The sequence below is a fragment of the Rhodococcus sp. F64268 genome (assembly GCF_023015605.1).
Lineage (GTDB): Bacteria > Actinomycetota > Actinomycetes > Mycobacteriales > Mycobacteriaceae > Rhodococcus.
In genome coordinates this window covers 114491-171601 of sequence record NZ_JALKAI010000008.1, presented here as the reverse complement: position 1 = coordinate 171601, position 57111 = coordinate 114491, and the positions used below count along the sequence as shown (strand labels likewise).

The window sequence follows — 57111 nt, the reverse complement described above, 5'->3', positions numbered from 1 at the left end:
GTACGGCTCGTGGACCGCGTACCAGAGCACGCCGTCGTAACCCCATCCGCGGGGGCCGTTGAAGGCATTGACAGGCATCAACTCGACGAAGTCGATTCCGAGGGCCACGAGGTCGTCGAGATGCTCTATGGCGGCGTCGAGGGTGCCTTTCTCGGTGAACGTGCCGATGTGCAGTTCGTAGAGCACGCTGCCTGCGAGTTGTCTTCCGGTCCAGGCGCGGTCGGTCCAGTAGTCGGGATCGATCCCGTGTAACTGCGACAGTCCGTGTACGCCGTCCGGCTGCCGCTGGGAACGGGGGTCGGGCAGTACGGTCTCGTCGTCGTCGAGAACGTAACCGTAGCGGGACCCGGGTGAGGCATCGACGTCGGCGCGCCACCAGCCGTCGTCCCCCCGATCCATCGGATGGAGCTCGCCGTCGACGTGGAGGCGAACGGTCGACGGGATCGGAGCCCAGACCTCGAAGGTGTGCACGAGGCCAAGCATGCCCTGTTCGTGAGCGTGGCGCAGCATCTTTCCGGTGCACCGGCGATGCAGTCGATACTGTTAGGCTGATCTCGATGTCGGCAGCCAAGAGAACGTACAGTTCACCGTTGCGGGATGAGGCTGCGCGCCGCACACGCACAACGATCCGAGATGCCGCGGCGACGTTGTTCGAGCGCAGCGGGTACGTGAGCACCACCGTCAAACAGATCGCCGCCGAAGCGGGTGTCGCAGTGCGAACGGTCTTCACCGCCTTCCCGGAGGGCAAAGCCCAGCTGTTCCGGGAAGCGCTCGACGCCGCCGTCACCGGTGATGCGGCCGACGCCGACCTGAGTGCTCCCGGCTCGCCTCGGTCGCGGTCACCGCGCGCGTCCGGCGCCGCAGCCGCCGTCATCGACCAGGTGGTGGGGTATGGAGCGGCGATGCTCGAGCGTGCCGGTGGCCTACTCATCACGTCGATCGAATCGTCGGGCGCCGACCCCGACATGTTGCGGTTTGCCGAGGACGACGCGCGCGCTACCGCAGAGAATGCGCGAACCCTCGCCGAAGGGCTGCACCGCAGCGGATGGCTACGTACCGACGTCACCGTCGACCATGCTGCAGACGTGCTCTACACCCTCAGCTCCCCGCAGGTACACGCGTTGCTGCGGCGCGATTGCGGATGGGACGTCGACCGGTATCGCACGTGGCTCGCCGACACCCTGCGAACGACGTTGCTGCGCTGAGACCCGAATCGCAGAAACCTGCCCACACCTACCGGCCGCCGGTTGCGTCCAGGTACAGCCAGACGCCGTCTTCACGGACGAAACGGCTGTGTTCGTGCAGGACGTCGGCACTTCCGCTCTCTGTGTAGTGCGCCCGGAACTCCACCGTGCCCTCGGTATGAAGGAACCCGCCGCCGGTCGTCCGCAGCACCTCGAGGCCGGTCCACCTGGTGCCGGGGTCGAGGTCGAGCGATGCGGGCCGGGACGACGGATGCCATGTCCGTAGCAGGTGGGCGGTGTCACGGAGGACGAACGCCGTGTACCGCGACCGCATCAACTCCTCGGGTCGGGATGCGACACCGCCATCGAGTAATCGCCCGCAGCAGTCGGAGTATCGGATTCCGCGTCCACACGGGCACGGCATATCGGTAGCTGGCTTCTGGTCGCGATGTCGGCTCACCTGACCATTGTCGTCGAGCGTGTGGGACGAGTGGCAGCGTGTCCTTGCCGAACACCTCGCGCGGGCGCACGATTGATCCGTGTGCAGGAGATCTCTGTGAGCGACGCGCTCGATCCGCGCCTGACGTACCTCGACGAACGTGGGCATCAGCACCATGTGGTGTTGACGTCGCAGACTCCGCGGGTGACGATCGGCCGCGCCACCGATGCCGATGTCGCATTTCCCGGCGACGACGAGGTCTCGCGCCTGCATGCGGTGGTCGAGTGGCTCGGCACCAACTGGACCATCCTCGACGACGGACTTTCGCGCAACGGAACTTTCGTCAACGGTGAGCGGATCGCGGGGCGCCGGCGGTTGCGCGAAGGCGACAGCATCCGTATCGGTTCGCACCGCCTGCGCTTCCAGGAGATCGGAGCGGGGCCCGACGAGGCTACCCGCATGGCCACAGAACTACCCACGGTGAACTCGTTGACGGAGACCCAGCGCGGGGTCCTGCGTGCGCTGTGTCGTCCGTACAAACACGGGGTGGCCTTCGCGTCGCCCGCGTCGAACCAGACCATCGCTTCGGAGATGTATCTCAGTGTGGACGCCGTGAAAACACATCTGCGGACACTGTTCGCGAAGTTCGGAGTCGAGGATCTACCGCAGAACCGCAAGCGAGTGCGTCTCGCCGAACTTGCAATGCACACAGGTGTGGTCAGCGAACGCGACCTGTGACCTGTGTTGTGGTTGTTCGGGCACGGGACACCCGATCGGCCAGATCCCTGAGCGCAGCGGCCACCGCGTCGGGATGCTCGACCGTGACCGAATGACCGGCACCCTCGATGCGTACGAGTTGCGAGTGTGCCAGCCGCGCCGCCACACCGACGGACAACACGAACGGTGTCAGCTCGTCGTGGGATCCGCACAGAACAAGTGACGGGAGGTGAGTCAGAACGGAGAGGGCCGCTGCTTCGTCGAGCACTGCGAAGGATCGGAGAAAGCCCGCGATCGTGACCACCGACGTGTCGCTACACAGCAATGCGAGCACCGTAAGCAGCCAAGCATCCGACTTCGGCGACACGGTGCGGCGACGATGCAACGCACCGGCTACGGGCAATCCCACTCGGCCACTCCACCGCGCGATTCGCTGTGTGGTCTCCGGTGCCCGGGACACAGCCCGGCGGAACAACTCCACCACCGGGCTGTGCAGATACCGCCCGAGCCCGGAAAGCGCGAGATCGTCGGCCGCGGTGGAGATCAATGCGACTCCCACGACGCGCGTGCCGATGTCGGTCGAATGTTGACGAGCGTAGGACAGGATCGCCATGCCGCCCATCGAATGCCCCACCAGGACGATGGGCCCGGAAGTGGCGGCGTCGAGCACCACACCCAGATCGCGCCCGATCCGGTCGAGGGTGTACGTCTCGGCGGGCGCTGCACCGGACCGGCCGTGGCCACGATGATCGAAGAACACCATCCGCACCGACCGACCCATCGCGAAGGGCAGGGCCTGACGCAACCGAGTCCAGATGTCGGTGTCGTGACAGTGGCCGTGCACGAACACGAACGTCAGTTCCGCTGTGTCGGGGCCGGCGGCGGTGACTGCGAGGGGCACGCCGTCGTCGGTATACACGGTAGCGTGCCGCAGACGAGTCGAATGGTGGGAAGCGGACATGTCACCAGGGTGCGTGCCTTCCCGAGGTGATATGAGATCCCCTGCCGGTGGAACCCGAAAACCGGGGATAGGTGCCCTTTCACCCTTGGGGTAGTGGACAATCCCGATATGCATTCGCAGCGCTATGTCGGTGTCGTCGGTCCGGGTGAGGCGACACCCGAGCAACGGCGAGTCGCCCGTCAGGTCGGCGGTCTGCTCGCCGGCCGCAGAGCAGTCGTGGTCACCGGCGGGCTTGGCGGGGTCATGGCCGCGGCCTCCCGGGGGGCGATCGAGGCGGGTGGGACAACGCTCGGGTTGCTTCCCGACGACGACCGGGTCGTGGGTAATCCGTACCTGACGGTTGCGATCCCGACCGGCCTGGGAGAGATGCGTAACGCCCTGCTCGTGCGCAGCAGCGACGCGCTCGTCGTTGTCGGCGGGAGCTGGGGAACGATGAGCGAGATCGCGTTGGCCGTACGCACCGGCGTACCGGTCGTGTCGATCGGAGGCTGGAAGATGCCCGCGGGGGGCGTACTCGACGTCGAATCGCCGGAGGAGGCGGTCGAATGCCTGCACGCGTTGCTATGGCGTAAGGACGCCTGACGCTTCAGTTTCCGGGCGGAGCATTCCACAGGAAGGTCCACTACGACACGCGGTGCCCGCCGATCTCGTTCGGCGGGCACCGCGCATCCGAGCTCCCGGACGGTTACGAACCGGCCGCTGCCGAACTTGCGAGCTCGTATCGCCGGCGGTACTCCTGCTTGGACGTTTCACTGACGTCCACGTCCTTCGCGCGGGCACGCAGGGCACCGACGGTGGCCTGCTCGCGCGGGGTGTGCTCGAACGGATCCCAGCTGAAGAACCGCGCGGCGTTCTCGAAGGTGACCTTGTCGATCTCCTCGTCGGTGAGCTCGGCCGCGACGAGTTCCTCCATCAGCATCTCCGGCGAGCGCGGCCAGGTGGAATCCGAATGGGGGTAATCGCATTCCCAGGCGATGGTGTCGATGCCGAGACGCTGTCGGTTGTTCAGGCCGCTGGGCTCGGTTATGTAGCAGGCGAGGAAGTTGTTCTTCCACACGTCGGTGGGCGACATACCTTTCGGCAGGAAACTCGCGCCGGTCCAGGACTGGTTGACGATGTGGCGTTCGAGGCGGTCGAGCCAGGGGGCGACCCAGCCGACGCCGCCTTCGCTCATGGCGACCTTGAGGTCGGGGAACTTCTGGAATGCGCCGCTGAGCATCATGTCGGTCGCGGAGATCGTCGAGATCAGCGGGGTGAGGACCATCATGTCGTCGAGGTCGAAACCCGTGGGGCGTTTGACCAGGCCCATGCCGCCGCCGATGTGCAGGCTGAGCACGATGTTGTGCTCGACGCAGGCCTTGAAGATCGGGTCCCAGTATCCGGATTTGAAGTCGGGGTAGCCGTCGCCGACGCCGTAGGGGGTTTCGGGGATGGAGATGGAGCGGCAGCCCATGGCGGCGAGGCGGTGGATTTCCGTGACGGATTCGTCGACGTCGTAGAACGGGATGATGCCGAGGGGGATGAAGCGTCCGGGGTGGGTGTCGGGGACTTCGCCGACGACCCAGTCGTTGAAGGCTTTCAATGCCGCGAGGGAGAGCTTCTTGTCGGGCAGGGTGGCGAGGTGGGTGCCTGCGAAGCCGGGGAAGGTGGCGAACAGTGTGGCGGCGAGGGTGCCGTTGGCGTCCATGTCGCGGACGCGCATGTCCATGTCGTAGACGCCGGGTCGCATTTCTGCGTAGCCGGTGGGGTCCATGCCCCATTCCTCTTTGGGCCAGGAGACGACGGCGTTGAGGCCGGAACTGCCGACGACAGAACCCTGGAACAGCCATGCTTCGACGTTGGGGTTGCGGGGGTGGGCGGTCAGCGTCGGGGCCTGGTCCATAAGGCTCTTCGGAAAGTGCTTCTCGAAGATGTCCCGGGGTTCGACCACGTGGTCGTCGATGCTGACCATCACCATGTCATCGATGTTCATCTTTATCCTCTCGTGAGCCTGCGGGACAAGAATTCGTGCTGCGGAGCTGCGCCACGGTGTGTGTCCGGACCGACCCGGTCGACCGGTTGGCATGTGACGAAAATCTCCTTACTGCTTTGCGAGAAGACTAATCTCGCAGGGATGTCCCCGCAAGATCGGGAGCAGGTGACGCTGCGGGCCGGATGGCGCGCGACCGGGGTGACTTGCAGTCGCCTGAGAATGTGATGCTTGCCACAGGGGTGACGACAGCCTATTCTCACAATTCAGAATTGCATTCCAGATTCGAAGAGTGGGACCTGTGCTCCTCGTCCCCCCACGAGAGGGTGAAATGCTCCGATCGAAACGTGTGCTTGCAGTGGTGGTGGTGGCATGCGCCACCGCGCTGATCTCGACATCCTGTGGTGGCAGCGGTGCCGACAACTCCGGTACAGGAACTTCCGGTTCAGGGAGCCTCGAAGAAACGACGGACCCGGTGGCGGGTGGTTCTCTCGATGTCATCCAGATGGGTGAACCGCGCAGTCTCGACCCTGCCGCGTTGTCGAACACCTATGCACACCAGCCCGCTCTGGGCAACGCCCTCTACGGCTCACTGATCGTCAACGATCTGGAGACGCAGGAGATCGAATATGTGATGGCCACCGACTTCGCCAGCACCGATGGGGGCGCAACCTTCACCCTCACGCTGCGCCCGGACCTCACGTTCACCGACGGCACGCCGTTCGATGCCGCCGCGGTCAAGTACAACTGGGACCGGCTTCGCGATCCGTCTCTCGGCTCCACTGCGATCCGGGTGGCGGGTCAGATCGCTGGAGTCGAGGTGAAGGATCCCACGACGGTGTCGGTTGCGCTGGTGAGCCCCAACCCGCACTTCCCGCAGAGCATGCTCACCACTTCGATGAATTGGATCGCCTCGCCGACCGCTCTCGAGAAGGGGCGTGAGGCATTCGACGAGAACCCGGTCGGGGCCGGGCCGTTCACCCTGGTCGATTGGGTCCGTCAGGGTGCGATCGAACTGGAGAAGAACCCGAACTACTGGGATGCGCCCAAGCCGTATCTCGACACGCTGCGGATAACCACCGTGGCGGACACGAGCCAGCGATTCAATGCCGTCTCCACCGGTACTGCAGACCTGGCGTCGGAAGCCAGTTGGGCCACCCTCGACAAGGCCGAGCAGGCGGGTGTGGGCACCGAGCTCGTGCCCACCGGCGGTGGTCAGATCATGGTGATGAACGCGGCGCGCGCACCGTTCGACGATGTCAGGGCCAGGCAGGCGGTCTCCATGGCCGTCGACCGTGATGCCCTGAATTCGGTGGTGTACAACGGAGTCGGCGAGGTTGCGGATTACCTGTTCGTGGACGGTTCGCCGTTCTTCGAGGACGTTCCGTTGTGGACACACGACAAGGATGCCGCTCAGGTACTGTTCGATGAACTGGCGGCCGACGGCAAGCCGCTGTCGTTCACCTTCCTGTCCTATCCGACGCAGGAATCCCGGGCGGCGGGCGAGGCGTTGCAAGCGCAGCTGAATGCCTTCGACAATGTCGAGGTCGCAGTCGAGGTCGCGGACTATTCCACACTCACGGCCCGCGCGGGTGGTCGTGACTTCGACATGATCATCTCGTCCGCGATCGTCCAGGACCCGGACTACGCGCTGTGGACCGCCTTCCATGGTGATTCGCCCGGAAACTTCTCCGGCCTCGACGACCCTGCACTCAACGATGCGTTGGACGCCGGACGTCTTGCGGAATCGGACGAAGAGCGCAAGGCGGCATACAGCACGGTCCAGGCCCGATTGGCCGAACTCGTGCCGGGCGTGTGGTACATCAAGGCGTCGCCTTCCGTCCTGTACGGCGAGAACGTACACGGGATCGATCTGTACACCCTCGGCTCGCCGCGGCCGGAAGAACTCTGGGTGACGGAGTAGGGCATCATCACTCATTCGCACTGTCTCGATCATCCAGAGGCACGGACCGAGGCGATGCCGGTCACCGGATAAGTCCGACTCCACGAAAAGACAAGCATTCTTGACAAACTATGTCAAGAATGCTTGTCTTTTTCATGTGGCGAACAGGCCGAGGGACAACCGGGTCCGTGAATTTCGCAAAGAGAAGCGGCTCACTCAGGCCGAGCTCGGTGCGCAGGTCGGGGTCAGCAGGCAGAGCATCGTGTCGACGGAGAAGGGCGACTACGCGCCCAGCGTCTACCTCGCATTGCGGCTGGCGGAGAGTCTCGGCACCACTGTCGAAGAGTTGTTCCCATTGTCCGAAGAGGAGTTGTGATGGCCGTGTTCATGAAGCTTGCCCGAATCATCGGCGACCTGGACGACGAGTTCTACCGCGACGAGCGCCAACGCGATGTGTGGAACGAGGCCTCGGCAGTGGGATTCCAACTGGCTCAATGGGCTGCGCTCGTCGGAGGAGCAGTTCTTCCGTGGCTTGCCGGGCGGGCCGGTGCGCAGATTGCGATCGGAGTACTCGCACTGTGGTTCCTGATCTCGATGGCGGTGATCATGTATGCGCGCGCTCGGGATGTCGATGTGTATGCCACAGCGAAGACATGGACACCACGCGTGTTCGTGGCGTGCCTCGTCTACCTCGCAGGCATCGTCGGGATCTATGCACAGTTGTCGACCCCGCTCGATCAGGATCCGGCAACGTGGGCGGGGGCTGTCGTCGGCGGATTGGTAGGCGGCGGTACGGCAGTCGCCCTGATCGCGTGGTATCGACACCGTCAGCGCCGTCGGTGGGCCGAGGAGGATGCCCGCGATCTGGCGGACCGCTAGGCGATCGGAGCCGACGGCCGGACCCGGCTCAGTGCAGCGACCGGAAGCTCGGCGAAGAGGTTGTCGAATCGTACTCGCCCCGAGAACGTCCGCTCGGTCAGCAGGTCGATCCAGTCTCCGGGAGGTAGATCGAGTACCGTACCGGACCATCCCTGCGCGCCGAGAGAGACCGTGTGTCGCGAGACCACCGCTACCACATCGACCTCGTCGGCATGCGGACCGCGACCGTAGGCGAGCACGTGGTGCGCCGCCGGACCACAGGCGCGCAGCGGCACATACGCGCCGCCGACGAAGCTGGCGGGTTTCTCGCGACGCAACCGCAGCGCTGCGCGCACGACCGCGAACTTGGCCGGCACCTCGCCGGCGTCGAGCAGCCGTCGGCGTTCGACGTAGTCGACGGGTCGGCGGTTGTCGGGGTCGACCAGCGAATCGCTCCACAGTTCGGTGCCCTGGTAGATGTCCGGGATCCCGGGCCCGAGAAGCTGGAGAAGCTTCTGGCCCAGCGCATCCGATGACCAATGCGGCTCCAGGCCGGCGACGAACTCGGACATCCCGGCACCACACGGGCCGTCGCACACCGTATCGAGCCAGGCCAGAACCGCACCCTCGAAGTCGTCATCCACCTCGGTCCACGATGTGCGGGTGCCGTTTTCCCGCAACGCCTTCCGGAGGTAGTCACGCAGGCGAGTGCGCAATGAATCGGTGACGACGCCGTCGACGGGCCAGACGCCGAACAACGTCTGCCAGAGGAACGCTCCGATCGCCGGGTCGGGGCTCGGTGCCACCGTCTCCCACTCTGCGACACAGTCGGCCCACAGCCGCGGCACCTGCGACAGGACGCCGATGCGCGCTCGGACGTCTTCACTGCGTTTGGTGTCGTGTGTCGACAACGTGGTCATCGTCCGCGGCCACGAGCGTGCGCGCTGGGCCCACGTGAGGTGGAACTCGCTCGGATCGAGACCGAAGCGTCCGGGCGTCCCTCCTACTTCTTGCAGGGAGATCAGGCGGGCCGCGCGATAGAACAGGCAGTCCTCCACGGCCTTCGCCGTTGCAGCGCCGCATACCTGGCCGAACCGTGCGGCCGATTCGGGATCCGTGGACAACGCCTGAACCAGCACCTCCAGAGCGGGCTCCAACGCGGTGTCGCTGCCTCCCACCCGGCCGACGATGCGCGGCAACAGGGTGCTCAACGGCGCGTAGTCGGCTCGGTACACCGGGACCTGCGACACCACTGCGATCACGGCGTCACGAACCATGGTCTCGGTGAGCGGGGTCTCGGTGAGTACGGTGTCGGTACCCGCGGTGTTGCCGGTCGAGCGCAGGATCGTGCGCACGAGACGATGAAGCTCCGCCGCAAGTCCGGCCTCGAGTACCTGCCGCCCCAGCAGATGCTCCTGCGTCTGCACCCACTCCGCGTCGCCGTCGGCGCCGGTGAATGTGCGCGAGAGCGCGCTCAGCTCGCTTTCGCCCCGCGGATCGACGAACACCGCGGCAAGTTCGTTGAGCGCGTCATAGCCGGTGGTGCCATCCACGGGAAGTGTTGCGTCGAGGGGTTCGCCCTCGGCGAGGATCTTTTCGATCACGAGCCATCGGTCCGGGCCGATCAGGTCGCGGAGCCGCTGGAGATAGCCCGAGGGATCTGCCAGACCGTCGGGATGATCGACACGAACGCCGTCGATCAGATCGTCCGAGATCCACGAGGCGACTTGGGCATGCACGGCATCGAAGACTGCGGGATCCTCCACCCGGACGGCGGCGAGGTCGCTGACGGTGAAGAATCGCCGGTAACCGATCAGACCCGAATCCCACGGCACCAGCCGATACGACTGGCGATCGTGGATCTCGGTCGCCGTGCCGGAATCGGTGCCCGGTGCGATGGGAAACCGCTTGTCGTAGTAGGCGAGCATCGGTTCCGTGCCGGATCTGTCGACGGTGCACTCGTGCACGTCGTCGCCCGAAGCCAGAACGGGCAGCGCGACCTTGCCGTCCGCGCCGTTGTCGGCTGCAGTATCGAAGTCGAAGAAATCCGCGTACGCGGACTCGCTGCCGTGGCGGAGAGCATCCCACCACCAGAGATTCTGGCGTGCGTCGGCGACACCGACATGGTTGGGGACGATGTCGACTATCAACCCCATGCCGCGTGCCCGTGCGGCGCCGGCCAGTGCTACGAGTCCGGAACGTCCGCCGAGCCCGCCCGAGACGGTGCTCGGATCCACCACGTCGTATCCGTGAGTGGAACCGTCCGCCGCGGTGAGCACCGGCGACAGATACAGGTGGGAGACACCCAGGGCGGCGAGGTAGTCGACCAGATCCACCGCGTCGGCGAAGGTGAACGCGTCGGGGCGCATCTGCAGGCGGTAGGTGGCCGTCAGCGGGACCGGGTTCGCCGCACCAGCGGTCACCGGCGTGGCGTTCATGCCGTCTTCCTCAGCACGAGCACCGAACGAGCTTGCACGGTCACCGATTCCCCCGCCGCGACCGTGGTCGGGTCGCGTCGGCCGTCCGCAATATCGGTGTCGAGGGTCGGTGTCCATTCCTGCGCGTGCGGCCCGTCGGGGGTGACGAAGTCCAGCGGTTCGTCATGAGCGTTGAAACAGAGGAGGAACGAATCGTCGACGACCCGCTGACCCCGCTGATCGGGTTCCGGAATGCCCTCGCCGTTGAGGACGACGGACAGAGACTTCCCGAATCCGCTGTCCCAGTCTTCGGGCGTCATCTCGTCGCCTGCGGGGGTGAGCCATGCGATGTCGCGAGATTGGTCGCCGCTGCGGATCGGACCTCCTTCGAAGAACCTGCGACGCCGGAACACCGGATGCTCCGTGCGCAACGCGATGACGTTGCGCGTGAACTCCAGCAGGTCGGCGTTCGTCTCGGCGAGTGTCCAGTCCATCCAGGACAATTCGTTGTCCTGGCAGTACACGTTGTTGTTGCCGTTCTGGCTGCGGCCGATCTCATCTCCATGCGCGATCATCGGAGTACCCTGCGACAACATCAATGTTGCGAGGATGTTGCGTTGCTGGCGCGCGCGGAGCTCGAGGACGTCCGGGTCGTCGGTGGGGCCCTCGACACCGCAGTTCCACGAGCGGTTGTGCGACTCGCCGTCGCGGTTGTCCTCGCCGTTGGCGTCGTTGTGCTTCTCGTTGTAGGACACCAGATCCGCGAGCGTGAATCCGTCGTGCGCGGTGACGAAGTTGATCGAGGCACTCGGACGCCTCCCGGTGTCCTCGTAGAGATCGGAGGAGCCCGTCAGCCGCGACGCGAACTCGCCGAGTGTCGCGGGCTCGCCGCGCCAATAGTCGCGCACCGTGTCGCGATACTTTCCGTTCCACTCGGTCCATAGTCCAGGGAAGTTCCCGACCTGGTAGCCACCTTCGCCGACGTCCCACGGCTCGGCGATGAGCTTGACCTGCGACACCACCGGATCCTGTTGGACCAGGTCGAAGAATGCGGACAACCGGTCGACGTCGTGCAGTTCACGCGCGAGCGTCGATGCGAGATCGAATCGGAACCCGTCGACGTGCATCTCGGTGACCCAGTATCGGAGCGAGTCCATGATCAGCTGGAGAGTGTGTGGGTGTCGGGCGTTGAGACTGTTTCCGGTTCCGGTGTAGTCCATGTAGTGGGTTCTGTCGTCCTCGACGAGCCGGTAGTAGGCGGCATTGTCGATGCCACGGAACGAGATCGTCGGGCCGAGATGGTTGCCTTCGGCGGTGTGGTTGTAGACGACGTCGAGGATCACCTCGATACCGGCTTCGTGGAAGGTGCGCACCATCGCCTTGAATTCGGCGACGACTCCGCTCGGTTTCGAGGCCGACGAGTACGCGGCATGAGGGGCGAAGAACCCGAAAGTGTTGTACCCCCAGTAGTTACTGAGCCCCTGGTCGCGCAGCGTCTGGTCGTGCATGAACTGGTGCACTGGCATCAGTTCGATTGCGGTGACGCCGAGTAGGAGCAGGTGCTCGATGACTGCCGGGTGAGCGAGACCGGCGTAGGTGCCGCGCAGGTAGTCCGGGACCTCGGGGTGGGTGGCGGTCATGCCCTTCACATGGGCTTCGTAGATGACCGTCTCATGGTAGGGGCGACGCGGATGTCGATCGGACGCCCAGTCGAAGAACGGATTGATCACGACGGTGGTCATGGTGTGCCCGAGCGAATCGAGCCGGGGGAGGCCGTCGCTCGAATCCTGTTCGTTCCCCGGGCTGTCCGCCTGCGGGTCGTCGCCGGTGCGGGTGGACCAGCCTGACTCTGCCGCGGACTCCGGTGCCGGTCCGGATTCGGGAACTGTAACCCCGCTGTCGGGATCCGTACCGGGCAGCGTGTATGAGTACAGGGACGGGTCGTCGTCGAAACCGCCGTCGAATGCCTTGCCGTACGGGTCCAACAGTAGTTTGCTCGGGTCGCATCGATGTCCCTCGGCAGGGTCGAACGGACCGTACACGCGGTAGCCGTAGCGCTGGCCGGGTGAAACGGTCGGGAGATACGCGTGCCACACGTATCCGTCGACCTCGTCGAGCGCGACCCGTTTCTCGGTCCCATCGCGGTCGATCAGACACAACTCGACCTTCTCGGCGACCTCCGAGAACAGGGCGAAGTTGGTGCCGGCGCCGTCGTAGGTGGCTCCCAGCGGGTAGGGGTGGCCGGGCCACACCGGAACGGGCTCCGCCGCATCCCGGGTGGTGTTGCTGTCGCTGGGTGCCATGGCTGCTCAGCGTAATGCCAGACGATGCGGCTCACCCACCGGAGCGGATCCGCTCACCACCATCCGGTCGCAGGACCGAGTTGACGGCCCAGGTCGGGCGTCAAGGTCCGCACGTACGTGGTCGTGAGATGGTCGTCGTCGCGATAGACGAGTACGTTGCCCTCGACGACTCGGCACACTTGTTGTCGGCACAACGAATCGGTCAGATCTATCAGCGTCACCGACGGAAGGTGCGCCGCGGCGGCACGGGCCGGATCGACCGGATCGAGCGCGGCAGCGCGGTCGATGCCGCACGACTCGGAAGTGCCCCCCGAAGCCAGACAGTCCGACGCGTTGTACTGGACCTCGTCGTCGATGAGCCACGGGTTGTCGCGGATCGCCACCACGGGGATGCCGTAGTCGGCGAGCGTCTCCCACAGTTCCACGTACCAGAACGGGGTGAAGTCGCCCGGTCCTTCACCCGGGTCCTTCGTTCTGGTCGAGGTGGTGAACAGCACGTCGGGCGGATATGCCGCAAGTTCGGCAAGCACCTTCACCGACCAGGAGTCGCATTCGAAGGTCGGGGAATCCTCGGTCAGCTCGGCTGCGGGATCGGACAACGGGCAACCGACTTTGAGGTAGGTGTCGAGGCGGAAGCCGTGCTCGCGACCGAGTTCATCGAGCGCCGCGAGCCAGTGCTCGGAGTGCGAACCCCCGGCGAGCACCATGCGACGCGTCGACATCGGGTCGCCGTAGACACAGGTCAAGGCGTCACGGTTGGTGTGCTGCGCGATACAGCCGTCGATGGTCGCGGGCGGAAGATCGTCGGCGGCCACGATCAGGGGCGGGTAGACCGGCTGATGCTCGACCTCGGGCAGTCCGATCGCTGCGGCGCCGGGATAGAGAGCGGGATCGGGGCGGGCGGAATGAGAGAACTGACTCACCGTGCGATCGATATGGACGGTCCACCAGGTCGTGCCCGCGACGAGCGCAACACCGATCAGTGCGAGACCTGCAACCAGGGTGGTGCGCCACCGTCCCGGAACCGAGCGCCGAATCGGGGTCTCGATGAACCGCGTGGTGGCTTCGGCGAGGACGAGGGAGATGCCGATCACGACCAGTCCGCCGACGAGTCCGACCGAGGGACGGTCGCGCACCAGCAGGTAGCCGATCAGCACGGGCCAATGCCACAGATACAGCGCGTACGCAATGCTTCCGAGACGGATCAGCGGCGGCGACGACAGGAATCTCGAGGTGGGAGTGTCGGCTCCCGTGGCGCCGGGGACTGCTCCCGCAACGACCAACGCCATTGCGGCCCCCACCGGCACCAACGCCCACGGACCAGGGAAGTGGGCGTTGCCGTTGAGAGCGAATCCGCACGCGAAGAGAATCGCAAGCCCTGCGATGCCCAACGCGGATCGAACGAACTTCGGCGCCCGCAGCCACGGCACGACACACACCAGGACGGCGCCGATCGTCAGTTCCCACACTCGGGCCGCGCTGTCGTAGTACGTCCACGATTGCGGGGCAGTGGAGAACGCCGCGTACGTCAGCGAGGCCACGGTGATGAGCGACAGGAGCACGGTCAGCGGCACGCGGACAGGAATCCGTGCCCGCCGCAGTAACCACGCCGAGGTGAAGACCACGATCAATGCCGCGAGATAGAACTGCCCCTGCACCGAGATCGACCACAGGTGTTGCAGGGGGCTGACCATGGGATCGGCAGCGAGATAGTCGCTTGCGGTGCGCGCCAGTTCCCAGTTCTGTACGAACAGCAACGACGCGCGTGTCTGTTCTGCGACCCGGTTCCACTGGGGGAACGGGAGCAGGATCAGTGCGGCGAGTGTGGTGCCCGCCAGGACGAGAACGAGCGGTGCGAGTAGCCGACGCCCGACTCGTCGCAACACGGGCCTCGGATCGAGCGGTGCGCCCGACTCCGCGACCCGGAGCAAGGAGCCGACGAAGAAGAAGCCGGACAGCGCGAGGAAGACATCGACGCCGCCGGATACGCGTCCGAACCAGACGTGGAAGACCACCACCAGGGCGATTGCGAGTCCGCGGACACCGTCGAGATCGGCGCGGTAGCCGGGGCGAGCAGATGCTGGGGCGGCACTGGTGCTCACGGCTGAATGCGACGTATGGACGGACATGGCGCTGGTAGTACCCCTGGTGCGTGCGGGCTCGGCGGCCGAGTCATCCGTCGAGCTGTTCTTGTGAGCAACCTTCACACGAACCTAGGCAGACTACGGGGTGCGACTTCGTGATCACCAACCGCTTAGAGTCGGGCGGGTGTCATCCACCACCTCTTCCGCTGCCCGTATCTCGTCTCTCGACGCAGCGCACCTCTGGCATCCCTACGGTGCGTTTCCGCCGTCGACCGAACCGCTCGTGGTCGACCAAGCGCATGGCGCGCGGCTCGTCCTGGCCGACGGGCGTGAGCTCGTCGATGGAATGAGCTCATGGTGGGCGACGGTGCACGGATACCGGCACCCGGTGCTCGACCGCGCTGTCACCGAGCAGCTGTCCAAGATGAGTCACGTCATGTTCGGTGGGCTGACGCACGCGCCCGCGGCACGTCTGGCCGAACTGCTGGTGGAGATCACGCCGGACGGACTCGACAAGGTGTTCCTCGCCGACTCGGGCTCCGTGTCGGTCGAGGTCGCAATCAAGATCGCGTTGCAGTATCAGCGTGCAGTCGGGGCACCCGCGCGGCACCGTCTGCTCACATGGCGCGGCGGCTACCACGGCGACACATTCGCGCCGATGAGCGTGTGCGACCCCGAAGGCGGCATGCATTCGATGTGGACGGACGTGCTCGCGCAGCAGGTGTTCGCCCCCGCGCCACCGGCCGAGTTCGACGCCGCCTACGTCGAGACCTTCGAATCGATCCTCACCGAGCACACCGACGAACTCGCCGCAGTGATCGTCGAACCGGTCGTGCAGGGGGCCGGTGGCATGCGCTTCCACGATCCCGCCTACCTGCGCGAACTGCGCCGCATGTGCGACGAACACGGACTGCTGCTCATCTTCGACGAGATCGCCACCGGGTTCGGTCGCACCGGAGAGCTGTTCGCTGCAGACCACGCGGGTGTGTCGCCGGACATCCTGTGCGTCGGTAAGGCGCTCACCGGCGGGTATCTGACCCTCGCTGCGGTCCTGTGCACGTCGGACATTGCCGAGGCGATCAGTGCCGGCGAAGGCGGCGGCGTGATGCACGGCCCGACCTTCATGGGTAATCCACTCGCGTGCGCCGTGGCGGTCGCATCCACCGAACTGTTGCTCTCACGAGACTGGCGCGCCGAGGTCGCCGCGCTAACCTCGGGACTGGAAGCCGGACTCGCGCCGGCTCGGGACATCCCCGGGGTCGTCGATGTTCGGGTCCTCGGGGGGATCGGTGTCCTGGAGCTCGCGGAGCCCGTCGACATGCGTGCTGCGACCGATGCGGCGGTCGGCGCCGGAGTGTGGCTCCGGCCGTTCCGCAACCTCGTCTACGCCATGCCGCCGTACGTATGCACCGCCGACGACGTGGCCCGGATCTGCGAGGGCATGCTCGCGGCGGCCCGGAGTGGGCGCTGAGCCCGCGCCGGACGCCGCACGGTCTCCGCTCGACGACTTGAACGGTGTTCAAGTATGGTGCTGAGCATGACTGCATTCCCTGCGCTCGCATGGCTCGACACCGCCGCCGACGCTCGGCGCCGCGCAGGACTGCACCGAGACCTGATTCCACGCACCCCATCGGCGCCGGTCGTCGATCTCGCCTCCAACGACTATCTCGGACTCGTCCGCCATCCCGAAGTGCTCGCGGGCGCCACTGCCTCGCTCCGTCGTTGGGGTGGCGGCGCCACCGGGTCGAGGCTGGTCACCGGAACCACGGCTGAGCACGAACTGCTCGAACGTGAACTCGCGGAGTTCGTCGGTGCCGAGACCGGGCTGGTGTTCTCCAGCGGCTACGCTGCCAATCTCGGTGCGGTCACGGCGCTCGCGGGACGCGACGCCCTCGTCGTGTCCGACGCCGGATGCCACGCCTCCCTCGTCGATGCGTGCCGGCTGTCGCGTTCGCGCATCCACGTGACTCCGCACAACGACGTCGACGCGGTGGCGGCCGCCCTCGCCGCGCGCACCGAACCCCGCGCCCTCGTCCTCACCGACTCGGTGTTCAGTGCAGAAGGAGATCTCGCACCGCTGCTCGCATTGCACAAGGTGTGCCGCGAACAGGGCGCGATGCTGCTCGTCGACGAGGCCCACGGTGTCGGAGTTCGTGGCGCAGGGGGCCGCGGACTCGTCCACGAAGTGGGTCTCGCCGGCGAGCCGGACGTGATCGTCACGGCCACACTGTCGAAGTCCCTCGCATCACAGGGCGGCATCGTGCTCGCCGATGCCCGCGTGCGGGAACACCTCATCGACACTGCCCGCACCTTCATCTTCGACACCGGACTTGCGCCCGCCGCCGTCGGCGCCTCGCGGGGTGCGTTGAAAGTGCTCCGCGCCGAGCCCGGACGTGCGGGTGCGGTTCTCGACCGGGCACGCCACCTCGCTGCTACCACGGCAGCGGCGACCCCCGAATCGGCGGTCGTATCGGTGATCCTCGGCGACCCCCACGTCGCGGTCGGAGCAGCCCGTGAGTGCCGCGAGCGTGGTCTGCACGTCGGCTGCTTCCGCCCGCCGTCGGTGCCTGCCGGAACGTCGCGGCTGCGATTGACCGCCCGCGCCGACCTCACCGCCGCAGACCTCGAGTTGATCGACCGTGTCCTCACCGACGTACTGGCAGGAGTGCATTCGTGAGCGCGTTGTGCGTCACGGGTACCTCGACCGATGTCGGGAAGACCGTGGCGACCGCCGCGCTGGCGGCGCTCGCGCTGTCGTCGGGAAAGACGGTGGCGGTGTGTAAACCCGCGCAGACCGGCGTGGCAGACGGAGAACCCGGAGATCTGCACGAGATCGAACGGCTCACCGGATCGCGCATCGACGCTCTCGAACTCGCCCGCTACCCGGAACCACTCGCGCCCGACACCGCCGCGCGCCGAAGCGGTCGCCCGCTCCTCGCCCTCGCCGAGGTCGTCCAGGCGATCAGGGAACTCGACGCGACCCACGACCTCACCCTCGTCGAAGGCGCTGGGGGAGTGCTCGTGCGACTCGGCGCCGACGGATTCACTCTCGCGGACGTCGCAGCCGCGTTGAACGCGCCCGTTGTGATCGTGGCGGCGCCCGGCCTCGGCACCCTCAATCACACCGCGCTCACCGCTGCCGCATTGCGTGCGGCAGCGGTGGACTGCGCCGGTGTGATCGTCGGATCGTGGCCGGATGCACCGGATCTCGCCGAACGCTGCAACCTCGACGACCTCCCCGATGTCGCGGGCGTCCCGGTGCTCGGCCGCATCCCGGAAGGTAGCGGTGCACTCGCGCCGGACGAGTTCCTCGCCGGCGCCACGACATGGTTGCCGGATCTCGAACCCCGGACTCCCGGCCCGGTTCATTCCGGCTTGTGCGCGAGTACCCGGAAACAATTGCCGCCCAGTCCGGTTCGATCGACGCTGTCGATCACGAAGCCTGTGTCCTCGAGGTAAGGAACGGGGTCTCGCACCAGATGATCGGCCATGAACCTCAGGGTCAGGGGCTCGATCGTGCGCATTAACCAGGTCAGGACCCGATTGGTCGAGGGGCCGTGCTCGACGAGCACGAACCGCCCTCCGGGTACGAGTACCCGCATGGCCTCGGCGCTGGCCGCTGCGGGATCGGGGATCGTGCAATAGGACAGGGTCGAGACGACGGTGTCGACGGATTCGTCCGCGAGATCCAACGCCTGGACGTCCCCGCGTCGTACCTCGCAGTGCGTGAGCCGGTGCTCGGTGATGCGCTGCTGTGCGTGCGCGAGCATGCCCGCGGACAGGTCGATCCCGGTCACCGCAGTCACGTCGGGTCCGTACAGCGGAAGATTCAGCCCGGTGCCGACTGCGATCTCGAGGACGCGACCCGACGCGTGCCCGATGGCCCACCGGCGTGGATCTCCGAGTAGCCGTCGCTCCGAGAATCGGATCTGCCTGTCGTATTGCGGTGCTGTCGCATCGAAGACCTCGGCGATGCGGGCGTTGTCGGGTCGAGCCACGGATGTCCTCCATTCGGTGGCGCGAAACCACGCTCGGTGACAGCGGATCTATCGTACTGTGAATGGTGTCACATCGTGTCGGCCGGCGTCGACGTGCCGACCGCTGGGTTCGGAGGTACTGATGTCCACCGAAATGCAAGAACTGCAACGGACCATCGGTCATCTGCGTCACTGCGTCGGATCCTTGCGTTCGCGCTACGGCGACGCTACCGCTGTGCAGCGGCTGGCGAACGATCTCGAACGCCTCCATATCGACGCGCACGACCTCGCCGAGCGCCCTCCGGCGGAGGCACGCGTGTATTCGGGTGAGCGCATCCCGGTTCCCAACGAGCCGTACGACGACTCGTTGTTCCGTGGCGTGGATGTCGACGACGAGGGCCTCGGCGGTCTACACGGAGATCGGTGAGCGCCCCCGCGGCGACCGGTGTGCGGTCCGCGACCCGCGCGCGGATCGCGGCCCGGACGCTGCGTACCGATCGCTGGTGGAAATCCCCGCTGCTGACGGCCCTAGGACTTCTCGTCTTCGTCGTCTACGCCACGATCCGCTCGTTCGTCCGGTCTGCCTATTACGTCGAGGACTACCACTACCTCACGCCGTTCTACTCGCCGTGCGTGAGTGACTCGTGCGTCGAAGGTGCCCGGCATTTCGGCACCTGGGTCGGCGAGCTCCCGATGTGGATACCTCTCGCGTTCCTGTCTCTGCCGTTCCTGCTCGGATTCCGGTTGACCTGTTACTACTACCGCAAGGCCTACTACCGCTCGTTCTGGCTGGCACCCGCCGCGTGCGCAGTGGCCGAACCGCACGCCCGCTACACGGGGGAGACCCGACTGCCGCTGATCCTGCAGAATGCGCATCGCTATTTCTTCTACGCGGGCGTCGTCGTCTCGCTGATCAACACGTACGACATGGTCGTAGCGTTCCGGAGCCCGAGCGGATTCGGGTTCGGCCTCGGCAATGTGATCCTGCTGATCAACGTGATCCTCCTCTGGGGGTACACCGTCTCGTGCCACTCATGTCGGCACGTCACCGGAGGGCGTCTCAAACATTTCTCGAAACATCCTGTGCGATACCGTATCTGGACATTCGTATCGAAACTCAACACCCGCCACATGCAGTTCGCGTGGATCACGTTGGGCACGCTGATGATCACGGACTTCTACATCATGCTCGTAGCCAGTGGCACCATCTCGGACCTTCGGTTCGTCGGCTGACGACTCGTCGGGCACGCACGACACGCATCGCAACGACACGCATCGCAACGACACGCATCGCAACGACACAGGGGAGGGCACGGATGGTGGAAGTCGAGCGGCACAGGGTCGACGTGGTGGTGATCGGGGCCGGTGGGGCGGGCCTGCGTGCGGTCATCGAGGCCCGCCAGCGGGGGCTTTCCGTCGCCGTGGTGTGCAAGTCGCTGTTCGGCAAGGCCCACACCGTCATGGCCGAGGGCGGGTGCGCTGCCGCGATGGGCAACGCCAACCCCCACGATTCGTGGCAGGTGCATTTCCAGGACACCATGCGCGGCGGTAAGTTCCTCAACAACTGGCGAATGGCAGAATTGCACGCACGAGAAGCTCCCGACCGAGTGTGGGAACTCGAAACCTATGGCGCGTTGTTCGACCGCACGCCCGACGGGCGCATCAGCCAACGCAACTTCGGCGGCCACACCTACCCGCGTCTCGCGCATGTCGGTGACCGAACAGGTCTGGAACTGATCCGCACGATGCAACAGAAGATCGTGTCGCTGCAGCAGGAGGACCACGCCGAGCACGGCGATTACGAGGCACGGGTGAAGGTCTACGCCGAGTGCACTATCACCGAACTGCTGAAGGATTCCGAGGGCCGGATCGCCGGGGCATTCGGATATTGGCGCGAGACCGGCCGGTTCGTGCTGTTCGAGGCTCCCGCTGTCGTCGTGGCAACCGGCGGTATCGGGAAGTCCTGGAAAGTGACGTCGAACTCGTGGGAGTACACCGGAGACGGGCACGCCCTCGCGCTTCGGGCGGGCGCGGCACTGATCAACATGGAGTTCGTCCAGTTCCATCCCACCGGAATGATCTGGCCGCCCAGCGTCAAGGGCATCCTCGTCACCGAAGGGGTTCGCGGCGACGGCGGGGTCCTGAAGAACACCGACGGCGACCGGTTCATGTTCTCCTACGTCCCACCGGTGTTCAAAGGCCAATACGCCGAGACGGAGGAGGAAGCAGACCGCTGGTACGACGACCAGGAGAACAATCGCCGCACACCCGACCTGCTGCCACGTGACGAGGTGGCCCGCGCGATCAACTCCGAGGTCAAACAAGGCCGGGGGACACCCCACGGCGGTGTGTTCCTCGACATTGCATCCCGGATGCCCGCGGCCGAGATCATGCGGCGACTGCCATCGATGCACCACCAGTTCAAAGAACTCGCCGACGTCGACATCACCGCCGAGGCGATGGAGGTCGGACCCACCTGCCACTACGTCATGGGTGGGATCGAGGTCGATCCCGATACCGGTGCCGCATCGGTGCCGGGTTTGTTCGCAGCCGGCGAATGTTCCGGAGGAATGCACGGTTCGAACCGGCTCGGCGGGAATTCGCTGTCGGATCTGCTGGTGTTCGGTCGGCGGGCGGGTCTCGGTGCCGCCGACTACGTACTGGGGCTGAATGCGCGTCCGGTCGTCACTGACGCCGATGTCGAGATTGCCGCGAGAGTCGCGTTGTCCCCGTTCGACGCGGCCGATGCCGGCGGCGAGGGATCCGGCCGGGTGGAGAACCCGTACACCTTGCATACCGAACTACAGCAGTCGATGCACGACCTGGTGGGGATCATCCGTCGCGCCGACGAGATCGAGCGCGCGCTGGACGAACTGCAGAGGCTGCGCGCTCGGATTCGCCAGGTCGCGGTGGAGGGACACCGGCAGTTCAATCCCGGCTGGCACCTCGCGGTGGACCTGCGCAACATGCTGCTGGTGTGCGAATGTGTGGCCGAATCGGCCTTGCAGCGCACCGAAAGTCGAGGCGGCCACACCCGCGACGACCATCCGTCGATGGACCCGCAGTGGCGTCGCACGCTCCTGGTGTGCCGTGTGAGCGGTGGCGATCCCGTGATTCCCGATGTGTCGGTGACCGCGCATCGGCAGGAGCCGATGCGCCCGGATCTGCTCGAACTGTTCGACATCGACGAACTCGGCAAGTACTACACCGACGAGGAACTCGCGGACCATCCGGGACGGAAGGGCTGACATGGGTTATGAAGCGGCGTTCCGGATATGGCGCGGAGATGCCGACGGCGGAGACCTGCAGGACTACACCGTCGAGGTGAACGACGGCGAGGTCGTGCTCGATATCCTGCACCGGCTCCAAGCCACACAGACCCCGGACCTCGCGGTGCGGTGGAACTGCAAGGCCGGTAAGTGCGGATCATGTTCGGCGGAGGTCAACGGGCGCCCTCGGCTCACCTGCATGACCCGCATGTCGGTGTTCGATCCGGGCGAGACGGTGACCGTGACCCCGATGCGCACCTTCCCGATCATCCGTGACCTCGTGACCGACGTGTCGTTCAACTACGCCAAAGCCAGGCAGATTCCCTCGTTCACCCCTCCGGCGGATCTGGCACCGGGGGACTATCGAATGCAGCAGATCGATGTGCAGCGGTCCCAGGAGTTTCGCAAATGCATCGAGTGTTTCCTGTGCCAGAACGTGTGCCATGTCGTGCGTGACCACGAAGAGAACAAGGAAGCATTCGCGGGCCCGCGCTTCTTCATCCGACTCGCTGAACTCGAGATGCATCCGCTCGATGTGGCCGACCGCCGGGATACCGCACAGGACGAGGACGGGCTCGGGCTGTGCAATATCACGAAGTGCTGCACCGAGGTGTGTCCGGAGAACATCCACATCACCGACAACGCCATCATCCCGATGAAGGAACGCGTTGCGGGTCGCCGCTACGATCCGATCGTGTGGTTGGGCAACAAACTCTTCCGCCGCTGACAGTGCTGGGCGCTGCGCCCACCGGACCGTTGGGTATCGTCCGGGGCGGAGGTGGCGCCTGTGGAGGCAAGCAGGATCGATGATCTCGTCCGCGAGAGGATCGACACGATCGAACAACTCGAGGCAGCGGTCGGCGAACCGTTCCCGGCGATGAAAGAGAAGACGACGCCGTTCACGACGCCGTTGATGCGCGAATTCATTGCGCAGGCACGGTTCTTCGTTCTCGCAACATCCGATGCGGCAGGCAACTGCGATTGCTCACCACGCGGCGACCTGGTCAGCACGGTGCTCTTCCCTGACGAGAAGACTCTGATCCTGCCGGATCGCCCCGGAAACCGTCGCGCAGACTCGTACAGAAACATCCTCGAGAATCCCCACGTCGGAATTCTGTTCATCGTGCCGGGCAACGAAGAGGTTGTGCGCGTCAACGGTACGGCGACGCTGTCCACTGATCCGGAACTCCTCGCCGAACTGGCGATGTCCGGCAAACCGGCCCAGCTCGCGGTGATCGTGCGTGTCGACGAGGCCTACCTTCACTGTGCGCGGGCGCTGCTGCGCGCAAAGTTGTGGGCACCGTCGACGTGGCCCGCTCAGGACTCCGTCCCAGCGATCCGCGACATGGTCGCGCAGCAGCACAACCTCGACGTCTCCCAACTCGAACCGGCTCGCCAGGAGTCGTACCGCGAGTTCTTGTACTGACGCCTGCCCGCGTTAGGCGGGGACGTGCTCCGAAATCTGCGGCAGGAGTTCCTCGAGGGCGAACGGGATCGACAGCGCCGAGTTCAGCGATATGGCGTTGGCGACGTCGGAGCCGCTGTCGAGGACGAGTGCTCGCCCGTCGCTCACCGCGGGAATCTGCTGAAACAGTGGATTGTCGGTCACCTCGGCGGAATCGACGTAGATCGGCATCACGACGAGCAGATCGGCGTCGAGCATGCCCAGGTTCTCATCCGAGATCGGAATGAAGAAGTCCTCGGTTGCGGTGGCCTCCACCTCCGGATTGTTCACGAACCCGAGATCCTGCATGAACTGCACACGTGCGTCGCGGGAGACGTAAGCGCCCCAACCGTCGGCGGTGTACGACGCGACCGTGACCGTCTTGCCCGCGAACTGCGGGTGAGCGGCGGCGGCCTGCGTGAATTGCGCGTCGATGTCGCTCACCACCTCGTCGCCCTTGTCGGGGACACCGAGTGCGGTCGCGACCATCGTGATCTGGTCGTCGCGCGGTGTCAGGTACGCCGTGGCGCCTTCCGGCGGACCGACCGTCGTGGCGATCTGGGAGAGCGTGTCGTAGCGCTGCTGCTCGCCGGAGCTGGCTGTGTCGAGAATCAGATCCGGCGCGAGCGCGGCGATCTGCTCGAACGACGGCTCCATGGTGCCGATGATCTCCGGTGACTCGGTGTACAGCCCGTCGGCCCAGGGACCGACGCCGTCGCCCCCGAATGCGAGCCAGTCGCTCGCAGCCACCGGTTGCACACCGAGGGCGAGCGCGGTCTCCGCGTCGCCCCACCCGAGCGCAGCCAACCGCTCGGGTGCGGACTCGACGGTCACCTCACCGAACATCGTGTCGACGGTGGCGGGGAAGGCGCCGTCCCCGGTTGTTCCGGTGCCGCCGGAGGGCTCGTCGCTGCCAGAACTGCAGCCGGCCACGACCAGGGTCGCGGCGGCGATGAAGGCCGCACTTCGAAGTTTCACAGGTGTCCTCGTTCCGTCGACCGAAGCCGGAGTCAGCCAGGTCAGGACATCCTAACTCTGCGACCGGTGTCGTCGGGTGTGGTCAGAGAGACTGCGACCACCTGCCGATGTCGCCGCGTTCGAGTGCCAGAGCCAACAGCTCCGGGAACTTGTCCGGTGTGCACGCGAACGCCGGAATCCCGAGTCCGGCCAGCGCCATCGCGTTGTCGCGGTCGAACGACGGAGCACCGTCGTCGGACAACGCGAGCAGCACCACCACCTGGACACCCGCGTCCTTCATCGCCGCCATCCGTGTGAGCATCTCCGCGCGGATACCACCTTCGTACAGGTCGGAGATGAGCACGAACATCGACTCGGTGGGGCGTGTGATCAGTGATTGGCTGTACGCGATTGCCCGATTGATGTCGGTACCGCCGCCGAGCTGGGTTCCGAACAGCACATCGACCGGGTCGGCCAGCTTGTCGGTCAGATCCACCACGGCGGTATCGAATACGACCATCGATGTCCGGAGCGCCCGCATCGACGCGAGCACCGCACCGAACACGGACGCATACACCACGCTCGACGCCATCGACCCCGATTGGTCGATTGCCAGCACCACATCGCGTTGTACCGCCTGCGATCGTCGTCCGTAGCCGACGAGACGCTCCGGGACCACCGTTCGGTGCTCCGGCAGATAGTGAGCGAGATTCGCGCGAATCGTGCGGTTCCAGTCGATGTCCCGCAGTTTCGGGTTCGTCGTGCGCGCGGAGCGATTCAGTGCGCCTGTCACTGCCGTACGGGTGTTCTGGGCGATACGTTCTTCGATCGCGCGGACCACCTTCTCGACCACCGATCGCGCGGTTGCCTTGGTGGTCTCGGGCATCACCCGATTCAGGCTGAGCAGGGTTCCGACGAGATGAACGTCCGGTTCGACGGCATCGAGCATCTCGGGTTCGAGGAGCAGCTGGGTCAAACCGAGCCGATCCATCGCGTCGCGCTGCATCACCTGCACCACCGAGGTCGGGAAGTAGGTGCGGATATCGCCGAGCCACCGCGCCACACGCGGTGCCGACGAACCGAGACCCGCACTCCGTGGACCACTTCCGTCGGCGGAGTCGCGACGGTCGTAGAGCGCGGCGAGGGCGCCGTCCATCGCGGCATCGCTCGAGGATTCGAGGGCACACGTCGATTCTTGCGCGGCCCCGCCGAGCAGCAGCCGCCATCGGCGCATCCGCTCCTGGTCTGCTGTTCCTACCTCGACCGGGGGCGCGGAACTCTCCGGTATCACTGCATCGACCGGTTCGGAGGAGGCCGAAGGTACTGTCATGCTCACACTCCCAGGATCAGGGCCGTTGCGGCTGTGGCCCGCGTACCGCGTTCGACGTCGACGGCGGCGGTTGTGCGGACCGCTGCGCCGCCACGCAGGATGGCGCCGAGCGTCGCGCGTTCGGCCGATTCGAATCCCCCGAATGTGCGCCGCAATACCGGCAGGATGTCGACGAAGTCTTGTCTGTGCAGCCCCGACACCCAGCGGTCGATCAGGGTCAGCAATCCTCGATCATGGATGAGCAACAGCGCGCCATCGCCGACGAATCCGTCGATCCAGCGTGCTTTGGCTGCGGGTTCGCTGCCGATCGACAACGCACGGGACACACGCACCGCGGTGTCCTGTTCGTCGATGCGACCCATATCGCGCAGTAGTCGGACGATCCGGCCGGTGAGCATGCCATCGACCTCGTCGCGACCGGCGATGCCGGCGAGGGTGTCGAGCCAGCGGTTCGTGGACTCGGTGTCATCGCGCAATGCGAGCGCGGAGTGGACCGCATCGATCTCGCGCCGGAGCACGTCGGCCGCGTCGGTGTCGAGACCGGCCGTCGCAGCCGGCAGGCCCGCGCAGATCCGCACGAGGAGAGCGTCGGCAACATGCGAGAGCGACGACAGGTCGGTGCCGCGTACATCGCCGTACCGCAATGTGCGGATCAATGTGGGCAAGGCCGCCATCAAGTGCGCGATGTCGTGATCGAGCGCCGCTGCAGTGTCGATCGACCGGAGGAGTTCGGGGATCGCGTTGCGTAGATCGGCGAGAAGTGCCTCGTCGAGGAGACCCACCACCTGTGCCAGAGTGGCGTCGCGATCGCAGGCACGCTCGAGAACGAGCGCGTGGGCAGCCGATTCGACGGTGGTACCCCACCGGGACGCCTCCACGATCGAGACCGACAACTCCGGTTCCCACTGCAGCGTCCAACTTTCACGAAACGTACCTGTCGATCGCACATCGCTGGCCCGCGGTGTGCCCCAGTCGATCCCGAGTACCCGCAATCGGTGCAGCAGTCGCGAGCGTCCCAGGTCGGTCTGTTTGCGCAGATCCAGATCGAGAGCCTTGCTGTGCGCAGAACGCTTGAGCCGCAGCGTCTTCGAGTTGGCCTGGAGATCGGCGTCGAGAGGCACCGTGGGAGTGGTGTCGGGGACGCTGCCGAGGGCCTCTCCGACGACGAGCGTGCGGGTGATGAAGTCGAGGAGTACATCGTCGCCGTCGCAGAGCACCGCGCGGGTGGCTTCGGTGACCTCGGCGAGTCCGGCCAGCGGTCGATTGCGCAACGCCGCCAGGGTTCCCGCCAGCCTGCTCGCCTCGATCACGTGTGCGCTCGACACCGGAAGGTCGCGTTCTCGCAAGGTCCACGCGACCCGGGTGAGCCACCGGGTGACCGTGTCCTCCTGCTGGGTGAACAGATGGTGATACCAGCCGGGGGAGGTGATGCCCGCGCCGTAACCCGAGGCCGATGCCAGTCGCGAATGAGTCCACGGAACCCATGTCAGCGATGTCTTGACCTTGGGAAGGCCCTTGAGGAGCCGCGCATCGGGCGCCGCCGGACCGAGTGCGCCTCTCAGCGCGGGAGCATGCATCGCACCGCAGACCACCGCGATCTTCAGCGCCCCGGCCTTGACGGTGCTGCGCAGCACCTGGCGCATGTGCGCCTCGCGTCGCGCCGTGTGGTCGTCGAGTTCGATGTCCTCGCGGAGCGCCGCCATGGCTTCAGCGATGGCGTCGAAATCGGCCGTGTGGTCGTGGTCGCAGTCCGTCGTCCCCGACTCGATGACGGCATCCCACCACTGTTCGAAGTCGTCGTATCCACCGGCATCCGCGAGCGCACCGAGCAGATCAGGCCGACCTTCTCCGGGCTCCCTGTCGGCGGCGAGCTGCTGTGCCGCCGGCAGGTCGCAGAACCGCACGTCGGCGTCGTGCATGATTGCCCAGCGCAGCGCCTGCCATTCCGGTGAGAACGCGGCAAACGGCCAGAACGCTGAGGTCGCGGGCTCGCCTGTGGCATAGGCGAGCAATGCCACAGGGGGTTGCAGATCGTCGGAGGAGACCAGTGCCGCCAGTGGATCGGCATCCGACGGACCCTCGATGAGGACGGTATCGGGTTCGAATTCGGCGAGGGCGCGCATGACCGCGCGGGCGGAACCGGGGCCGTGATGGCGGATACCGAATACGCGTACCTGAGCAGACTCCGTCACCCGGTGACCTCACGGCACGCCCGGTAGAAGCCGGCCCAGTCCTCGCGCTCATGGACCACGGCCTCGAGGTATTCGATCCACACTTGCCGGTCGGCGGTCGGGTCCTTCACGACCGCACCGAGGATCCCCGCCGCGACATCGGACGAGCGCAGCACACCGTCGCCGAAATGTGCCGAGAGTGCAAGGCCGTTGGTGACCACCGAGATCGCCTCGGCAGTCGACAGTGTGCCCGACGGAGACTTGAGCTTGGTACGTCCGTCGGTGGTCACGCCGGACCTCAGCTCCCTGAAGACGGTGACGACGCGGCGGATCTCCTCCGCGGCAGCAGGTACCCGGGGAAGCTCGAGCGACACTCCGAGTTGCTCCACTCGTCGTGTGACGATCGCGACCTCGTCCTCTTCGCTGCCGGGCAACGGCAGGACGACGGTATTGAAACGCCGGCGCAATGCGGAGGACAGATCGTTGACTCCGCGGTCGCGATCGTTGGCAGTGGCGATGACATTGAATCCCTTGGCTGCTTGCACTTCCATGTTGAGCTCGGGTACCGGCAACGTCTTCTCCGACAGCACGGTGATGAGCGCGTCCTGCACGTCTGCCGGTATGCGGGTGAGTTCCTCGACGCGTGCAATCGCGCCGTCGCGCATCGCGGTCATGATCGGTGACGGGACGAGCGCTGCCGGAGACGGGCCCTCCGCGAGTAGCCGCGCATAGTTCCAGCCGTATCGGATCGCCTCTTCTGCGGTGCCCGCAGTGCCCTGTACGAGCCGGGTCGACGATCCGGAGACAGCGGCGGCGAGGTGTTCCGAGACCCACGTCTTCGCTGTACCGGGAACGCCGAGCAGCAACAACGCGCGGTCGGTCGCGAGTGTTGCCACGGCGACTTCCATCAGCCGGCGGGGTCCGACGTACTTCGGTGAGATCACGGTACCGTCGGACAGCTCGCCGCCGAGCAGATAGGTCACGACCGCCCACGGGGACAGTTGCCATGACGGTGGGCGCGGACGGTCGTCGAGCCGGGCGAGCGCCGCGAGTTCGCCCGCGTACTGCTGTTCCGCATGGGGACGCAGCATGCTCTGTTCATCGATGACGTTGTCGGTCAACTCAACTCCTCGTGAAGGGTACGGCGTTGGCTCAGGATGTCTGCAGCGGTGGCGAAGCGGTTCAGCCGGTCGAGATCGTCGGTGCGGGTCGCGGCGTCGGCGAACAGATCGCCCACTTCGTACGGCGCACGATGCGCCAGAAGGGTTGTGAGCGAACGGAAGGTGTTCGACTTGGGTCCAGCAGCGGAATAGAGCGCTGCGAGGACCTTCTCCGCGACGTCGGTCGGCCAAGGGGCAGGAAGCGCGTCGAGCAGGATCGTGTCGATTAGCTGTTCGCCCGATGCCCGGCGCAGGTGTTCGACGAGAACGGAGTGAGGCAGCGCCTCGGCAACGCCACCGCTGACCTTCCCGTCGCGGCGGAGCAGCGCACTCGCCCATTGTTCGTTGCGGTGGCAGGCGGTGGCGGTCTCCCAGCCGCTTCGAAGCGGAGCGCCGAGACCGTCGGCGACCTGCAACGCGAGGAGGTCGGTGGGGGTGCGGTCGTGGTCGCACCACGCGGAGAGCGGCGCCGATGCCGCCAGCGACCACAGTCGGTGCGCGTCGACGGTGGCCAGGTTGCGTGGTCCGCGGAGATCGAGCCCGTCCCGGAGGGCATCGGCGGCGAGTGCATCGGGTACGGCGATCTGCAGAGTCGAGCCGCACACCTGGGTCCAGTCGTGTACCCGCTGGGTCATACGGCGACCGAATGCGGAGTCGGGTAGTCGGCGCAGGAACCGGATGGCAACCTCGCGCACTCTACCGCTGCGATCGTCGAGAGCCCGTTCGAGTAGTTCTTCGTCGTGGGAGCCGAGCCCCGGGGAGAGGGCTTCGAGCAGAGCGAGTCGTGTCGCTGCGTTCTCCGATTTCCATACGGCTGCCAGTCGCGCGGTGGCGCAGGCGGGGTCGGCCGCGCGCAGGCTCTCGAACCACGAACGCCGCTTGGCCGGAGTGCCGTACAGCCAGGGGCTGTCGTCGGACAGGTCGGGTTCGATCAACGGCGCCCACGCCGGATTCTGCGCCGCGACCCATCGACCGCGTGGGCCTGCAAGTGCGAGCAGTGCCGCGCGATGCGTGCTGCCGGTGAGTGAAGCTCCGCTAAGCAGATCCACGATGAGATCGGCGGGCGCTTTGAATCGTGCTGCGGCACGGAACCATTCGTCCAGGAGGTCGGATCGGACGGTGAGCAGTCCGCGTAGTCTCTCCGTCGCTGCGGGAGGGAGTTCGGGTCGGGGATCGTCAGGGGCGGCTGCAGGTCGCGGGTGAGGGGTAGGGAGGGCTCCACCGGCGAGAAAGGCCGCTTCGAGTGCTGCTGCGGCGAGCAGTCGGTGCTCGGCAGTGCCGATCACCGCTCCGGCGGCTTCGGCGGTGTGCAGGGCATCGAAGGTCGGTGCTGCCCGAGCTGTCCCGAGAAGGGCTGTGGTGGTGAGTGTTTCGATGCCGGTACTGTTCACGGCCGTGACCCTTCGGTGCTGTCGGACAGGTCGGCGGGGGAGTACATCGCGGCGGGGACAACGCTGCATCCGTCCCAATCGCCACACACCGTCAACGGGCGTCCGCCCGCAACCGCGAGTAGCCGCCACCGGTCGGTATCGTCGCCCCCGAGGGGCAGAGCCCTGCCGTGCTCGTCGACGAGATGCCAGCCGTCGGCGGCGTGGGTGGGGGTCACGGCGTCGAGAAGCATAGGCCACGACCGGGTCCACGGGTCGGCGGCGAGTGCATCGGCGTAGTCGCCCAGTGCCTCGTCGAGATCGGTCCCCGGAAGAGTCGAGATCGACGTCGGTGGCCCGTGGCAGATGCCGAGTTGAGCGCGCAGGGGCGCGCCGGCGGGATGGAAATGCAGGTCGGCATCGATGGTGGTGCCGACCACAGGAGCCGCGTCCGGGAACCGTTGTGTGCCGTGGGTGAAGTCGAGCAGGATCGCCCAGCGTCTGCTGTCCCGCCCGCGTAGCCAGACCTTCCGGGTGTACACCCGGTTGTCCTCGGTGACGCGACATGCCAGTACGTGCCAGTGGTCGCGGACGGCCGGCTCCCGTCGAACCTCGTCGATCTTCGTCGGGAACCCGATGTGGGTGCGCACGGACCGGGCAAGCTGCTCCGGTAGCGAATCTACATCCCGGTACGCGCGGATGAGTAGATGGATGCGGCCGTACTCGACCAGTAGTCGTGTGGGCCAATCGGTTCCGGATCTCGCAATGCTCGGGAGCGTGCGCAGCATTGCAGCGACCCCCGGGGCCTGTGCGTCGACCATCCGCGCGGCGACCGCGTCGTAGGTGCCGTAGTCGTGCGCAATCGAACCCAGTCCGCTGCGGACCCGGTCGGTGAGCCAGCGTTCGAGGTCTGCGAGGCCTGCTGTGACTCGTTCGGCGCGCTTCAGGGCTGTCGCGGGGTCGGATGTCTTGGGTGGCCCCCCGGAGTCGATTGCGGTGCGCGCTTCGGTGCTCTTCGCTGCCCGTGCGTCGAGCCACTCCGCCGCGGCGTCGGGCTCCGGACCCTCCGGAACGTTGCCTGCTGCCCACAGGGTCAGCAGGCTCAGTGCGTGCTTGCAGGGGAACTTGCGGCTCGGGCATGAACAGCGGAACGCAGGGCCGGTGAGGTCCACCACCGTGGTGTACGGCTTCGATCCGCTGCCGCGGCACAGTCCCCAGAGCGACCGTGCGGAATGCCCGGTGTCGGACCATGCGGACGAGAGCCGACGGGCAGCCGACATCGACGCCTGATCCGGCGCTGCTGCGGTGATCTGTTCGAGGGTCCAGGGGGCTGTCACGGTGAAGAAAACTACGGCAGCACTCCGACAGATCCGTAAACGATCAGGACGATGCGTGTTCGGTGAGGCGGCCACGGATCCCATCGACGAACAAGGTCAACCCGAAGTCGAATCGGATGGCGGGGTCGCCGTCGAGCAGGTCGTCGTCCGACGTCGCGGCGTTCTCCGTTGCGGTATCGGGGGCGATCGGCGCGCGGGTGAGCGCGCCGAGTTCGGCGAGTTGGAGACGCGATTGCTCGTCGACGGTGTGTCCGAGGACATAGTGCAGCAGCGCGTACCCGGTGAGTTCGGCGTGTGCGCGGGACAGGCCGGCGCGCAGAGCGGCCGAGACGAAACTGTCGCGGGCGCCGGAGGTGGTCAAGCGTGAGGCGTAGGTCGCGGCGACCAATTCCGCACCGTCGCGGTGGGCGAGCAGTGCGCCGCGGAAACGGTAGGCGAGTTCGGTGAGTGCGTCGTCCCACGTGTCGGCGGCCGGCGGGGCATCGACGCCATCGAGGATTCGGTCGGCCATTGCGCCGAGCAGGGTCTGCTTGTTGGGGAAGTGCCAGTACAGCGCGCCGGGCTGTACCCCGAGTGAGGTCGCAAGTTTGCGCATGGTCAGATCGCCCAAACCGTACTCGTCGAGTATCGCCATGGCGCCGTCGAGGACGTCGCCGCGTCGCAGCTGCACTGGTGTCGCTCCCTGTCTCGTTCGCTGTCTGCGTTGACACTATCGGACCGCGACCTTAACCTGAACGGCGTTCAAGTGAACGGTGTTCAAGTTTTGATCCTCAGGAGTCCCAGTGACGCAAGCCCCCGCCCGAGCCGACATCCTCGAACAGGCACGCGACCAAGTGCTACGGCGTGGCCTCGGACTCGACCGAGCGCAGACGGTGGAGGTGCTCCGCCTGCACGACGACCGGCTCGATGAGCTGCTGTCCTTGGCCCATGAGGTGCGGATGACGTGGTGCGGACCCGAAGTGGAGGTCGAGGGCATCATCAGCCTCAAGACCGGCGGGTGCCCCGAAGACTGCCACTTCTGTTCCCAGTCCGGACTGTTCGCCTCCCCTGTCCGCTCGGCCTGGCTCGACATTCCCGCACTGGTCGAGGCAGCCAAACAGACCGCCAAGACCGGAGCGACCGAGTTCTGCATCGTCGCTGCGGTCCGCGGTCCCGATGCCCGGCTGCTGGCGCAGGTCGCGGCGGGCGTGGAAGCGATACGCGGCGAGGTCGACATCCAGGTCGCGTGCTCGTTGGGCATGCTCACCCAGGACCAGGTCGATCAGCTCGCTGCCCTCGGCGTACATCGCTACAACCACAACCTCGAGACCGCGAAATCCTTCTTCCCCAACGTCGTCACCACACACACGTGGGAAGAGCGGTGGGAGACGTTGCGCATGGTCCGCGAGGCAGGCATGGAAGTCTGCTGCGGTGGAATCCTCGGCATGGGCGAAACCCTCGAACAGCGTGCCGAATTCGCTGCCGACCTTGCAGCGCTCGAACCCGACGAAGTTCCCCTCAACTTCCTCAATCCGCGACCCGGTACGCCGTTCGGCGACCTCGACGTTCTCCCTGCCTCGGAGGCGCTCAAAGCCGTCGCGGCATTCCGTCTTGCCTTACCGCGCACGATTCTCCGCTTCGCCGGGGGGCGAGAACTCACCCTCGGAGACCTCGGCGCGAAGCAGGGCATCCTCGGCGGGATCAACGCCGTCATCGTCGGAAACTACCTGACGACACTCGGTCGACGGGCCGAGACCGATCTCGACCTGCTCGGCGAACTGAAGATGCCGATCAAAGCACTCGGCGAGAGCATCTGACCATGTTCGATGCCTTCACCGGTGCCGAGAGCGCCGCGGCCGACCAGGCGCAGCGACCCGCGGCCGCCGTAATGGGTCTGGAGCCGCCTCGCTACTGCACGCAGTGCGGCCGCCGGATGATCGTGCAGATCGCACCCGACGGGTGGTGGGCGCGTTGCTCCCGGCACGGGACGATCGACTCGTGGCGTGACGAGCAACGCTGAGTACGCCCCGCACCGGCGTCCCGCCGCCTCGTCGCGATGAAGTCACATCCGGGTCGCGATCCGGGTGTCCCAGTGCGTATTGGTGGAGTACGCCTCGCTGATCGCGACGTCGCCGAACAACTCGACGCGGTGATTGCCCACGTGGTGCATCGCGCCGCTCAGCAGCCTCAGCGCTACCTCCCGGATCTGCTGCTTGTCGACAAGATCGTGTAGTGCTCGTTGTGCGTCGGTCAATGCGTTCCCTCCTCGAGCCGGACCATCCGGTCGACCGGATCCCGGCATGGGTCCGCGTCGATTCCGAACGCCTGCGGAATCCTGCGAAGGATCACACTGGTGCGTTCCCGTGCGGAAGCTACTTCCACTGAACGGGATTCGGCCGATGTCAGAGCCCGGGCACGGTGACTGCGTGGTCCTCGATGTAGTCGACGACGAGTTCTCGGCGCGCGATCTTCCAACTGCCGTCCACCCGTCGGTAGTCGTCTCGGTAGCGGATGGCGATCGCATTGTCGCGCATGCCGTCGCGACCTCGATACAGGTGATGAGCCATGCAGTACACAGAGCCGGACGCGGTGTCGCCGTCGATGTCGACCACCGTCTGGTGCACAGTGTGGTGCGTGCCGTGCAGGTGGGCGGTGCCGTCGAGGACGACCGCGGCGATCGCGTCGGCCCCGACGGTGACCACATTCTCGTTTCCGCGGGTCACTGCAGGAGGTTGCACGAATTCGGCCTCCGCGGTGAACAGGGAGATCAAGACGCTGCGGTCGCGATCGTCGACTGCAAGTGCGTAGCGCCCGGCCAGATCCGATGGGTGGTTCATGGCGACGAGTATGCAGTCGACCGGTTTGCCGGTTGCCGTTCGAACCCGCTCAGCGGAACCGGGGATCGAGCAGCCGACGGATTCGGACGTGCGGCTGCATCGATGAGTTGAGGGGATCGCCTGCTCCGGATCGCCGCCGCAACGGCGGTCCCCGCGGGGCCCGAGGTGACCGGGGCGCCGCGGGGATGCCGTGCCGCTACGCTTCGACGGCGTTCGACAGCGAAGTGAGGCGGTCGGCTTCGAGATCGGTGAGAACGAGTCTCGTCGAATCGAGCAGTGCGGGAAGCTGCTCGATTCGGCTGGCGCTCGCGATCGGCGCAACGATGCCGGGGCGCTGTGACAGCCACGAAAGCGCCACCGTGGAGATCTCGACGGCGTGGGCAGTCGCGATCTCGGCGAGCGCGTCGATCACGGCGAGCCCGGCCTCGGAGAAGTACTGCGAGGCCATCTGTCCGCGAATCCCGGCTTCGAGGTCCTCCGAAGTCCGGTACTTGCCGGTGAGGAAACCTGCAGCGAGTCCGTAGTACGGCAGGACACCCAGATCGTGCTCGGCGACCAGCGGGGCGTAGGCCTGTTCGTATTCTGTGCGATGAACCAGGTTGTAGTGCGGCTGCAGCGACACGGGTCGCGCGTAGCCGCCCTCGTCTGCGATCGCGAGCCACTCGGCGACGCGCGCGGGGGAGTAGTTCGACAGGCCGACGTAACGGACCTTGCCACTTCGGACGAGTGCGTCGAACGCCGCGACGGTCTCGTGCAGTGGCGTCTCGGGGTCGTCCGAGTGCGCGAAGTACAGGTCGATGTGATCGGACTGCAGACGCTTGAGAGACGCATCGGCGGCGGCGGCGACATTCTCGGGTGCCAGGCCCCTGAAATCGGGGTGATGGGCGACCTTGGTCGCCACCATCATCTCGGAGCCGATGCCGCGAGCGGCCTTCCAGTTGCCGAGGATGGTTTCGGATTCGCCGCCGGAGTTGCCGGGGGCGAAGGCGGAGTACGAGTCGGCGGTGTCGACGAAATTGCCGCCCGCAGCCATGAACGCGTCGAGGATCTCGAACGAGGTGATCTCGTCTGCAGTCCAGCCGAGTGTGTTGCCGCCCAACACAAGAGGATAGATATCGAGCTCGGAATTTCCGATTGTTGCCACTGGGCTCCTGTCGTCGGCGTGATATTCCACGCGCACCCTACTCTCGGAGCGCTCGGGCGACCTCGTGTTATCCCGGTGGGCGTAGCGCCGCGAATTCGTCCGTAACGCGCAGGCGGGAATCGGTGAATCGATACAGCGCGGGAGGGCGGCCCCCGCTTCTCCCCGATGGTGCCCTGGTGCCGGTTCGGGTGAGCACACCACGGCGGGCGAGGACGCGTTGGAGGTTTGTGGCATCGACCTGGTAACCGAGTGCTGCGCAATAGATCTTGCGGAGCGTGGACATCGAGAACTCGGCGGGTGCGAGTCCGTAGGCAATGTTGGTGTAGGACAGTTTCGCGGCGAGGCGGGCGTGCGCGTTGGCGACCATGATCCGGTGGTCGAACGACATCTCCGGGAGATCGGCGACCGGATGCCACGAGGTGTCGTCGGGTAGGCGTGGGTCGGAGGTGATCGGAACCAGGCCGAGATATGTGGAGGCGATGGTGCGTGGACCAGGTACTCGATCAGGGGCGGAGAACACCGAGAGTTGCTCGAGATGTGCAACTTCGCGCACGTCGACCTTCTCGGCGAGCTGACGCCGTGCCGAGGACGTGAGGTCCTCGTTGTCGCGGAGTCGGCCACCGGGCAGGGACCAGGTGCCGGATTGCGGATCGAGTGCGCGTTGCCACAGTAGAACGCCGAGTTCGGGGGCGGATCGAGGTGTTCCTGCGGTGGCGGGGAAGTGGCGAACCTGGAACACCACGATGAGCACTTCGTGACCGGTGTTACTATATGGCATGTTTTCGACCCTAAGTCGAAAACCTTGAGAACGGAAATCCGAGCACAGCCCGCCCGGATTGCACTCCACGAAGGAGCAACGCCATGACCACGACCGAGTGGGCAGGAACCGCCGCAATCGTCGACGGACCGAATGGCTACTCCGGCATCGAGGCGACGCCGGAGTGGGCCGACGAAGTTCGCAGGCTCGCCCGCGAACGGAACGCGACACTGCTCGCGCACAACTACCAGCTGCCTGCCATCCAGGACATCGCCGACCATGTCGGCGACTCCCTGGCGCTCTCGCGCATCGCCGCTGAGGCCGAAGAGGGCACCATCGTGTTCTGCGGGGTGCACTTCATGGCGGAGACCGCCAAGATCCTCAGCCCGGACAAGACCGTGCTGATCCCCGACGAGCGGGCCGGGTGTTCACTGGCCGATTCCATCGACGCGGATCAGCTGCGTGAGTGGAAGGCGGACCACCCGGACGCCGTCGTCGTGTCCTACGTCAACACGACCGCCGAGGTGAAGGGTCTGACAGACATCTGCTGCACGTCGTCGAACGCCGTCGACGTCGTCGCGTCCATCGACCCCGACCGCGAGGTGCTTTTCCTGCCCGACCAGTTCCTCGGCGCACACGTCAAGCGGATCACCGGCCGGGACAACATCCACATCTGGGCGGGTGAATGCCATGTGCACGCGGGCATCAACGGTGACGAACTCGCCGCCCAAGCCCGGTCGCACCCCGACGCCGACCTGTTCGTCCACCCGGAGTGCGGCTGCGCCACCTCGGCGCTCTACCTCGCAGGTGAGGGATTCGTGCCCGACGACAAGGTCAGAATCCTCTCGACCGGTGGCATGATCGACGCCGCTCGTGAGACCGGTGCCAAGCAGGTCCTCGTGGCAACCGAGGTCGGCATGCTGCACCAGCTGCGCAAGGCTGCGCCCGGCATCGACTTCCAGCCGGTCAACGATCGTGCGTCGTGCCCCTACATGAAGATGATCACCCCGGCCGCGTTGCTGCGCTGCCTCCGTGAAGGTAAGGACGAAGTCCACGTCGACCCGCAGGTCGCGCAGCGGGCCCGCCTCTCGGTGCAGCGGATGATCTCCATCGGTAACCCGGGCAGCGGAGAGTGACGCCCACCGTGAGCGCCGGCGTGTGCTGGGAAGAGCACGCCGACCTCGTCGTGGTGGGCGGTGGCGTCGCCGGGCTCACCGCCGCACGCGCCGCCTCCCTGCGAGGCCTGCGGGTGCTCACGGTGAGCAAGGGCGGGGCGACCGACACCGCGACGCAATACGCACAGGGCGGCATCGCTGTCGTCGCACCGACCGGCGACAGCGTCGGATCCCACGTCGCAGACACCCTCGCCGCAGGCGGCGGTCTCTGTGACGAGAACGCGGTCCGCTCGATCGTGACAGCCGGGCCCGCCGCGATCGCCGCTCTGACCGATCTCGGAGCAGTCTTCGACCGCGGGCGCGACGGCGATGTCTCCAGGACCAGGGAGGGCGGGCACAGCACCCGCCGGATCATCCATTCCGGTGGCGACGCCACCGGAGCCGAAGTCCAGCGGGCCCTCGGATCCGCCGGGCTCCCGGTTCTGTTCGGCGCCGCCGTCGCACGGGTACTGACCGACGAGCGAGGCGTCACCGGAGCGCTTGTCCTCGACGAACGTGGATTCGGTGTCGTCCACGCTCCCGCAGTGCTCCTCGCGACCGGCGGGCTCGGACAACTGTATGCGTGCAGTACGAACCCTTCCGGTGCGACCGCCGACGGAATCGCCCTCGCATTGCACGCCGGCGCGAGGGTCGCGGACATCGAGTTCGTGCAGTTCCATCCCACGGTACTGTTCGCCGCGGAAGGCCGCGGGCGCCGTCCGCTCATCAGCGAAGCCGTTCGAGGGGAGGGCGCAACCCTGGTGGACTCGCGTGGTCGCTCCGTCACCGACGGCGTGCACCCACTCGGCGATCTCGCCCCACGTGATGTGGTCTCCCGAGCAATCGCCGAACGCCTCGCCGCACTCGGCGAAGACCACGTGTTCCTCGATGCGCGTGACCTGCAGGGGTTCGCCGACCGGTTCCCGACCATCACCGCGTACTGCGCTGAGGCCGGACTGGATCCCACGCGGGACCTGCTGCCGGTCGCACCGGCAGCGCACTATTCGTGCGGCGGCGTCGTCACCGACGTGCACGGTCGAACAGATACCCCAGGTCTGTACGCGGCGGGCGAGCTCGCGCGTACAGGGCTGCACGGCGCCAACCGTCTCGCGTCCAACAGTCTGCTCGAAGGCCTCGTCGTGGGAGAGCGCGCAGGCGCCGCCGCGGCCGCAGAACGCGGCGGACTGCGTGTCGAAGCTCTCGACGCGACGGCTCCGGTGCTCCCGCGTCTCGAACGCGCCGAACTGCAGCGCGCGATGACGCGCGATGCCCTCGTCGTCCGCGACGAAACCGGTCTCCTCGCGGCGACCACGACCCTGTCGGGGGCCCACACACAGCTGTGCGACAGCGTCTCCGGCCTCGAGGACGCCGCACTCACGCTTGCGGCCCGAGCCCTCGTCGGTGCGGCGCTGCGCCGCACCGAGTCGCGCGGCTGCCACACCCGACGCGACCATCCGATTCCGGATCCCGCGCAGGCCTGGTCCGTCGACCAGCGCCTGGACGACGAGGGAGAACTCGTCCTGACCACACCTCAACTCACAGGAGCGAACTGACATGGCCACCGTGCTGCCCCCCGGGCTCGACATCGATGAGACCCGCGCCCTCGTGCGACAGGCTCTCGACGAGGACCTGCGGTACGGACCGGACGTCACCACCGACGCGACTGTTCCGGCCGACGCGGTCGCCGTCGCGACGATGGCGCCCCGGCAAGCGGGCACCGTCGCGGGACTGGACGTGGCGTTGCTCGTGCTCGACGAGGTGCTCGGCACCGGCCGCTACACCGTGCGCAGCCGTGTCGAGGACGGGCACCGCGTGGTCGCAGGCGAGCCCGTCCTCACCCTCGAGGCGCCTACCCGTGGCCTTCTCACTGCCGAACGCACCATGCTCAACCTCGTGTGTCACCTGTCGGGGATTGCCACCACCACGTCGCACTGGGTCGACGCGGTTGCGGGCACAGAGGCGAAGATCCGGGACAGCCGCAAGACCCTTCCGGGTCTGCGGGCGCTGCAGAAGTACGCGGTGCGTGTCGGTGGGGGCGTCAATCACCGGATGGGGCTCGGCGACGAGGCCCTGATCAAGGACAATCATGTGGCCGCCGCCGGGTCGGTCGTCGCTGCGCTGCGCGCGGTGCGGGCGCACGCCCCCGGCATCGCCTGCGAGGTCGAGGTCGACAGTCTCGAGCAGTTCGACGAGGTCCTGGCCGAGAACGTGGAATTGATCTTGCTCGACAACTTTCCGTTGTGGCAGACGCAGATCGCAGTGCAGCGCCGCAACACCCACGCGCCCGGCACGCGACTGGAATCGTCGGGCGGCCTCACCCTCGAGGTCGCGGCGGACTACGCGCGGACCGGCGTCGATTACCTGGCAGTCGGTGCGTTGACCCATTCGGTCACCGTGCTCGATCTCGGCCTGGACATGTAGGGACAACTGCCCCGGAGGTGAGCTCGACCTGTGGGTTTCGGGTGGCGCAGCGGGGGACCATGACGTAGAACTACGAGTGGGGTCCCGCGTGAGTTCGCTCACCGGAGCTATCGGCGGGTCAGGGGGCTCGCCGCACAGGGGAGTAGAAGGACGAAACATGCGGCTGCCGATGTCACCGACGGATTCGATGTTCCTGCTCGGTGAGACTCGCGAGCACCCGATGCATGTCGGTGGTCTCGTCATGTTCGAACCGCCCGAGGGACGCACCGCGAGCGATCTGCGGCAGATGTTCGTCGATGCGATCGCCCGGAGCGATGTCGAAGACGCTGCACCGTTGTGGCGTAAGCGGGCGGTACGTACGCTGGCCACATTCGGTCAATGGGCGTGGGAGGACGACCCGTCGTTCGACCTCGAATACCACGTGAGGTTCACCGCCCTGCCGCGCCCGGGCTCCACCGTCGAGTTGCGCGAGCTGGTTTCTCGCCTGCATGCGCCGGTGCTCGATCGAAGTCGTGCCCTGTGGGAGATGTACCTGATCGAAGGGCTCGCCGACGGCAGGTACGGGCTCTACATGAAGATGCATCACGCACTCGCCGACGGTGTGGGCGCGATGCGGCTGCTCCGTCGTGCATTGAGCACGGATCCCCACGAAACGGGTATGCCGGCGCCATGGGCGGCTTCCGATACCTCGGACCCCCAGCGTTCCGTCATCGGTACCGCCCTCGAGATGCCGGGTACGGCGCTGCGCGCTGCCCGCGGAGTGATCTCGGAGGCGCTCGGGCTCGTGCCCGCGATCGTCGGCACCGTAGACCGCGCGATGCACGATCGGGGTGGATCGTTGTCGCTCGCGGCTCCGCAGACGATTCTCAACGTGCCCATCGCGGGATCGCGACGGTTCGCCGCGCGCGCCTGGGAACTCGAACGCCTCCGATCGGTTGCCAAGGCATCCGATTCGTCTCTCAACGATGTGGTGCTCGCGATGTGTTCGGGAGCGCTGCGAGCGTTCCTGGCCGAGCGGGATTCGCTTCCCGAAGAATCGTTGGTCGCGATGGTGCCCGTCGCATTGCGCAACGGCAAGGACACCGGGAACGACCTCGGTGTGCTGGTGTGCTCACTCGGCACCGATCGACCCGAGGCAGCGCAGCGACTCGACGGTGTGCGGGCCTCGATGTCGGAAGGGAAGGAGTCGATGAGTGGGATGTCGACCGCGTCCCGTCTCGCCGCCAGCGCGGTCGGAGTGGTTCCGTTGGCGTTGGGTGTATTGACCGGGAATCGTGTGTTGTCGCGTCCCGGATTCAACGTCATCATTTCGAACGTGCCAGGCCCCGACACCGCACTTTATTGGAACGGTGCCCGGGTGGACGCGGTGTATCCGCTCTCGGTTCCGCTCGACGGGCAGGCCCTGAATATCACGTGCACCAGTACCGACGATCGGATTGCATTCGGGCTCACCGCTTGTCGGCGTACGGTTCCGGATATCGGAACGCTGCTCGATCACCTCGATGCCGAACTTCTCGCACTCGAACATGCGGTGGGGATCTCTGTCGGGGTGGATGTTGCCGAGTCCGGGTTCTGATCCGGCTCAGGTGGTGACCGACCTCCGGCGCGTCCTGCTGTTGACATCTCGGGCGTGGTGGACGGGGATCAGGTGTGGCCCTGTTCACCGCGTAAGCCGTGGAGGTGCTGGTCTTGTTCGCTGCTCGGCACTCAGGTGGAGCGCCTACGAGAACCGGGTCTCGGCGATGATCGTCCGGTAGGTCTCGACCGCATCGGTCGGCCGCCGAGTGAGGTTCGGATCGGTCTGTACATCGACGCTGTACAGGCCGAATCGAGGTGTGTAGTCGCCCCACTCGTAGTTGTCGGTGAGGGACCAGTAGTTGTATCCGAACACCGGGGCGCCGTCGGCGATCGCACGACCCAGTGCGTCGACATGCTCGCGCAGGTGCCGCGACCGGGTCCAGCCGTCGGCGCGCGGAGACCCATCAGCGGTGGCCATTCCGTTCTCCACGACGTAGAGGGGGACCCCCGGGTACCGATCGGCATAGTCCATCAGAGCGTCGTACAGACCCTGAGGGTGCGGCACGACCGACGCGTAATCGCCCACAGCAGCGTGGATCGCCGTCGGATTCTGCAAAGTCACGCCGTAGTAGTAATCGACACCGACATAGTCGAGGTCGGTGCGAACCCGGTCGAGAAACCAGGTGTCGAGAAAAGGCTGTGCACCGGGGATGTACGCGGCGTTCGAGGTCACCAGCGCGTCCGGATCGGCACGATGGATGGCCCGGTACGCGCCGCGATGAGCCTCGACCAGCCGATCGAACATGGCCGGCAGCTCGGTCGCTGCGAGACCACCGTTCGTCACCTCATGCCACACATATTGAGTGGGTTCGTTGAACGTCACCCACAGGGCGTCCGCGTCCGCGTAGCGGCCGGCGACCGTCTCGGCATGCGCGAGCCAGGAGCGCACCGTGTCGGGGTCCGACCAGCCACCACGGTCGGCGATCCAGCCCGGATACACCCAGTGATCGAGTGTGAGCATCGGCGTCATACCGTGGGCACGGATCTCTCGCACCACGTCGTCGTAATAAGCGAGTTCTGTCTCGTCCCAGCCGTGTGGGGTGGGCTGGATGCGTGCCCATTCCACGGAGATCCGGTAGACGTCCACGCCGAGTTCCGCGGCGCGAGCGATGTCCTCGCGGTACCGGTGCCGAAAGTCGACGGCCGACCCGACCGGATCGTGGCGTGAGTCGTTCGAATATCGCAGCCAGTTGCTGTCGGGTGGGTAGCCCTCGGCCTGGAACCCGGAACTTGCGACACCCCAGAGAAATTCGTTCGTCTGGGAATGAGCGGGTGGGGCATGGGGGATGCCGAGTGCTGCGGTGAGTGCGAGGACCGTCAGGAACGCTCTCACTGCGGCCTCAGGAGATCGCGGTGAGTGATCGAGCGAACGGGGTCCATACGTCGGTCAGGGCCTTGCGTCCGATGAACAACCCGATGTGCCCGGTGTCGGCGATCGCTGTCACGATGTCCGAGGGCGGGGTGGACACGTGATTCGTCAGCGCCGTGACCTGTGTGGGTATGGCGATCATGTCCGACCGGCCGGCGATCAGGTGCACTGGACACGTGATCTTGGACAGGTCGACGACAGTGCCTTCGGCTTCGAGGGTGCCGGCGACGAGCTCGTTGCGGATGAACAGGTGCCTGATGATCCATTCGCGGAACACGGCGGGAATCTCCTGCCGCCAGGTGAACCAGCGCCGCTCGGCCTCCATGCGTGCCACCTCGTCCGGGTCGTTCAGAGCGCCGAGCAGGGCCATTGCCCGTTCGATCTCGCCGATCGGGTCGGTGGAGTGCATGCCTGCGGCTCGTGCGGTGCCGTAGAACAAGTCGACCACCGAGGTTGCTGCGGCTGTCGGTGCATGCGCGAGGGCCGCGAGGGCGGGCTGCTCGGCGTGGAAGTCGATCGGGGTGCCCGCCACGGTCAGTGTGTGTACGGCGTCGGGGTGCAGCGCGGCGTAGATCGTGCCGATCCAGCCACCTTGGCTGTCGCCGACGATGTTCACTCGGCCGCCGAGATGATCGACGGCGTCGGCGATCACGGCGAGGTGCTCGTCGATCGAGGCCGAGTCGGTAGCTGGTGTCGCAGGCGTCCACTCCAGGCAGTGCAGCCGGGTGAGGCCGCCTGCCCGAAGCGCTTCGACCTGGCTGCGGCCCGGGGAGTGATCGACTATGCACGAGTGGGTGCCTGCCTGCGGTGGGAGCAGGAGGGTCGGCACGGTTTCCCGACCGGTGGCGTCGGGTGCGCTGCAGTCGCGCAGGTGCGCGAGTGGCCAGCGGCGAATCACAGGCCACGCGTGCGCCCAGGTCGGAGGTGTGGTGTCGGTCAGGGCCCCGTAGTAGCGGCCGATGTCCGATGCGATGGTCCAGGGTGTGGGGCCGCGTTGCGCCAGCCCGATGAGGTAGGAGCTCCAACCGGAGATCGCCGCGACCCCGAGTCGAATCGGGGTCGCGGCGATCTGTAGACGCGTCACCGGAGCCATGTACCGCACCGTAGAGCGCTGCTGTGGCGCGTGGGCGGAATTTCGGTTCGCACGTCGCGATCGTGTCCTACTTGAGAAGGTCGCGTGCCGTGGTGGTGACAGTGCTGGTGAGCTCACGGGCGAACGAGACCTGCGCCTTGGCGATGTCGGCGACCCACTCGACCGGGGTGGCCTCGGCGAACTTCTCCTGCATATCCAGGATGCTGCCGACTGCCTTCTCGTAGGTGTCGACACCGAGGTTGCCGCTCTGCTTGGCGGCCTCGACGAACTTGGCGTTGAACTCGTTGACACGCTCGGTGGTCTCGTCGACCGTCTTGGTCAGCTCGGCAGCAGCCTTGTCGGCGGCGGCCGCGGCGCTTGCCGTGAGCTTCTCCGCAGTCTTCTGCGCGGTCGCGGTGGCGTCGGTGGCGGCCTTGGCGGCGGTCTCGGTGGCCTTGGCGGCGGGCTTGGCGGGAGCAGTCATGGTGTTTCCCTTCGTTGAGCGCGGAAGTGGAGCGCTGTATGAGGTCGGTGCGCCGCGAATGACGCTGTTAGCAGGTTAGCAAAATGATTGCTAACGCGCAAGGGGTCAGCTGAAGACGTACGTCCCGGGTGCATCGCCGAGGACCGGATGTTCCTTGCTGCCCATGGAGGGAGGTGCAACCAGGCTGCCTGCACGCTTGGTCGACCACACCGTCCAGTCCTCCCACCACGATGCGGCTGTGTGGCGAGTGGCCTTCTCATGCCACGACTTCGGATCCGAAGGAAGCGCGACCGGTTCGTCGTCGGGGGCGCCGACCGCCTCGAACCAGGCCTTCGGATTGGGCGGATTGACTGCGCCTGCAACGTGTCCGCCGCTCGTGAGTACGTACCGCACATCGCCACCGAGCAGATTCACGGCCTTGTACGACGACGTCCACGGCACGATGTGATCGTTGATCGCACCCACGATGTACGTGTCGCAGGTGACGTCCGACAGATCGAGGGTGGACCCGTCCAGTTCGTACTTCTTCTCGGCGAGTTCGTTGCGTCCGTAGAGGGTTCGCAAGTAATGCGAGTGCATCGCCGCGGGCATACGAGTGCTGTCTTCGTTCCACGCGAGGATGTCGAACGCCGCAGGCTTCTCGCCCTTCATCCACCGGGACACCCAGTAGTTGAAGATCAGGTCCTTCGCGCGGATCATGTCGAAGGTGCCGCCCATCTCCGACCCGGACAGGAACCCCTGCCTGCTCATGCGGAATTCGACCTTGTCGAGAGTCGCAGGGTCGGTCAGCAGGGCGAGTTCGCCGACCTCGCTGTAGTCGAGAAGAGTGTTGAGCATCGTGAACGCGCTGATCCGCTTGTCGCCGATCGCGCCCATCTTCGCCGCGGCCATCGCCGCTACCGCACCACCGAGGCAGATCGAGAGCACCTCGATCCGCGAGGCGCCGGTGATCTCCTCGACGACGTCCAGGGCGGTGGCGATGCCCAGTCGGTAGTAGTCGTCCATCGTGATGTCCTGCATCGTCTCGTCCGGGTTGCGGTACGAGATCATGAACACCGTCCGATTGCGCTGGATCGCCCACTCTGCCAGGCTGCGCCCCGGGGCGAGGTCGAGGATGTAGTACTTGTTGATCCACGGCGGCGCGGCCAGGATCGGGATCTCATGGACCTTCTCGGTCTGCGGGGCATACTGGATCACTTCGATCAGATCGTTGCGGAACACGACCTTGCCCGGGGTGGCTGCCATGTTCTCGCCGAGGGTGAACGCCTCACGATCCACCTTCAGCGGAATTCCCTTGCGATGCACCAGATCATCCACGGCGAACTTCGCCCCGCGGACCAGGCTTGCGCCACCGGTGTCGAGTGCGCGCACGAGCACACCGGGATTGATCAGGAAGTTCGACGGTGCCAGCGCATCGAACATCAGGTTCGCGAACTGGCGTGCCTTGGCGTCGGCCAGTGCATCACCCTCGCCCGCGTCGACGAGCTCTTCGACGTACTCGCGGGTGGCAAGGTAGCTCTGCAGCAACGAGAAGTACGCGGGATTCTCTTTCCAGGCCGCATCGGCGAAGCGTCGATCCTTCGGGTCCGGCGGCACCGGGGCTTGGGGTTCGCTCGCATTCCACACGCGGGTCGCCGCCGCCGGAATATGTGCGAGACGGTTGGCGTACTCCGTGGTGGCTTCGGCGATCGCACGCGGATTCTTCGCGGCGCGGCCGGCGACGGACGCGACCGCCGGCCCCCACCCGATGGGGTCGAGCGACGACGAGATCTTCTTCTGCAGATTGTTGAGCACCGGGGCAACTCCAGAACTGGGTCGGTTGTTACCTCGAGGCTGACACCTCCGTGGCGGCCGCGCACCTTACCGCAAGGTACATGCCGAGTGCACGTTGGGGTAGGCGCGGCCCATACGGTCCTGACCTGCCGCCCAACCGTGAGTAAAACCCCTGACCTGCGCAAATGTGAATCTGCTCACTCGACGTCGGAGTTCGCCGATTCACCACCGCGTCGTCGCTTGGCGACAGTGACCTCCCGGAACGCTTCGTACATCTCCTCGAGAGACCGCCGCTGGGCATTGGTCAGATCCGGATCCTCGCGAAGTGCCTTGGTCACCGCCGACTCTCCGTCGGTGTCCGGCGTGACCTGCGACACCAGCGCATCCGCCGACATATGCAACTGTTCGGCGATCGCATGGAGGACACGATCGCTCGGCGCCCGCAGGTTTCGTTCGATCTGCGACAGATACGGGTTCGAGATGCCCACCATCGACGCCAGCTGGCGCATCGGGAGTTCCGCGAGCTCGCGCTGGCGTCGGATGAGTTCGCCCAGAGTGGTCGGGCGCTCGTCGTCCTGGTTCATTCCGCCAGCATAAGGTCGGTGCGGCAGCGAACCGGCTCTTCGGGTGACCCACTCACGCGGGCGTCCCACCCGCGTGTGCTCTATCTACTGTCTATGCGGATAATGGACAGTGCTCCCTGATCAGCGAGAGAGGACACCTCATGCTTGCCCGCACCGACCTGCGCGGTCGTACTCCCACCACTGCGGAGCTGAGGGGCGCACTGCCCCGCGGCGGAGTGGATGTGGACGCGGTGCTGCATCACGTTCGTCCCGTTGTCGACGATATCCGCGACCGCGGTGCCGAGGCCGCGCTCGACTACTGCGAGAAGTTCGACGGCGTACGACCCGACAGCGTTCGCGTGCCTGCCGCCGAACTGGAAGGCGCCCTCGCCGAGATCGATCCCGCGGTACGTGCGGCCCTCGAGGTTGCCATCGAACGCACCCGTAAGGTGCACGCCGACCAGCGACGCGCCGACACCGTCACCGAGGTGGTGCCCGGCGGCACCGTCACCGAACGCTGGGTGCCGGTCGACCGGGTCGGACTGTACGTACCCGGCGGAAACGCTGTGTACCCGTCTTCCGTCGTCATGAACGTCGTCCCCGCGCAGGCCGCGGGCGTCGAATCGCTCGTGATCGCGTCGCCGCCGCAGAAGAACTTCGGCGGCCTGCCCCACCCGACCATCCTCGCGGCGGCCGCACTGCTCGGCGTCGACGAGGTCTGGGCGGTGGGCGGCGGCCAGGGCATCGCATTGCTGTCCTACGGCGGCACCGACACCGACGGCGCCGAACTCGCCCCCGTCGACATGATCACCGGCCCCGGCAACATCTACGTCACCGCCGCCAAGCGACTGTGCCGATCGGTGGTCGGTATCGATGCCGAGGCGGGTCCCACCGAGATCGCGATCCTCGCCGACCACACCGCGGACGCCGTGCACGTCGCAGCCGACATGATCAGCCAGGCCGAGCACGACGTCATGGCGGCATCCGTGCTGGTGACCACGAGCCCCGCACTTGCCGACGCCGTAGACGCTGCGCTCGCTGCGCAGCTCGAACTCACCAAGCACCGCGAGCGTGTGGCCACCGCACTGTCCGGAAGCCAGTCCGGCATCGTGCTGGTCGACGACATCGCGCAGGGCCTGAGCGTGGTCAACGCCTATGCGGCCGAACACCTCGAAATCCAGACGGAGGACGCAGCCGGCGTCGCCGCGCAGGTCCGGGCGGCCGGAGCGATCTTCGTCGGCCCGTGGGCCCCGGTCTCGCTGGGCGACTACTGCGCCGGCTCGAATCACGTACTGCCCACCGCCGGCTGCGCGCGGCACCAATCCGGGCTGAGCGTGCAGACGTTCCTGCGGGGAATCCACGTCGTCGAGTACGACGAAGCGGCTCTGAAAGACGTGTCCGGCCACGTGATCACTCTTGCGAACGCAGAGGACCTGCCTGCACACGGCGAGGCCGTGCGACTGCGCTTCGAGGCACTGAAGTGAGCGCGGTGGTACCGGGTGATTCCGTCACCCTCGACGACCTGCCACTGCGCGAGAACCTGCGCGGCAAATCGCCGTATGGTGCCCCCCAGCTGACGGTGCCCGTTCAGCTCAACACGAACGAGAACCCGCACCCGCCGACGAAGGCTCTCGTCGACGACGTCGCAGAGTCGGTTCGTGAGGCCGCGACACAACTGCACCGCTACCCCGACCGCGACGCCGTCGCCCTGCGCACCGATCTCGCTGCGTACCTCACTCGGCAGACCGGTATCGCGGTAGGGATCGAGAATGTCTGGGCAGCAAACGGATCCAACGAGGTGCTGCAGCAGATCCTGCAGGCTTTCGGCGGACCCGGCCGCAGCGCAATGGGATTCGTGCCCTCGTATTCGATGCACCCCATCATTGCCGACGGAACACAGACCGAATGGCTGCCCACCTACCGGCGCGACGATTTCACCCTCGACATCGAGGCCTCCGTCACCGCGATCCGCGACCGGCGACCCGACGTCGTGTTCGTCACGAGCCCCAACAATCCGACGGGACACAGCATCCCGCTCGACGAGCTGCGCACGATCCTCGACGCTGCCCCGGGGATCGTGATCGTCGACGAGGCATACGCCGAGTTCTCCGCCGTGCCGAGTGCGCTGGCGCTGATCGACGAGTACCCGGCGAAGATCATCGTCTCGCGAACCATGAGCAAGGCCTTTGCATTCGCCGGTGGTCGACTCGGCTACCTCGCCGCGGCCCCGGCGGTGATCGATGCGTTGCTGCTCGTGCGCCTGCCGTACCACCTGTCGGTGATCACACAGGCTGCCGCACGGGCAGCGCTGCGCCACGCCGACGCCACCCTCGGATCGGTTGCCGAACTGGCCGCGCAACGTGATCGCGTCGCCGCCGAACTCACCCGGGTCGGATACGACGTGATCCCGTCGGACTCCAACTTCATCCTGTTCGGGCGCTTCGCAGACGCCGCCGCCACCTGGCAGCGATACCTCGACCACGGCGTCCTGATCCGGGACGTCGGAATCCCGGGCTATCTGCGCACCACAATCGGACTCGCACACGAGAACGACGAACTTCTGCGGGTCAGTGAGTTACTCGCCGCAACGGAAATCGAGGCACACCGATGACGGACCGCATCGCCAAGGTCGAACGCACCACGAGAGAATCGAGCATCATCGTCGAGGTGAACCTCGACGGAAGTGGACGCACCGACATCGCAACGGGTATTCCGTTCTACGACCACATGCTCACCGCACTCGGTCAGCACGGCTCGTTCGACCTGACCGTGCACGCCAAGGGCGACATCGAGATCGAGGCGCACCACACCGTCGAGGACACGGCGATCGTCCTCGGACAGGCGTTCAACCAGGCTCTCGGCGACAAGCGTGGAATACGCCGATTCGGCGACTGCTTCATTCCGATGGACGAAACCCTTGCGCATGCGTCCGTCGACGTCTCCGGACGCCCCTACTGCGTGTTCACCGGCGAACCCGACTACATGGCCCACTCGGTGATCGGTGGATACCCGGGTGTGCCCTACTCGACCGTCATCAACCGGCACGTGTTCGAGTCCTTCGCATTCCACGCGCGCATCGCGCTCCACGTGCGCGTCCTCTACGGCCGCGATCCGCATCACATCACCGAGGCCGAGTTCAAGGCTGTCGCGCGCGCACTGCGCGAGGCCGTCGAACCGGATCCGCGCGTGAGTGGTGTGCCGTCGACCAAGGGCAGCCTGTAATCGATGGACGTTCTCCTCACCTACGCCTGTTTCCTCGCCGCAGGGATCACGGCCGGCGGTACGTGGTCGATGTGGAAATCCCGGAATCTCCTGTTCGCCGGGGTTCTCCTTGCGATCACGGTGCTAGCCGTGATCGCGGGTGTGCTCAGGTTGACCTGACGTGACGCAGGACCGTCCGGCACTGCTTCGCGTGCGCGGGCTCCCTGCCGCGTGGATACTGGCTGCCGCAGCGTTCGGCGGATTCTCTTTGCTGTTGCCCGTCGTGCCCTGGGCCATCGCCGAAGCGGGGGGATCCGACACACTCGCGGGCTCCGTGACAGCGGTGTTCATGCTCACCACGGTCCTCACGCAGGTCGCCATGCCGCGACTGATGCGAACCTACGGCCACCGCGCCACGCTCGTCGCAGGTTGCCTGCTGCTCGGTCCGCCATCATTGCTCTTCCTCGTGTCCGTGGCGCCGGTTGCTGTCCTCGGGATCTCCGCGGTGCGCGGGATCGGATTCGGCATGATCACCGTCGCTGCATCCGCGCTGGTGGGCGAACTCGCACCTCCACGCCTGCTCGGCCGGGCGACGGGGGCGCTCGGTGTCGGGATCGCTGCGTCGCAGATGGTCGGCCTGCCCGCCGGCCTGGCGATCGCCGAACGCTACTCCACCACACCGGTGTTCCTCCTCGGGGCGATCGTCACTTCGGCTGCTCTCGTCGCAGCATTCCGGCTGCCGCAGACACCGAAACGCCCATCGCCACCGACCGGTCGTATCCCGCTGCGGATGCTGTTGTTCCCGATGGTGGCGGTCGGAGCGGGAGCCATCGCCTACGGCGGTCTGACATCACTGCTGCGGATCGCTGTCGCCGATCTGCCCGTCCCGACCGCACTGGCCGTGCTCAGTGCGTCCACGCTCGTCGGACGGTTCGGGGCGGGTGCCCTCGCCGACCGCCTCGGCGCGGGCCGGATGCTGCCCGTCGGTCTCGGCCTCGCCGCGGTGGCAATGGTGCCGTTCGCTCTCGTCGCCGACGGTCGAGCGGGCGCAGGCGCCCTGATCGGAGCCTCGGTGTGCTTCGGGCTCGGCTTCGGCATCGTGCAGAACGAGGCACTGCTCGTCGCGTTCCGGCGCGCCGGTTCCGAACACATCGGATCCGCGAGTGCCGCATGGAACATCGGCTTCGATGCGGGCACCGGAGCCGGATCCTTCGCACTCGGGGCAGTAGCCGCCGCATCCGGCTACCCGGCGGCCTTCGTCGTCGCGGCCCTGCTCGTCCCCACACTTCCATTGCTCGCGAGGCTCGCCGGCCCGTCCGAGCGTCCCCGTCCCTCCACATAGAATCGACAACCATGAGCGCAACCACGGTGGCCGTCCTCGACTACGGCTCGGGAAATCTCCACTCCGCGACACGGGCACTCGCCCGCACCGGCGCGCACGTCGAGGTCACCTCCGACCCCAAGATCGCGCTCGCCGCGGACGGTCTCGTCGTCCCGGGCGTCGGCGCATTCGACGCCTGCATGCGCGGCCTGCGCAGCGTCGGCGGCGAGAAGATCATCGGTACCCGCCTCGCAGGGGGACGCCCGGTACTCGGCATCTGCGTCGGCATGCAGATCCTGTTCGAGAAGGGCGTCGAACACGGCATCGAGACCGAGGGGTGCGGTGAATGGCCCGGGACCGTCGAGCGTCTCGACGCCCCCGTGCTGCCCCACATGGGTTGGAACACCGTCGAGGCGGCGAAGGACTCCGTCCTGTTCGCCGGAATGGACGCCGACACACGTTTCTACTTCGTCCACACCTACGCGGCGCAGACCTGGGAACTGCCCGAACCCGAGCGTCTCGCCCCGCCGCGCCTCACCTGGGCCGAGCACGGCAGCCGATTCCTCGCCGCAGTCGAGAACGGTCCACTCTCGGCGACGCAGTTCCACCCCGAGAAGTCCGGTGACGCGGGTGCCGTGCTGCTGCGGAATTGGGTGAGCTCCTTGTGAGTACACCGGGCGAGGGGAAACAGCCCGACGAGCCGACCGGCGATCTGTCGATCGGCAAACTCGCGATGTCGGCGCTCGGCGCGGCCGCGGCGGTGCTGCTCGTCGCCACCCTTGTCATCGTGGTGCTGAAGCCGGAACCGGTGATCGGTCTGATCGTGGCACTCGTCGGGGTGATCGGCGCGATCACGGCCATGGGGATCGTGTCGAAGCGGATGACGCGGAAAGCGTTCGGTCCGGAAAAGAAATAGGACGTTGCATTGGGCAATTCCCACTGCTACGTCCTTCCCTCTTCAACATATAGCTCACCCGGGGGCTTGCGGCAAGACCCCCGGTGTACCCCAGAATCATCCTCCTGGCCGGATCCGTGCACGTCACGGTTGCGCCCGGCCGGGAGAGGGGAAATATCGTCATGACGTTCGACGACATACACACGACTCGACGCGAACAGCAGGAGAGGCACGAAAAGGAGCTGAACTCCGAACGGCGATATGTGTCACGGCTCCACGCACGACTGGATTCGGAACGGGCCGACGCATCGGCACGATACGAGGTGGCGCTGCGTGACAGTGGGTACTCACCGATGGAACGCGACGTCGAGGTACGCGCGCAGGCCCGGGCGATCGCACGATTGGACGTGGCAGATGCCGGACTGTGCTTCGGCCGGTTGGACGCAGCGTCAGGCGAGCGCTCCTACATCGGCAGGATCGGGCTCCTCGACGAGGCGAACGACTACGAGTCGTTGCTGCTCGACTGGCGGGCGCCGGCTGCACGACCGTTCTACGTGGCGACCGCGGCGAATCCCGAGGGCATGCGTCGACGCCGCCAGTTCCACACCCGTGGACAGGAGATCGTCGACTTCACCGATGAATCGCTCGGGCGTCCGTCGGACGACGACACCGGGGACTCGGCGCTGCTTGCCGCGTTGACCGCGCCGCGCGGCGACGGAATGCGCGACATCGTGGCGACGATTCAGGCCGAACAGGACGCGATCATCCGACTCGACCACCCGGGCGTACTCGTCATCGAGGGAGGGCCCGGCACCGGCAAGACGGTGGTGGCGCTGCATCGTGTGGCCTACTTGCTCTACACCCAGCGCGAACGGATGGAACGCCACGGCGTGCTCGTCGTCGGACCCAACCCGGAGTTCCTGCGGCACATCGGGCACGTGCTGCCGTCGCTCGGTGAGACCGACGTGGTGTTCACGACCACGGGGGACCTGGTTCCCGGACTGCATGTCACCGCAGAGGACGCGCCGGACGTGGCGCGGCTCAAGGGATCGTCGACAATTCTCAAGGTGCTGGCAGCAGCGATCGCCGACCGGCAGCGGCAACCGCACGACCCGATCATGATCGAGTTGACCGATGTCACAGTGCGGATCGACGCCGAGACCGCGCAATGGGCGATCGACGAAGCGCGGGCGAGCGGCCTGCCGCACAACGAGGCCCGCGCGGTTTTCGCGGACATCGTCACGTGGGTGCTCACCGAACGTGCCATCGCACGGATCGGCCGCGGATGGCTGGATCGGTCCGACAAGCAGGCATGGGAGGACATGCGCTCGGATCTGAGCGTCGAACTCGAAGAGCACGAACGGTTTACGGCCGCGTTGGACGAACTCTGGCCGATCGTCACGCCGGAGGAGTTGTTGGCGCAGCTCTACACGTCGGAGGCACGGCTGCGCGCAGCCGGTGCCGATCGGGCGCTGTGGCGCGCCGACGGCCACGCGTGGACGGTCTCCGACGTGCCGCTGCTCGACGAACTCGTCGATCTCCTCGGACGCACCGGCCCCGTCGATGACACCGCGGAACGCGAACTCGCGGCCGAGGCCGACTACGCAGCGGGAGTGCTGGACGTCCTGGTGAACCGTGAAGACCACATGGACGACGAAGACCACCTGTTCGCGCAGGACATGCTCTACGGCTCCGATCTGGCGGGGCGCTTCACCGCGCGTGACACCCGCGACCTCGCCGAGCGCGCGGCAGCGGATCGGGAATGGACCTACCGACACGTCGTCGTCGACGAAGCTCAGGAACTGTCCCAGATGGACTGGAGAGTGCTGATGCGTCGCTGTCCGGGGCGATCCTTCACGATCGTCGGTGATCTCGCTCAGCGTCGATCGGCGGCGGGGGCGACGTCGTGGAGCGAGATGCTCGAGCCGTACGTTCCTGGACGGTGGATGTACCGATCGTTGACAGTGAACTACCGGACACCCGCCGAAATCATGACCGTTGCCGCCGGTGTGCTCGCCGACTTCGCGCCTGGCATCGCACCGCCGGAGTCGGTCCGCGAGGCGGGGGTGGTACCCTGGTCCAGGCTGGTGAGTAGCGACGAACTAGACAGCGCCGTAGAGGAATTCGTGCGTGTCGAAGCCCTCGAAGAAGGAACGAGTGTCGTGATCGGACCGTCGGGCGTCCCCGGCTCGGTCCTGCCCTCGGAGACCAAGGGCCTCGAATTCGACGCGGTCCTCATCGTCGAACCCGAACGGATCCTTGCCGAATCACCGTGCGGAGCAGCGGATCTGTATGTCTCACTGACTCGTGCCACCCAGCGTCTCGGGGTGCTGCACCGTGCACCGTTGCCGGAGGTCCTGTCCGGTCTCGCGGACAGGACCCCGCTCGCGCGGTGAACGAGGACCGACACTCCGGTCAGGACGAGAACCGGATCTGGGCCTGCGTCTTTCCGAGGACGGTGCGACCCTCGTAGCTCACTGTGATGTCGATCCGCGCCGTGTGCTCGTCGGGGTCGAGTCGGGCGACCTTGGCGGAAATCGACAGTGTGGCGCCGTCGACCGGATCGACGACCACGGGCCGCGTGAACCGGGTCTCGTACGAGATCACCGCGGTGGGATCGCCGATCCAGTCCACCACCGTCTGCAGCGCCAAGGCCGCAGTGAGCATCCCGTGCGCGAGCACCCCGGGAAGTCCGACCTCGGCTGCTGTGACGTCGTTGTAGTGGATCGGATTCAAATCGACCGATGCGCCCGCGTAGCGCACCAGGTCGTCGCGGGTGATCCTCGGTTCGGCCTTGGCGACGACGGCACCGACCTCGAGATCGCCGAACGCGCGGCGGGTGGGCAGGCTCATGCGTCACCTCGATGCAGGAAACTCGAGGTCACCGTTGCGACCAGTGCACCGGTCTCGTCGCAGACTTCGCAGATCGTCGAGAGGAAGGAATTACCCCCGCGCTCGGACACATCGACGATGGTCAACGTGGTCGACAGGTCGTCGCCGGCGACGATGGGCCGGCGGTATTCGATCTTCTCCGAACCGTGGACGACCCGGTGCAGCTCGATGCCGGTGCCGGGGGACTCCATCAGCTGGGTCACGGCCGGACCCAGCACCACGGTGCTGAAAGTCGGTGGTGCGACCACATCGGGGAACCCGGCTGCGCGGGATGCCTCGACGTCGTGATGGAGCGGGTTCGTCGAGCGCACGGCGCGCGCGAATTCACGGATCTTCTCGCGGCCGACGAGATAGTTCGTCGGTGGGAATACCCGACCTGCGAGATCAGGGTTCAGTGGTGCCATCCGCCGAGCTTATCGGGCGGCAAGGCCGGGTCGGTGCGGGAATCGTGCGTTGCGGCAGACAGTCGCTGCGCGAACAGCCGGCACGAGCGTAGAAGAGCCTCGCTGCCATCGATCCTGAAGTCGGCATCGACGAAGGCGAGGATGTGGACGAGCCACTGCCACGAGTCCACATCGATGCCGACAGTGGTGCTGTCGTCGTTCGCGGCGCGGATCCGGAATTCTTGGAACTTCAGTGCGTCGACGACGTGTTCGACCGGCGCATCGACCAGCAGATCCACCGGTTCCTTGCCTCGCCGGAAGTTCTGCCGAAGGTATTCCGTCGCCGATTCGTTCGGCAGATCCCGTATCGGGTAGCGGTGTCCGGTACGGACCGGATCGTGCACGCGGTCGACCCGGAACACGCGCCAGTCCTCGCGTCGGGTGTCCCAGCCCATCAGATACCACCGCAGGAGGTGGTGGATCTGGCGGTACGGGTCGACGCGTCGCTCGGTGGTGTTTCTCGCTGCGTCGACATAACGGAAGGTGATCGTCTCCCGGTTCGTGATGGCCTCGGCGATGGTGCCCAGGTGCTGTGCGGTCACCGTCGGTGCCTGCTGGGGACTGGTCTCCAGTCCGGCACGGATCGCGGTGAGCAGCGGTCGGAGTCGAGTGGGAAGCAACTGGTCGAGTTTGCCGTACGCGCGGGACGCCGCATCGTCGATGCCGTGGTTCGCCGCATCGTCGCGGCCGCCGTCCGTGAGCCCCACCGAGGCGAGCGAGGCGAGTGCCAGCAGCGTAGCGACGGCCTCGTCGTCGTCGAGAACGAGCGGTGGCATCGTTCGCCCGGCGGCGAGTCGGTAGAAACCGCCGGGACCGGGCTGCGTCTCGACCGGGTACCCGTACCCGCGGAGGCGGTCGACGTCGCGGCGCAGCGTCCGCGGACTGACTTCGAGCCGGCGTGCGAGTTCGGTGCCACCGATCGCCCGACCGGTCTGCAGGAGAGACAGCAGCGCGAGCATCCGTTCCGTCACGTCGGCCATGTGCCGATTCTTCCCGAAAATGCGGTCAGAATGCGGCCGCATTCGGTCGTACCGTCGAGGCATGACAGCTACGCGACACATCACTGTTCGCAGGGCACACACCAACAACCTGGCCGACCTCGACCTCGACATCCCGCGCCACCGGCTGGTCGTCGTGGTCGGGGTGTCCGGCTCGGGTAAATCGTCTCTGGTGTTCGACACGATCGCCGCCGAGGCGGGGTACCAGCTGGGCGAGACGTTCCCGCCGTTCACCAGGAACCGACTGCCGAAATGGAGCCGCCCCGCCGCCGAACACATCGCAGGTCTGACCCCGGTGATCGTCATCGATCAGCGCAGGATCGGCGGAAACGCCCGCTCGACCGTCGGTACCATCACCGACACGTGGACCTACCTGCGATTGC

At 66.2% G+C, this 57111-nt stretch carries 56 protein-coding genes (2 of these 56 only partly in view); 29 read left to right on the top strand and 27 right to left on the bottom strand.

Translation table 11 applies throughout. The features are described 5' to 3' along the window. A protein-coding gene (gene treZ, locus MWU77_RS19020; RefSeq protein WP_169686471.1) for a malto-oligosyltrehalose trehalohydrolase crosses the window boundary here: on the bottom strand, positions 1-471 show its start. Its footprint begins 1257 nt before the window's first position; only the first 471 of its 1728 coding nucleotides appear in the window; the start codon lies at positions 469-471; its stop codon lies off the left edge, out of view. 86 nt (positions 472-557) lie between these two features. Between treZ and MWU77_RS19015 the strand changes: the two genes are divergently transcribed. Further along, positions 558-1205, top strand: a complete 648-nt coding sequence (locus MWU77_RS19015) for a TetR/AcrR family transcriptional regulator (RefSeq protein WP_247274494.1) — start codon at positions 558-560, stop codon at positions 1203-1205. Positions 1206-1233: 28 nt separating this feature from the next. Here MWU77_RS19015 and MWU77_RS19010 read toward each other — a convergent pair whose 3' ends face one another. Beyond that, positions 1234-1608, bottom strand: coding sequence for a YchJ family protein (locus tag MWU77_RS19010; RefSeq protein ID WP_247274532.1), 375 nt, complete (start codon positions 1606-1608; stop codon positions 1234-1236). Positions 1609-1740: 132 nt separating this feature from the next. Here MWU77_RS19010 and MWU77_RS19005 point away from each other — a divergent pair, with 132 nt between their 5' ends. Beyond that, positions 1741-2361 (top strand): FHA domain-containing protein, encoded by a 621-nt coding sequence (locus tag MWU77_RS19005; RefSeq protein ID WP_247274493.1) that lies wholly within the window; start codon positions 1741-1743, stop codon positions 2359-2361. On the opposite strand, the gene MWU77_RS19000 is transcribed toward MWU77_RS19005, so the two are convergent. After that, a complete protein-coding gene (locus MWU77_RS19000; protein WP_247274492.1) occupies positions 2342-3301 on the bottom strand; it encodes an alpha/beta fold hydrolase in 960 nt (319 codons plus the stop codon). The genes MWU77_RS19005 and MWU77_RS19000 overlap by 20 nt on opposite strands. A gap of 36 nt (positions 3302-3337) precedes the next feature. Here MWU77_RS19000 and MWU77_RS18995 point away from each other — a divergent pair, with 36 nt between their 5' ends. Next, positions 3338-3883, top strand: coding sequence for a TIGR00725 family protein (locus MWU77_RS18995; RefSeq protein WP_308198829.1), 546 nt, complete (start codon positions 3338-3340; stop codon positions 3881-3883). Positions 3884-3986: 103 nt separating this feature from the next. On the opposite strand, the gene MWU77_RS18990 is transcribed toward MWU77_RS18995, so the two are convergent. Beyond that, positions 3987-5273 (bottom strand): amidohydrolase family protein, encoded by a 1287-nt coding sequence (locus MWU77_RS18990; protein ID WP_247274491.1) that lies wholly within the window; start codon positions 5271-5273, stop codon positions 3987-3989. Positions 5274-5601: 328 nt separating this feature from the next. Between MWU77_RS18990 and MWU77_RS18985 the strand changes: the two genes are divergently transcribed. The 3 genes from MWU77_RS18985 (at position 5602) to MWU77_RS18975 (ending at position 8052) form a co-directional block, all read left to right on the top strand. Beyond that, complete coding sequence (locus tag MWU77_RS18985; RefSeq protein ID WP_169686480.1) at positions 5602-7194, top strand: ABC transporter substrate-binding protein; 1593 nt, start codon at positions 5602-5604, stop codon at positions 7192-7194. 136 nt (positions 7195-7330) lie between these two features. Beyond that, positions 7331-7549 (top strand): helix-turn-helix transcriptional regulator, encoded by a 219-nt coding sequence (locus MWU77_RS18980; RefSeq protein WP_169686482.1) that lies wholly within the window; start codon positions 7331-7333, stop codon positions 7547-7549. After that, positions 7549-8052 carry a DUF2029 domain-containing protein gene (locus MWU77_RS18975; RefSeq protein WP_247274490.1) on the top strand — a complete coding sequence of 168 codons (504 nt, stop codon included), beginning with the start codon at positions 7549-7551 and terminating at the stop codon, positions 8050-8052. The genes MWU77_RS18980 and MWU77_RS18975 overlap by 1 nt, the downstream gene beginning before the upstream one ends. On the opposite strand, the gene treY is transcribed toward MWU77_RS18975, so the two are convergent. Genes treY through MWU77_RS18960 form a run of 3 tightly spaced genes read right to left on the bottom strand, consistent with a single transcriptional unit; the run spans position 8049 to position 14880 of the window. Beyond that, entirely contained in the window at positions 8049-10469 is a 2421-nt protein-coding gene (gene treY, locus MWU77_RS18970) for a malto-oligosyltrehalose synthase (protein ID WP_247274489.1), read from the bottom strand. The two genes, MWU77_RS18975 and treY, sit on opposite strands and share 4 nt — an antisense overlap. Continuing rightward, positions 10466-12751 (bottom strand): glycogen debranching protein GlgX, encoded by a 2286-nt coding sequence (gene glgX, locus MWU77_RS18965; RefSeq protein ID WP_247274488.1) that lies wholly within the window; start codon positions 12749-12751, stop codon positions 10466-10468. Before glgX ends, treY begins: the two co-directional genes overlap by 4 nt. A 53-nt stretch (positions 12752-12804) precedes the next feature. Further along, positions 12805-14880 carry an acyltransferase family protein gene (locus tag MWU77_RS18960; RefSeq protein WP_247274487.1) on the bottom strand — a complete coding sequence of 692 codons (2076 nt, stop codon included), beginning with the start codon at positions 14878-14880 and terminating at the stop codon, positions 12805-12807. 139 nt (positions 14881-15019) lie between these two features. Between MWU77_RS18960 and MWU77_RS18955 the strand changes: the two genes are divergently transcribed. The 3 genes from MWU77_RS18955 (at position 15020) to bioD (ending at position 18294) form a co-directional block, all read left to right on the top strand. After that, positions 15020-16306 carry an adenosylmethionine--8-amino-7-oxononanoate transaminase gene (locus MWU77_RS18955; RefSeq protein WP_169686492.1) on the top strand — a complete coding sequence of 429 codons (1287 nt, stop codon included), beginning with the start codon at positions 15020-15022 and terminating at the stop codon, positions 16304-16306. Positions 16307-16372: 66 nt separating this feature from the next. Further along, positions 16373-17512, top strand: a complete 1140-nt coding sequence (locus MWU77_RS18950; protein ID WP_169686493.1) for an 8-amino-7-oxononanoate synthase — start codon at positions 16373-16375, stop codon at positions 17510-17512. Further along, complete coding sequence (bioD, locus tag MWU77_RS18945; protein ID WP_169686495.1) at positions 17509-18294, top strand: dethiobiotin synthase; 786 nt, start codon at positions 17509-17511, stop codon at positions 18292-18294. The genes MWU77_RS18950 and bioD overlap by 4 nt, the downstream gene beginning before the upstream one ends. On the opposite strand, the gene MWU77_RS18940 is transcribed toward bioD, so the two are convergent. Then, positions 18201-18833, bottom strand: a complete 633-nt coding sequence (locus MWU77_RS18940) for a class I SAM-dependent methyltransferase (RefSeq protein WP_169686497.1) — start codon at positions 18831-18833, stop codon at positions 18201-18203. The two genes, bioD and MWU77_RS18940, sit on opposite strands and share 94 nt — an antisense overlap. Before the next feature lie 118 nt (positions 18834-18951). On the opposite strand from MWU77_RS18940, the gene MWU77_RS18935 reads away from it, so the two are divergent. The 5 genes from MWU77_RS18935 to MWU77_RS18915 all read left to right on the top strand — a co-directional run bounded on the left by MWU77_RS18935 (position 18952) and on the right by MWU77_RS18915 (position 23507). Beyond that, positions 18952-19239 (top strand): hypothetical protein, encoded by a 288-nt coding sequence (locus MWU77_RS18935; protein WP_169686860.1) that lies wholly within the window; start codon positions 18952-18954, stop codon positions 19237-19239. Then, the gene (locus MWU77_RS18930; RefSeq protein ID WP_169686499.1) at positions 19236-20045 is read left to right on the top strand and encodes a hypothetical protein; all 810 of its coding nucleotides are present in this window, start codon (positions 19236-19238) and stop codon (positions 20043-20045) included. The genes MWU77_RS18935 and MWU77_RS18930 overlap by 4 nt, the downstream gene beginning before the upstream one ends. Positions 20046-20128: 83 nt before the next feature. After that, a complete protein-coding gene (locus tag MWU77_RS18925; protein ID WP_169686501.1) occupies positions 20129-22060 on the top strand; it encodes a fumarate reductase/succinate dehydrogenase flavoprotein subunit in 1932 nt (643 codons plus the stop codon). A 1-nt stretch (position 22061) separates the two neighbouring features. Next, positions 22062-22808 (top strand): succinate dehydrogenase/fumarate reductase iron-sulfur subunit, encoded by a 747-nt coding sequence (locus MWU77_RS18920; protein ID WP_169686503.1) that lies wholly within the window; start codon positions 22062-22064, stop codon positions 22806-22808. Between the two features lie 60 nt (positions 22809-22868). Then, complete coding sequence (locus tag MWU77_RS18915) at positions 22869-23507, top strand: MSMEG_1061 family FMN-dependent PPOX-type flavoprotein (protein ID WP_247274486.1); 639 nt, start codon at positions 22869-22871, stop codon at positions 23505-23507. 12 nt (positions 23508-23519) lie between these two features. Here MWU77_RS18915 and MWU77_RS18910 read toward each other — a convergent pair whose 3' ends face one another. From MWU77_RS18910 to MWU77_RS18880, 7 genes are all read right to left on the bottom strand, one after another. Then, positions 23520-24503: an iron-siderophore ABC transporter substrate-binding protein gene (locus tag MWU77_RS18910; RefSeq protein WP_169686507.1), complete on the bottom strand. Its 984-nt coding sequence runs from the start codon at positions 24501-24503 to the stop codon at positions 23520-23522. 82 nt (positions 24504-24585) lie between these two features. Beyond that, entirely contained in the window at positions 24586-25716 is a 1131-nt protein-coding gene (locus MWU77_RS18905; RefSeq protein ID WP_206039619.1) for a VWA domain-containing protein, read from the bottom strand. A 98-nt stretch (positions 25717-25814) separates the two neighbouring features. Continuing rightward, the gene (locus tag MWU77_RS18900; RefSeq protein WP_247274485.1) at positions 25815-28004 is read right to left on the bottom strand and encodes a DUF5682 family protein; all 2190 of its coding nucleotides are present in this window, start codon (positions 28002-28004) and stop codon (positions 25815-25817) included. Next, a complete protein-coding gene (locus tag MWU77_RS18895; protein ID WP_247274531.1) occupies positions 28001-29074 on the bottom strand; it encodes an AAA family ATPase in 1074 nt (357 codons plus the stop codon). Before MWU77_RS18895 ends, MWU77_RS18900 begins: the two co-directional genes overlap by 4 nt. A 26-nt stretch (positions 29075-29100) precedes the next feature. Then, the gene (locus MWU77_RS18890; RefSeq protein WP_247274484.1) at positions 29101-30534 is read right to left on the bottom strand and encodes a DUF5691 domain-containing protein; all 1434 of its coding nucleotides are present in this window, start codon (positions 30532-30534) and stop codon (positions 29101-29103) included. Then, a complete protein-coding gene (locus tag MWU77_RS18885; RefSeq protein WP_247274483.1) occupies positions 30531-31847 on the bottom strand; it encodes an SWIM zinc finger family protein in 1317 nt (438 codons plus the stop codon). The genes MWU77_RS18890 and MWU77_RS18885 overlap by 4 nt, the downstream gene beginning before the upstream one ends. 43 nt (positions 31848-31890) lie before the next feature. After that, a complete protein-coding gene (locus MWU77_RS18880) occupies positions 31891-32517 on the bottom strand; it encodes a TetR/AcrR family transcriptional regulator C-terminal domain-containing protein (protein WP_247274482.1) in 627 nt (208 codons plus the stop codon). Between the two features lie 112 nt (positions 32518-32629). Between MWU77_RS18880 and bioB the strand changes: the two genes are divergently transcribed. Together bioB and MWU77_RS18870 are read left to right on the top strand one after the other, a co-directional pair. After that, positions 32630-33643, top strand: a complete 1014-nt coding sequence (gene bioB / locus MWU77_RS18875; protein WP_247274481.1) for a biotin synthase BioB — start codon at positions 32630-32632, stop codon at positions 33641-33643. Positions 33644-33645: 2 nt separating this feature from the next. Next, positions 33646-33846 carry a hypothetical protein gene (locus tag MWU77_RS18870; RefSeq protein ID WP_247274480.1) on the top strand — a complete coding sequence of 67 codons (201 nt, stop codon included), beginning with the start codon at positions 33646-33648 and terminating at the stop codon, positions 33844-33846. A 42-nt stretch (positions 33847-33888) separates the two neighbouring features. Here MWU77_RS18870 and MWU77_RS18865 read toward each other — a convergent pair whose 3' ends face one another. From MWU77_RS18865 to MWU77_RS18850, 4 genes are all read right to left on the bottom strand, one after another. Further along, positions 33889-34080, bottom strand: coding sequence for a hypothetical protein (locus MWU77_RS18865; protein ID WP_247274479.1), 192 nt, complete (start codon positions 34078-34080; stop codon positions 33889-33891). 148 nt (positions 34081-34228) lie between these two features. Next, entirely contained in the window at positions 34229-34663 is a 435-nt protein-coding gene (locus MWU77_RS18860) for a nuclear transport factor 2 family protein (protein ID WP_247274478.1), read from the bottom strand. Positions 34664-34859: 196 nt separating this feature from the next. Further along, entirely contained in the window at positions 34860-35807 is a 948-nt protein-coding gene (locus tag MWU77_RS18855) for an aldo/keto reductase (RefSeq protein WP_247274477.1), read from the bottom strand. A gap of 67 nt (positions 35808-35874) precedes the next feature. After that, positions 35875-36585, bottom strand: coding sequence for an NUDIX domain-containing protein (locus MWU77_RS18850; protein ID WP_247274476.1), 711 nt, complete (start codon positions 36583-36585; stop codon positions 35875-35877). An 83-nt stretch (positions 36586-36668) separates the two neighbouring features. Here MWU77_RS18850 and nadA point away from each other — a divergent pair, with 83 nt between their 5' ends. The 4 genes from nadA (at position 36669) to MWU77_RS18830 (ending at position 41715) form a co-directional block, all read left to right on the top strand. Then, positions 36669-37700 carry a quinolinate synthase NadA gene (gene nadA / locus MWU77_RS18845; protein ID WP_247274475.1) on the top strand — a complete coding sequence of 344 codons (1032 nt, stop codon included), beginning with the start codon at positions 36669-36671 and terminating at the stop codon, positions 37698-37700. After that, positions 37697-39271: an L-aspartate oxidase gene (locus MWU77_RS18840; protein WP_247274474.1), complete on the top strand. Its 1575-nt coding sequence runs from the start codon at positions 37697-37699 to the stop codon at positions 39269-39271. Before nadA ends, MWU77_RS18840 begins: the two co-directional genes overlap by 4 nt. 1 nt (position 39272) lies before the next feature. After that, positions 39273-40139, top strand: a complete 867-nt coding sequence (gene nadC / locus MWU77_RS18835; protein ID WP_247274473.1) for a carboxylating nicotinate-nucleotide diphosphorylase — start codon at positions 39273-39275, stop codon at positions 40137-40139. A 157-nt stretch (positions 40140-40296) separates the two neighbouring features. After that, a complete protein-coding gene (locus MWU77_RS18830; RefSeq protein WP_247274472.1) occupies positions 40297-41715 on the top strand; it encodes a wax ester/triacylglycerol synthase family O-acyltransferase in 1419 nt (472 codons plus the stop codon). A gap of 144 nt (positions 41716-41859) precedes the next feature. On the opposite strand, the gene MWU77_RS18825 is transcribed toward MWU77_RS18830, so the two are convergent. The 5 genes from MWU77_RS18825 to MWU77_RS18805 all read right to left on the bottom strand — a co-directional run bounded on the left by MWU77_RS18825 (position 41860) and on the right by MWU77_RS18805 (position 46999). Next, on the bottom strand, positions 41860-43050 hold the full coding sequence (locus MWU77_RS18825; protein ID WP_374229920.1) for a glycoside hydrolase family 1 protein: 1191 nt from the start codon (positions 43048-43050) through the stop codon (positions 41860-41862). A gap of 7 nt (positions 43051-43057) precedes the next feature. Then, positions 43058-44179, bottom strand: coding sequence for an alpha/beta fold hydrolase (locus tag MWU77_RS18820; protein ID WP_247274471.1), 1122 nt, complete (start codon positions 44177-44179; stop codon positions 43058-43060). A 67-nt stretch (positions 44180-44246) separates the two neighbouring features. Beyond that, positions 44247-44642, bottom strand: coding sequence for a hypothetical protein (locus MWU77_RS18815; RefSeq protein ID WP_169686553.1), 396 nt, complete (start codon positions 44640-44642; stop codon positions 44247-44249). A 105-nt stretch (positions 44643-44747) separates the two neighbouring features. After that, a complete protein-coding gene (locus tag MWU77_RS18810; RefSeq protein WP_169686555.1) occupies positions 44748-46436 on the bottom strand; it encodes an alpha/beta hydrolase in 1689 nt (562 codons plus the stop codon). A 176-nt stretch (positions 46437-46612) separates the two neighbouring features. Next, positions 46613-46999 (bottom strand): helix-turn-helix domain-containing protein, encoded by a 387-nt coding sequence (locus MWU77_RS18805; RefSeq protein WP_169686557.1) that lies wholly within the window; start codon positions 46997-46999, stop codon positions 46613-46615. A 140-nt stretch (positions 47000-47139) separates the two neighbouring features. Here MWU77_RS18805 and hisD point away from each other — a divergent pair, with 140 nt between their 5' ends. The 8 genes from hisD (at position 47140) to helR (ending at position 54791) form a co-directional block, all read left to right on the top strand. Beyond that, entirely contained in the window at positions 47140-48462 is a 1323-nt protein-coding gene (gene hisD / locus MWU77_RS18800; protein WP_169686559.1) for a histidinol dehydrogenase, read from the top strand. Next, positions 48459-49589, top strand: coding sequence for a histidinol-phosphate transaminase (locus MWU77_RS18795; protein WP_247274470.1), 1131 nt, complete (start codon positions 48459-48461; stop codon positions 49587-49589). The genes hisD and MWU77_RS18795 overlap by 4 nt, the downstream gene beginning before the upstream one ends. Continuing rightward, positions 49586-50200: an imidazoleglycerol-phosphate dehydratase HisB gene (hisB, locus tag MWU77_RS18790; protein WP_169686563.1), complete on the top strand. Its 615-nt coding sequence runs from the start codon at positions 49586-49588 to the stop codon at positions 50198-50200. Before MWU77_RS18795 ends, hisB begins: the two co-directional genes overlap by 4 nt. 3 nt (positions 50201-50203) lie before the next feature. Continuing rightward, positions 50204-50359, top strand: coding sequence for a hypothetical protein (locus MWU77_RS18785; RefSeq protein ID WP_169686566.1), 156 nt, complete (start codon positions 50204-50206; stop codon positions 50357-50359). Between the two features lie 31 nt (positions 50360-50390). Next, the gene (locus tag MWU77_RS18780; protein WP_247274529.1) at positions 50391-51521 is read left to right on the top strand and encodes an MFS transporter; all 1131 of its coding nucleotides are present in this window, start codon (positions 50391-50393) and stop codon (positions 51519-51521) included. Between the two features lie 11 nt (positions 51522-51532). Next, positions 51533-52168, top strand: coding sequence for an imidazole glycerol phosphate synthase subunit HisH (gene hisH / locus MWU77_RS18775; RefSeq protein ID WP_247274469.1), 636 nt, complete (start codon positions 51533-51535; stop codon positions 52166-52168). A gap of 65 nt (positions 52169-52233) precedes the next feature. Beyond that, on the top strand, positions 52234-52416 hold the full coding sequence (locus tag MWU77_RS18770; protein WP_240958945.1) for a hypothetical protein: 183 nt from the start codon (positions 52234-52236) through the stop codon (positions 52414-52416). Positions 52417-52577: 161 nt separating this feature from the next. Continuing rightward, a complete protein-coding gene (gene helR / locus MWU77_RS18765) occupies positions 52578-54791 on the top strand; it encodes an RNA polymerase recycling motor ATPase HelR (RefSeq protein WP_247274468.1) in 2214 nt (737 codons plus the stop codon). Between the two features lie 19 nt (positions 54792-54810). Here helR and MWU77_RS18760 read toward each other — a convergent pair whose 3' ends face one another. Genes MWU77_RS18760 through MWU77_RS18750 form a run of 3 tightly spaced genes read right to left on the bottom strand, consistent with a single transcriptional unit; the run spans position 54811 to position 56710 of the window. Beyond that, the gene (locus MWU77_RS18760; RefSeq protein WP_247274467.1) at positions 54811-55248 is read right to left on the bottom strand and encodes a MaoC/PaaZ C-terminal domain-containing protein; all 438 of its coding nucleotides are present in this window, start codon (positions 55246-55248) and stop codon (positions 54811-54813) included. Next, positions 55245-55691 (bottom strand): MaoC family dehydratase N-terminal domain-containing protein, encoded by a 447-nt coding sequence (locus MWU77_RS18755; RefSeq protein WP_247274466.1) that lies wholly within the window; start codon positions 55689-55691, stop codon positions 55245-55247. The genes MWU77_RS18760 and MWU77_RS18755 overlap by 4 nt, the downstream gene beginning before the upstream one ends. Continuing rightward, on the bottom strand, positions 55679-56710 hold the full coding sequence (locus tag MWU77_RS18750) for a YafY family protein (RefSeq protein WP_247274465.1): 1032 nt from the start codon (positions 56708-56710) through the stop codon (positions 55679-55681). Before MWU77_RS18750 ends, MWU77_RS18755 begins: the two co-directional genes overlap by 13 nt. Before the next feature lie 61 nt (positions 56711-56771). On the opposite strand from MWU77_RS18750, the gene MWU77_RS18745 reads away from it, so the two are divergent. Then, a protein-coding gene (locus MWU77_RS18745; protein WP_247274464.1) for an ATP-binding cassette domain-containing protein crosses the window boundary here: on the top strand, positions 56772-57111 show its beginning. The gene runs 1907 nt beyond the window's last position; only the first 340 of its 2247 coding nucleotides appear in the window; its start codon is at positions 56772-56774; the stop codon falls past the right edge of the window.

Excerpts from the sequence above, each read along its gene's own strand:
- hisD (WP_169686559.1), top strand. The coding sequence starts at position 47,140 with ATGCTTGCCCGCACCGACCTGCGCGGTCGTACTCCCACCACTGCGGAG.
- MWU77_RS18770 (WP_240958945.1), top strand. The coding sequence starts at position 52,234 with ATGTCGGCGCTCGGCGCGGCCGCGGCGGTGCTGCTCGTCGCCACCCTT.
- nadC (WP_247274473.1), top strand. The coding sequence starts at position 39,273 with ATGGCCACCGTGCTGCCCCCCGGGCTCGACATCGATGAGACCCGCGCC.
- MWU77_RS18925 (WP_169686501.1), top strand. The coding sequence starts at position 20,129 with ATGGTGGAAGTCGAGCGGCACAGGGTCGACGTGGTGGTGATCGGGGCC.
- hisB (WP_169686563.1), top strand. The coding sequence starts at position 49,586 with ATGACGGACCGCATCGCCAAGGTCGAACGCACCACGAGAGAATCGAGC.
- treY (WP_247274489.1), bottom strand. The coding sequence starts at position 10,469 with ATGAACGCCACGCCGGTGACCGCTGGTGCGGCGAACCCGGTCCCGCTG.
- MWU77_RS19015 (WP_247274494.1), top strand. The coding sequence starts at position 558 with ATGTCGGCAGCCAAGAGAACGTACAGTTCACCGTTGCGGGATGAGGCT.
- glgX (WP_247274488.1), bottom strand. The coding sequence starts at position 12,751 with ATGGCACCCAGCGACAGCAACACCACCCGGGATGCGGCGGAGCCCGTT.
- MWU77_RS18820 (WP_247274471.1), bottom strand. The coding sequence starts at position 44,179 with ATGGCTCCGGTGACGCGTCTACAGATCGCCGCGACCCCGATTCGACTC.
- MWU77_RS18975 (WP_247274490.1), top strand. The coding sequence starts at position 7,549 with ATGGCCGTGTTCATGAAGCTTGCCCGAATCATCGGCGACCTGGACGAC.
- MWU77_RS18760 (WP_247274467.1), bottom strand. The coding sequence starts at position 55,248 with ATGAGCCTGCCCACCCGCCGCGCGTTCGGCGATCTCGAGGTCGGTGCC.
- MWU77_RS18960 (WP_247274487.1), bottom strand. The coding sequence starts at position 14,880 with ATGTCCGTCCATACGTCGCATTCAGCCGTGAGCACCAGTGCCGCCCCA.
- MWU77_RS18755 (WP_247274466.1), bottom strand. The coding sequence starts at position 55,691 with ATGGCACCACTGAACCCTGATCTCGCAGGTCGGGTATTCCCACCGACG.
- MWU77_RS18950 (WP_169686493.1), top strand. The coding sequence starts at position 16,373 with ATGACTGCATTCCCTGCGCTCGCATGGCTCGACACCGCCGCCGACGCT.
- nadA (WP_247274475.1), top strand. The coding sequence starts at position 36,669 with ATGACCACGACCGAGTGGGCAGGAACCGCCGCAATCGTCGACGGACCG.
- MWU77_RS18750 (WP_247274465.1), bottom strand. The coding sequence starts at position 56,710 with ATGGCCGACGTGACGGAACGGATGCTCGCGCTGCTGTCTCTCCTGCAG.
- MWU77_RS18990 (WP_247274491.1), bottom strand. The coding sequence starts at position 5,273 with ATGAACATCGATGACATGGTGATGGTCAGCATCGACGACCACGTGGTC.
- MWU77_RS18785 (WP_169686566.1), top strand. The coding sequence starts at position 50,204 with ATGGACGTTCTCCTCACCTACGCCTGTTTCCTCGCCGCAGGGATCACG.
- MWU77_RS18920 (WP_169686503.1), top strand. The coding sequence starts at position 22,062 with ATGGGTTATGAAGCGGCGTTCCGGATATGGCGCGGAGATGCCGACGGC.
- MWU77_RS18905 (WP_206039619.1), bottom strand. The coding sequence starts at position 25,716 with ATGCGCCGATGGCGGCTGCTGCTCGGCGGGGCCGCGCAAGAATCGACG.
- MWU77_RS18985 (WP_169686480.1), top strand. The coding sequence starts at position 5,602 with ATGCTCCGATCGAAACGTGTGCTTGCAGTGGTGGTGGTGGCATGCGCC.
- MWU77_RS18895 (WP_247274531.1), bottom strand. The coding sequence starts at position 29,074 with ATGCTGCGTCCCCATGCGGAACAGCAGTACGCGGGCGAACTCGCGGCG.
- helR (WP_247274468.1), top strand. The coding sequence starts at position 52,578 with ATGACGTTCGACGACATACACACGACTCGACGCGAACAGCAGGAGAGG.
- MWU77_RS18860 (WP_247274478.1), bottom strand. The coding sequence starts at position 34,663 with ATGAACCACCCATCGGATCTGGCCGGGCGCTACGCACTTGCAGTCGAC.
- MWU77_RS18870 (WP_247274480.1), top strand. The coding sequence starts at position 33,646 with ATGTTCGATGCCTTCACCGGTGCCGAGAGCGCCGCGGCCGACCAGGCG.
- MWU77_RS18805 (WP_169686557.1), bottom strand. The coding sequence starts at position 46,999 with ATGAACCAGGACGACGAGCGCCCGACCACTCTGGGCGAACTCATCCGA.
- MWU77_RS19000 (WP_247274492.1), bottom strand. The coding sequence starts at position 3,301 with ATGTCCGCTTCCCACCATTCGACTCGTCTGCGGCACGCTACCGTGTAT.
- hisH (WP_247274469.1), top strand. The coding sequence starts at position 51,533 with ATGAGCGCAACCACGGTGGCCGTCCTCGACTACGGCTCGGGAAATCTC.
- MWU77_RS18815 (WP_169686553.1), bottom strand. The coding sequence starts at position 44,642 with ATGACTGCTCCCGCCAAGCCCGCCGCCAAGGCCACCGAGACCGCCGCC.
- MWU77_RS18830 (WP_247274472.1), top strand. The coding sequence starts at position 40,297 with ATGCGGCTGCCGATGTCACCGACGGATTCGATGTTCCTGCTCGGTGAG.
- MWU77_RS19010 (WP_247274532.1), bottom strand. The coding sequence starts at position 1,608 with ATGCCGTGCCCGTGTGGACGCGGAATCCGATACTCCGACTGCTGCGGG.
- MWU77_RS18850 (WP_247274476.1), bottom strand. The coding sequence starts at position 36,585 with ATGCCATATAGTAACACCGGTCACGAAGTGCTCATCGTGGTGTTCCAG.